The 57,671-nt window shown below is 65.8% G+C and carries 54 protein-coding genes, 1 tRNA gene and 1 pseudogene (2 of these 56 cut by a window edge); 30 read left to right on the plus strand and 26 right to left on the minus strand.

Translation table 11 applies throughout. The features are described from left to right. The 4 genes from WIMU1_RS22555 to WIMU1_RS22570 all read left to right on the plus strand — a co-directional run. Positions 1–288, plus strand: partial view of an MFS transporter gene (locus WIMU1_RS22555; RefSeq protein WP_030170675.1) — the end only. Its footprint begins 924 nt before the window's first position; 288 of the gene's 1,212 nt are visible here — the last part of the coding sequence; its start codon lies off the left edge, out of view; its stop codon occupies positions 286–288. A 10-nt stretch (positions 289–298) separates the two neighbouring features. Further along, a complete protein-coding gene (arcA, locus tag WIMU1_RS22560; RefSeq protein WP_062800528.1) occupies positions 299–1,549 on the plus strand; it encodes an arginine deiminase in 1,251 nt (416 codons plus the stop codon). A 22-nt stretch (positions 1,550–1,571) separates the two neighbouring features. Beyond that, positions 1,572–1,931: a GntR family transcriptional regulator gene (locus tag WIMU1_RS22565; RefSeq protein ID WP_062800530.1), complete on the plus strand. Its 360-nt coding sequence runs from the start codon at positions 1,572–1,574 to the stop codon at positions 1,929–1,931. Between the two features lie 106 nt (positions 1,932–2,037). Continuing rightward, on the plus strand, positions 2,038–3,738 hold the full coding sequence (locus WIMU1_RS22570) for a BCCT family transporter (protein WP_062800532.1): 1,701 nt from the start codon (positions 2,038–2,040) through the stop codon (positions 3,736–3,738). Between the two features lie 90 nt (positions 3,739–3,828). Here the strand turns inward: WIMU1_RS22570 and WIMU1_RS22575 are convergent, their stop codons facing one another. Further along, on the minus strand, positions 3,829–5,406 hold the full coding sequence (locus tag WIMU1_RS22575) for a dolichyl-phosphate-mannose--protein mannosyltransferase (protein WP_120803008.1): 1,578 nt from the start codon (positions 5,404–5,406) through the stop codon (positions 3,829–3,831). An 88-nt stretch (positions 5,407–5,494) separates the two neighbouring features. Here WIMU1_RS22575 and rsmI point away from each other — a divergent pair, with 88 nt between their 5' ends. Next, the gene (gene rsmI / locus WIMU1_RS22580) at positions 5,495–6,343 is read left to right on the plus strand and encodes a 16S rRNA (cytidine(1402)-2'-O)-methyltransferase (protein ID WP_062800534.1); all 849 of its coding nucleotides are present in this window, start codon (positions 5,495–5,497) and stop codon (positions 6,341–6,343) included. A 72-nt stretch (positions 6,344–6,415) separates the two neighbouring features. Here rsmI and WIMU1_RS22585 read toward each other — a convergent pair whose 3' ends face one another. The 3 genes from WIMU1_RS22585 to nhaA all read right to left on the minus strand — a co-directional run bounded on the left by WIMU1_RS22585 (position 6,416) and on the right by nhaA (position 10,531). Next, entirely contained in the window at positions 6,416–7,594 is a 1,179-nt protein-coding gene (locus WIMU1_RS22585) for an aminodeoxychorismate synthase component I (protein WP_245969075.1), read from the minus strand. Between the two features lie 20 nt (positions 7,595–7,614). Further along, positions 7,615–9,168, minus strand: a complete 1,554-nt coding sequence (gene metG / locus WIMU1_RS22590) for a methionine--tRNA ligase (RefSeq protein ID WP_062800536.1) — start codon at positions 9,166–9,168, stop codon at positions 7,615–7,617. A 70-nt stretch (positions 9,169–9,238) separates the two neighbouring features. After that, positions 9,239–10,531, minus strand: coding sequence for a Na+/H+ antiporter NhaA (gene nhaA / locus WIMU1_RS22595; protein ID WP_023962879.1), 1,293 nt, complete (start codon positions 10,529–10,531; stop codon positions 9,239–9,241). Positions 10,532–10,797: 266 nt separating this feature from the next. Here nhaA and WIMU1_RS22600 point away from each other — a divergent pair, with 266 nt between their 5' ends. Continuing rightward, positions 10,798–11,205 (plus strand): TIGR03668 family PPOX class F420-dependent oxidoreductase, encoded by a 408-nt coding sequence (locus WIMU1_RS22600; RefSeq protein ID WP_062800538.1) that lies wholly within the window; start codon positions 10,798–10,800, stop codon positions 11,203–11,205. Here the strand turns inward: WIMU1_RS22600 and WIMU1_RS22605 are convergent. Further along, complete coding sequence (locus WIMU1_RS22605) at positions 11,171–12,103, minus strand: alpha/beta fold hydrolase (RefSeq protein ID WP_120802776.1); 933 nt, start codon at positions 12,101–12,103, stop codon at positions 11,171–11,173. The two genes, WIMU1_RS22600 and WIMU1_RS22605, sit on opposite strands and share 35 nt — an antisense overlap. Positions 12,104–12,113: 10 nt before the next feature. After that, positions 12,114–12,629: a GNAT family N-acetyltransferase gene (locus WIMU1_RS22610; protein ID WP_084248487.1), complete on the minus strand. Its 516-nt coding sequence runs from the start codon at positions 12,627–12,629 to the stop codon at positions 12,114–12,116. A 36-nt stretch (positions 12,630–12,665) separates the two neighbouring features. Between WIMU1_RS22610 and WIMU1_RS22615 the strand changes: the two genes are divergently transcribed. From WIMU1_RS22615 to WIMU1_RS22670, 12 genes are all read left to right on the plus strand, one after another. Continuing rightward, positions 12,666–13,514: a PhzF family phenazine biosynthesis protein gene (locus tag WIMU1_RS22615; protein ID WP_062800542.1), complete on the plus strand. Its 849-nt coding sequence runs from the start codon at positions 12,666–12,668 to the stop codon at positions 13,512–13,514. 2 nt (positions 13,515–13,516) lie between these two features. Continuing rightward, the gene (locus WIMU1_RS22620) at positions 13,517–14,446 is read left to right on the plus strand and encodes a TatD family hydrolase (protein ID WP_084248488.1); all 930 of its coding nucleotides are present in this window, start codon (positions 13,517–13,519) and stop codon (positions 14,444–14,446) included. A gap of 71 nt (positions 14,447–14,517) precedes the next feature. Continuing rightward, complete coding sequence (locus WIMU1_RS22625; RefSeq protein ID WP_062800667.1) at positions 14,518–15,639, plus strand: resuscitation-promoting factor; 1,122 nt, start codon at positions 14,518–14,520, stop codon at positions 15,637–15,639. Between the two features lie 31 nt (positions 15,640–15,670). Further along, positions 15,671–16,534, plus strand: coding sequence for a 16S rRNA (adenine(1518)-N(6)/adenine(1519)-N(6))-dimethyltransferase RsmA (gene rsmA / locus WIMU1_RS22630; RefSeq protein WP_062800544.1), 864 nt, complete (start codon positions 15,671–15,673; stop codon positions 16,532–16,534). Between the two features lie 24 nt (positions 16,535–16,558). Then, complete coding sequence (locus tag WIMU1_RS22635; protein WP_062800546.1) at positions 16,559–17,497, plus strand: 4-(cytidine 5'-diphospho)-2-C-methyl-D-erythritol kinase; 939 nt, start codon at positions 16,559–16,561, stop codon at positions 17,495–17,497. Then, on the plus strand, positions 17,494–19,308 hold the full coding sequence (locus WIMU1_RS22640; RefSeq protein WP_062800548.1) for an ABC-F family ATP-binding cassette domain-containing protein: 1,815 nt from the start codon (positions 17,494–17,496) through the stop codon (positions 19,306–19,308). The genes WIMU1_RS22635 and WIMU1_RS22640 overlap by 4 nt, the downstream gene beginning before the upstream one ends. A gap of 13 nt (positions 19,309–19,321) precedes the next feature. Then, a complete protein-coding gene (locus WIMU1_RS22645) occupies positions 19,322–20,323 on the plus strand; it encodes an enoyl-CoA hydratase/isomerase family protein (RefSeq protein WP_062800549.1) in 1,002 nt (333 codons plus the stop codon). Positions 20,324–20,501: 178 nt separating this feature from the next. Next, positions 20,502–21,212 (plus strand): TetR/AcrR family transcriptional regulator, encoded by a 711-nt coding sequence (locus tag WIMU1_RS22650; protein WP_062800551.1) that lies wholly within the window; start codon positions 20,502–20,504, stop codon positions 21,210–21,212. After that, positions 21,209–22,462 (plus strand): MFS transporter, encoded by a 1,254-nt coding sequence (locus WIMU1_RS22655; protein WP_062800553.1) that lies wholly within the window; start codon positions 21,209–21,211, stop codon positions 22,460–22,462. Before WIMU1_RS22650 ends, WIMU1_RS22655 begins: the two co-directional genes overlap by 4 nt. Continuing rightward, entirely contained in the window at positions 22,459–23,718 is a 1,260-nt protein-coding gene (locus WIMU1_RS22660; protein WP_245969073.1) for an alanine racemase, read from the plus strand. Before WIMU1_RS22655 ends, WIMU1_RS22660 begins: the two co-directional genes overlap by 4 nt. Then, positions 23,706–25,016: a D-arabinono-1,4-lactone oxidase gene (locus WIMU1_RS22665; RefSeq protein WP_062800555.1), complete on the plus strand. Its 1,311-nt coding sequence runs from the start codon at positions 23,706–23,708 to the stop codon at positions 25,014–25,016. The genes WIMU1_RS22660 and WIMU1_RS22665 overlap by 13 nt, the downstream gene beginning before the upstream one ends. A gap of 18 nt (positions 25,017–25,034) precedes the next feature. Next, positions 25,035–27,080 carry a neutral/alkaline non-lysosomal ceramidase N-terminal domain-containing protein gene (locus WIMU1_RS22670; protein ID WP_062800671.1) on the plus strand — a complete coding sequence of 682 codons (2,046 nt, stop codon included), beginning with the start codon at positions 25,035–25,037 and terminating at the stop codon, positions 27,078–27,080. Here WIMU1_RS22670 and WIMU1_RS22675 read toward each other — a convergent pair. From WIMU1_RS22675 to WIMU1_RS22695, 5 genes are all read right to left on the minus strand, one after another. Then, positions 27,077–27,628, minus strand: coding sequence for a hypothetical protein (locus tag WIMU1_RS22675; protein WP_147431403.1), 552 nt, complete (start codon positions 27,626–27,628; stop codon positions 27,077–27,079). The genes WIMU1_RS22670 and WIMU1_RS22675 overlap by 4 nt on opposite strands. 95 nt (positions 27,629–27,723) lie before the next feature. Then, positions 27,724–29,325, minus strand: a complete 1,602-nt coding sequence (locus WIMU1_RS22680; protein ID WP_033335613.1) for a peptide chain release factor 3 — start codon at positions 29,323–29,325, stop codon at positions 27,724–27,726. Between the two features lie 128 nt (positions 29,326–29,453). Next, entirely contained in the window at positions 29,454–30,470 is a 1,017-nt protein-coding gene (locus WIMU1_RS22685; RefSeq protein ID WP_023962911.1) for a beta-ketoacyl-ACP synthase III, read from the minus strand. 119 nt (positions 30,471–30,589) lie between these two features. Further along, positions 30,590–31,180 (minus strand): aminoacyl-tRNA hydrolase, encoded by a 591-nt coding sequence (gene pth, locus WIMU1_RS22690; RefSeq protein WP_062800559.1) that lies wholly within the window; start codon positions 31,178–31,180, stop codon positions 30,590–30,592. A 25-nt stretch (positions 31,181–31,205) separates the two neighbouring features. After that, the gene (locus tag WIMU1_RS22695) at positions 31,206–31,811 is read right to left on the minus strand and encodes a TetR/AcrR family transcriptional regulator (protein ID WP_062800561.1); all 606 of its coding nucleotides are present in this window, start codon (positions 31,809–31,811) and stop codon (positions 31,206–31,208) included. 64 nt (positions 31,812–31,875) lie between these two features. Here WIMU1_RS22695 and WIMU1_RS22700 point away from each other — a divergent pair, with 64 nt between their 5' ends. Continuing rightward, positions 31,876–32,814 carry a DMT family transporter gene (locus WIMU1_RS22700; protein WP_158599280.1) on the plus strand — a complete coding sequence of 313 codons (939 nt, stop codon included), beginning with the start codon at positions 31,876–31,878 and terminating at the stop codon, positions 32,812–32,814. Here WIMU1_RS22700 and WIMU1_RS22705 read toward each other — a convergent pair whose 3' ends face one another. Continuing rightward, positions 32,815–33,453: a 50S ribosomal protein L25/general stress protein Ctc gene (locus WIMU1_RS22705; RefSeq protein ID WP_023962919.1), complete on the minus strand. Its 639-nt coding sequence runs from the start codon at positions 33,451–33,453 to the stop codon at positions 32,815–32,817. A gap of 255 nt (positions 33,454–33,708) precedes the next feature. On the opposite strand from WIMU1_RS22705, the gene WIMU1_RS22710 reads away from it, so the two are divergent. Continuing rightward, positions 33,709–34,188 (plus strand): limonene-1,2-epoxide hydrolase family protein, encoded by a 480-nt coding sequence (locus WIMU1_RS22710; protein ID WP_062800565.1) that lies wholly within the window; start codon positions 33,709–33,711, stop codon positions 34,186–34,188. A 16-nt stretch (positions 34,189–34,204) separates the two neighbouring features. Here the strand turns inward: WIMU1_RS22710 and arsC are convergent, their stop codons facing one another. The 3 genes from arsC to glmU are packed head-to-tail and all read right to left on the minus strand — an operon-like array spanning position 34,205 to position 37,031. Further along, complete coding sequence (gene arsC, locus WIMU1_RS22715) at positions 34,205–34,543, minus strand: arsenate reductase (glutaredoxin) (RefSeq protein ID WP_062800567.1); 339 nt, start codon at positions 34,541–34,543, stop codon at positions 34,205–34,207. A gap of 8 nt (positions 34,544–34,551) precedes the next feature. After that, positions 34,552–35,532, minus strand: coding sequence for a ribose-phosphate diphosphokinase (locus tag WIMU1_RS22720; RefSeq protein WP_023962927.1), 981 nt, complete (start codon positions 35,530–35,532; stop codon positions 34,552–34,554). After that, positions 35,529–37,031, minus strand: a complete 1,503-nt coding sequence (gene glmU / locus WIMU1_RS22725; RefSeq protein WP_062800569.1) for a bifunctional UDP-N-acetylglucosamine diphosphorylase/glucosamine-1-phosphate N-acetyltransferase GlmU — start codon at positions 37,029–37,031, stop codon at positions 35,529–35,531. The genes WIMU1_RS22720 and glmU overlap by 4 nt, the downstream gene beginning before the upstream one ends. Before the next feature lie 154 nt (positions 37,032–37,185). Here glmU and WIMU1_RS22730 point away from each other — a divergent pair, with 154 nt between their 5' ends. From WIMU1_RS22730 to WIMU1_RS22740, 3 genes are all read left to right on the plus strand, one after another. Then, on the plus strand, positions 37,186–37,941 hold the full coding sequence (locus tag WIMU1_RS22730; RefSeq protein WP_243404381.1) for an SDR family oxidoreductase: 756 nt from the start codon (positions 37,186–37,188) through the stop codon (positions 37,939–37,941). Positions 37,942–38,004: 63 nt separating this feature from the next. Continuing rightward, positions 38,005–38,076, plus strand: a tRNA-Gln gene (locus WIMU1_RS22735). Positions 38,077–38,100: 24 nt separating this feature from the next. Continuing rightward, positions 38,101–38,772, plus strand: coding sequence for a TetR/AcrR family transcriptional regulator (locus WIMU1_RS22740; protein ID WP_030170774.1), 672 nt, complete (start codon positions 38,101–38,103; stop codon positions 38,770–38,772). Between the two features lie 28 nt (positions 38,773–38,800). On the opposite strand, the pseudogene WIMU1_RS22745 reads toward WIMU1_RS22740, so the two are convergent. From WIMU1_RS22745 to WIMU1_RS22755, 3 genes and pseudogenes are all read right to left on the minus strand, one after another. Beyond that, positions 38,801–39,583 (minus strand): annotated as a pseudogene (locus tag WIMU1_RS22745) (dioxygenase family protein). A 48-nt stretch (positions 39,584–39,631) separates the two neighbouring features. Continuing rightward, entirely contained in the window at positions 39,632–40,156 is a 525-nt protein-coding gene (locus WIMU1_RS22750; RefSeq protein ID WP_062800572.1) for a GNAT family N-acetyltransferase, read from the minus strand. Next, positions 40,153–41,046 (minus strand): oxidoreductase, encoded by an 894-nt coding sequence (locus WIMU1_RS22755; RefSeq protein WP_062800574.1) that lies wholly within the window; start codon positions 41,044–41,046, stop codon positions 40,153–40,155. Before WIMU1_RS22755 ends, WIMU1_RS22750 begins: the two co-directional genes overlap by 4 nt. Positions 41,047–41,233: 187 nt before the next feature. On the opposite strand from WIMU1_RS22755, the gene mfd reads away from it, so the two are divergent. Both mfd and WIMU1_RS22765 read left to right on the plus strand, forming a co-directional pair. Then, positions 41,234–44,821, plus strand: a complete 3,588-nt coding sequence (gene mfd / locus WIMU1_RS22760) for a transcription-repair coupling factor (RefSeq protein WP_062800576.1) — start codon at positions 41,234–41,236, stop codon at positions 44,819–44,821. Continuing rightward, complete coding sequence (locus WIMU1_RS22765) at positions 44,818–45,468, plus strand: nucleoside triphosphate pyrophosphohydrolase (protein WP_062800578.1); 651 nt, start codon at positions 44,818–44,820, stop codon at positions 45,466–45,468. The genes mfd and WIMU1_RS22765 overlap by 4 nt, the downstream gene beginning before the upstream one ends. Positions 45,469–45,536: 68 nt before the next feature. On the opposite strand, the gene efeB is transcribed toward WIMU1_RS22765, so the two are convergent. The 3 genes from efeB to efeU form a co-directional block, all read right to left on the minus strand. After that, positions 45,537–46,883, minus strand: a complete 1,347-nt coding sequence (gene efeB / locus WIMU1_RS22770) for an iron uptake transporter deferrochelatase/peroxidase subunit (RefSeq protein ID WP_062800580.1) — start codon at positions 46,881–46,883, stop codon at positions 45,537–45,539. Continuing rightward, positions 46,883–48,064 carry an iron uptake system protein EfeO gene (efeO, locus tag WIMU1_RS22775; RefSeq protein WP_023962951.1) on the minus strand — a complete coding sequence of 394 codons (1,182 nt, stop codon included), beginning with the start codon at positions 48,062–48,064 and terminating at the stop codon, positions 46,883–46,885. Before efeO ends, efeB begins: the two co-directional genes overlap by 1 nt. 84 nt (positions 48,065–48,148) lie before the next feature. Next, a complete protein-coding gene (gene efeU / locus WIMU1_RS22780) occupies positions 48,149–49,042 on the minus strand; it encodes an iron uptake transporter permease EfeU (RefSeq protein WP_062800582.1) in 894 nt (297 codons plus the stop codon). A 324-nt stretch (positions 49,043–49,366) separates the two neighbouring features. On the opposite strand from efeU, the gene WIMU1_RS22785 reads away from it, so the two are divergent. The 5 genes from WIMU1_RS22785 to WIMU1_RS22805 all read left to right on the plus strand — a co-directional run bounded on the left by WIMU1_RS22785 (position 49,367) and on the right by WIMU1_RS22805 (position 53,638). After that, positions 49,367–50,083 carry a lytic transglycosylase domain-containing protein gene (locus WIMU1_RS22785; RefSeq protein WP_062800584.1) on the plus strand — a complete coding sequence of 239 codons (717 nt, stop codon included), beginning with the start codon at positions 49,367–49,369 and terminating at the stop codon, positions 50,081–50,083. Positions 50,084–50,236: 153 nt separating this feature from the next. After that, a complete protein-coding gene (gene eno / locus WIMU1_RS22790; protein ID WP_062800586.1) occupies positions 50,237–51,517 on the plus strand; it encodes a phosphopyruvate hydratase in 1,281 nt (426 codons plus the stop codon). Between the two features lie 113 nt (positions 51,518–51,630). Continuing rightward, positions 51,631–52,137, plus strand: coding sequence for an FtsB family cell division protein (locus WIMU1_RS25915; RefSeq protein WP_245969071.1), 507 nt, complete (start codon positions 51,631–51,633; stop codon positions 52,135–52,137). Continuing rightward, positions 52,137–52,688, plus strand: coding sequence for a DUF501 domain-containing protein (locus tag WIMU1_RS22800; RefSeq protein ID WP_062800588.1), 552 nt, complete (start codon positions 52,137–52,139; stop codon positions 52,686–52,688). Before WIMU1_RS25915 ends, WIMU1_RS22800 begins: the two co-directional genes overlap by 1 nt. After that, positions 52,685–53,638 carry a Ppx/GppA phosphatase family protein gene (locus tag WIMU1_RS22805; RefSeq protein ID WP_062800590.1) on the plus strand — a complete coding sequence of 318 codons (954 nt, stop codon included), beginning with the start codon at positions 52,685–52,687 and terminating at the stop codon, positions 53,636–53,638. Before WIMU1_RS22800 ends, WIMU1_RS22805 begins: the two co-directional genes overlap by 4 nt. Here the strand turns inward: WIMU1_RS22805 and WIMU1_RS22810 are convergent. The 5 genes from WIMU1_RS22810 to WIMU1_RS22830 all read right to left on the minus strand — a co-directional run. Then, a complete protein-coding gene (locus WIMU1_RS22810; protein ID WP_084248493.1) occupies positions 53,628–54,122 on the minus strand; it encodes a DUF4395 domain-containing protein in 495 nt (164 codons plus the stop codon). The two genes, WIMU1_RS22805 and WIMU1_RS22810, sit on opposite strands and share 11 nt — an antisense overlap. Positions 54,123–54,241: 119 nt before the next feature. Next, positions 54,242–55,711 carry an MFS transporter gene (locus tag WIMU1_RS22815; RefSeq protein WP_062800593.1) on the minus strand — a complete coding sequence of 490 codons (1,470 nt, stop codon included), beginning with the start codon at positions 55,709–55,711 and terminating at the stop codon, positions 54,242–54,244. Continuing rightward, positions 55,692–55,889, minus strand: coding sequence for a hypothetical protein (locus WIMU1_RS22820; protein ID WP_023962967.1), 198 nt, complete (start codon positions 55,887–55,889; stop codon positions 55,692–55,694). The genes WIMU1_RS22815 and WIMU1_RS22820 overlap by 20 nt, the downstream gene beginning before the upstream one ends. Positions 55,890–55,940: 51 nt before the next feature. Continuing rightward, complete coding sequence (locus WIMU1_RS22825) at positions 55,941–57,056, minus strand: fatty acid desaturase family protein (RefSeq protein WP_084248494.1); 1,116 nt, start codon at positions 57,054–57,056, stop codon at positions 55,941–55,943. Between the two features lie 41 nt (positions 57,057–57,097). Next, positions 57,098–57,671 carry the 3' portion of a ferredoxin reductase gene (locus WIMU1_RS22830; protein WP_062800597.1) on the minus strand. It continues 521 nt past the right edge of the window, so 574 of the gene's 1,095 nt are visible here — the last part of the coding sequence; its start codon lies beyond the right edge, outside the window — the gene reads right to left on this strand; it ends in the stop codon at positions 57,098–57,100.

Here is a 57,671-nt window from a genome sequence, read left to right on the forward strand (position 1 = left end):
GGCTCCGGACTCTTCGCGCCCACCCACCAGGCCGCGCTCGCGGATGTGCTGGCAGGCAGGGGCCAGGGCGGGCCTGCGTTGGCGACCTTCCAGATGACCACCGATCTGGGATCCATCAGTGGGCCGGTCATCGCCGGGGCCATCGCCCAAACCTGGGGTTTCGGGCCGGCGTTCGCCATGACCGGGGCGATCGCCTTCGCCGCGTTGATCGTCTGGGGCTTTGCCCGGGAGACCGCGCCCGCGCGCACCGGTGTACAGATACCGGCGAAAGAGCCGCGACCGAACTAACGTTGACGGCATGTCTGAGGAGTCCGGTCCCGAGCGGCCCGAGTCGGGTGAAGGACCAGCATTGGGTGCCAATTCCGAGGTTGGCCGACTCCGCGCCGTCATGCTGCATCGCCCTGGCGACGAATTGCGGCGACTGACCCCGCGCAACAGTGACCAACTCTTGTTCGACGGCTTGCCGTGGGTGGACCGCGCGCAGGAAGAACACGATGCCTTCGCCGAGGTGTTGCGTGGGCGTGGCGTCGAAGTGCTGCTGCTCGGTGACCTGCTCACCGAGACGATCGCGAACAGCGGCGCCGCCAGGATGCAGGGGATCGCCGCTGCGGTCAGCCCCCGCCGCCTCGGTCACCATCTGGCCCATGACCTCGCGACCGAGTTGCGCACATTGTCGCCGACGGACCTGGCGGGAGTCCTGATGGCGGGGATGACCTTCGACGAGATGCCCGAGTCGGCGGCCTCGGCCCGGTCATCGCTGGTCTGGCGGATGCACCACGGGACCGAGTTCGCCATCGACCCACTGCCCAATCTGCTGTTCACCCGCGACAGCTCGTTCTGGATCGGTGACCGTTTTGCCATCACCTCACTCGCCTTGCCGGCCCGTGTCCGCGAGACGTCGCTGACCGACCTGATCTACGCCCACCATCCCCGGTTCCTCGGCGTCCGGCGTGCCTATGAATCGCACACCGCGCCGGTCGAAGGTGGTGACGTACTGCTGCTCGCTCCCGGGGTGGTCGCCGTCGGTGTCGGTGAGCGCACCACTCCAGCAGGTGCGGAAGCGTTGGCGCGCAGCCTGTTCGAGGATGGTCTGGCGCACACGGTACTCGCCGTCCCGATCGAGCAGCGCCGCGCGTCGATGCATCTGGACACGGTCTGCACCATGGTCGACACCGACGCGGTGGTGATGTACCCGGTGATCCAGGACTCCCTGTCGGCGTTCACGATCGCGATGACAGACGGCTCGGTCTCGGTGACGGGTCCCGACCCGTTCGTCGAGGCGGCGGCCGACGCCATGGGAATCGAGAAGTTACGGGTGATCGACACCGGTCTGGATGCGGTGACCGCCGAGCGTGAACAGTGGGACGACGGTAACAACACCCTGGCCCTCGCCCCGGGTGTTGTCGTTGCGTACGACCGGAACGTGGAGACCAATCGCAGACTCGAGGATTCGGGCGTGGAGGTACTCACCATCGCGGGCAGTGAACTCGGCTCGGGACGCGGCGGTCCGCGTTGCATGTCGTGCCCGGTGTCGAGGGATCCGCTGTGACACACACAGGCGCGGTGCCGGGATGATCGAACTGTCCATCGATCCGGAATCCGACGTCGCACCCTACGAGCAGGTGCGCCGGGGCATCATCGAACTGGTCAGTTCGGGCAGGCTGCTCGCCGGCAGCCGGATCCCCACCGTCCGCGCATTGGCAGCAGAGCTCGATCTGGCCCCCAACACCGTTGCCCGGTCATACCGTGAACTCGAGGCCGAGGACGTCATCGAGACCAGAGGGCGACAGGGGTCGTTCGTGAAGGCGCACGCCGATTCCTCGGTTCAGCGGGCCGCGCAGTTGACCGTGGAGCATGTTGCCGCCCTGAGACAATTGCGTGTCGACGACACACAGATCGAGGCGCTGCTCAAGCAGGCATTGCGCAGCTAGGGGCCATTTAGGCCGGTTGCGCAGGGTGAATCCGGTGGTTACGACCAGGTAGCAAATCGGTTGTGAAAGTTGAACAATCGAGGTGAATCCTGTTCTAGTTAGGTTCATGGCATTGACCACTGAAACCACCGATGCGGTTCCGACTCCGGATGTTCGGGGTCCCAAACCGCGGATCGACCTAGTTGTCTTCGGGGTCACCGCTGCTGCAGTGATCGCGTTTGTCATCTGGGGTCTGGTCGACAAAGAGAGCCTGAACACCAGGACGCAGGACCTGCTGGCCTGGATCACCGACAACCTCGGTTGGGTGTTCATCCTGTCGGCCACCTTCTTCGTACTGTTCGCCATCTTCCTGGCGGTCAGCAAATACGGCAAGATCCCGCTGGGCCGTGACGGGGAGAAACCCGAGTACAACACCGTCAGCTGGGTCGCGATGATGTTCAGCGCCGGTATGGGTATCGGCCTGATGTTCTACGGGGCGAACGAGCCCCTCACCCACTTCGTGACCGCACCTCCCGGAACGTCGCAGAACGACGTGGGTATCGCCATGGCAACCACGATGTTCCACTGGGGTTTCCACCCATGGGCGATGTACGCCGTGGTCGGACTGGCCATCGCCTACAGCACCTACCGATGTGGCCGAGGACAATTGGTCAGTGCAGTCTTCGCTCCCATCCTCGGCCACCGTGCCAACGGCTGGGGTGGCAAGGTCATCGACATCCTCGCGATCTTCGCGACCCTGTTCGGTACGGTCGCTTCCCTGGGACTCGGTGCCGCGCAGATCGGTTCGGGCTTCGTGGAGGTCGGCTGGATCAACGACCCGTCGAAGTTGTTGCTGGTGGCCATCATCGCGGTGCTGACCGCGGCATTCGTCGCATCAGCGGTGTCGGGCGTCGCGAAGGGCATCCAGTGGCTGTCCAACACCAACATGGTCTTGGCGATCGTGTTGGCGCTGTTCATCTTCGTCGTCGGGCCCACGGTCTTCATCCTGAACGTGCTGCCCACCAGCATCGGCACCTACCTCAACGACATCACCTCGTTCTCGGCTCGATCAGGCGCCACCGTCGACAGCGAGGGTGAGACCTGGCTTGCCGGCTGGACCATCTTCTACTGGGCCTGGTGGGTGTCCTGGACACCTTTTGTCGGCATGTTCCTGGCCAAGATCAGCCGTGGCCGCACCATCCGCCAGTTCGTGATCGGCGTGCTGCTGGTGCCGACGATCGTGTCGCTGCTGTGGTTCTCCATCTTCGGTGGGACGGCGATACGACAACAACAGGACGGCAAGGGGCTGGCCGACGCGAGTTCGGCGGAGAGTCAGCTCTTCGACATGCTCGGCAACCTGCCAATGACCGGCATCGCATCGGTGCTCGTGATGGTGCTCGTCGCGATCTTCTTCGTGTCCGGTGCGGACGCGGCCTCGCTGGTGATGGGCACCTTGTCCGAACGGGGAGCGCACGAACCGAGCAAGGGCGTCACCATCTTCTGGGGCGTATTGACCGGAGCTGTTGCCGCACTGCTGTTGTGGGCCAGTGGCGACGACGCGCTCAACGGCATCAAGACGATGGCCATCATCGCCGCGCTGCCGTTTGTCATCGTGATGATCTTCATGTGCGTGTCTCTGTACATGGACCTGCGGCGCGATCCGCTCATCGTCGCCCAGCGCAACTACGACACCCAGGTCGACCACACGTTGCGTACGCACGCGAACATCTTGGCCGGCGACGACGAGGCCAATGACGTGCTGCCCTCGGATCAGTTCCCGGCGATCACACCTGAGCAGTTGCGGAAGTCGCCCGACGAACCGAAGTGACCAACAAGATTCAGATGTGAACGGGCCCCCTCTCGAGGGGGCCCGTTTGCGTCCGGGGGCAGTAGCAACGCGTTGCCATTGCAGGTTCGATCATGTCCAGCTGGGCAACCACATCTGCATGTTCCACATTTCGCGGGAGATGGGTTCGCCGGTGAGGATCGGCCACATCCACATGAAGTTGGCCACGGCAAGACCCAGATAGATGCTGACCGCGACCGCGCCGACCAGCCGCTTCTCGTACGCGTACTTCTTGGCGCGGCGGCTCGCGGCCAGCACGTCTCCGACGCAGAGGGCCAGACCCATGATGAGGAACGGCGCCATCGCGGTGGCGTAGAAGAAGTACATCTGGCGGTCGAGATTGGTGAACCAGGGCAGATAAGCGGCGCCGTAGCCCACCAGTACCACCGCGTAGCGCCAGTCACGCCGGATGAACATGCGCCACAGTGCCCATGCGAGCATCGGTAACGCCAGCCACCACATGATCGGGGTGCCGATGAACATCATGGCCTTGACGCACTCGGACTCGCCGCACTTCTCCGGGCCGTACTCGATGTAGTACAGCATCGGGCGCAGGCCCATGGGCCACGTCCACGGCTTCGATTCCCACGGGTGGTGGTTGCCTGCCGAGTTGGTGAGGTTGGCGTGAAACGAGAGCACGCCCGACTCGTAGTACCAGAGTGAACGCCAGGCGTCGGGAATCCACGCGAAGGGCCCACCGGTGCCGATCTGCCTGCCCACCTCGTACCGGTAAACCGCTGTCTCGGAACTGAACCACGGAGCGAACGTTGCCAGGTAGATCAGCACGGGGGTGACGCCGAGGGAGAAACCGGTGGGGATCACATCGCGGAGCAGCACACCCCGCCACGGACGCTGCACCAGATAGGCCTTGCGTGCCGCCACGTCGAAACCGAGTGAGAGCACGATGAAGAAGATGACGAAGTAGATGCCCGACCACTTGGTGCCGCAGGCGAGGCCCAACGCGATGGCAGCAGCAAAACGCCACCACCGAAAACCCAGCCGCGGTCCGTACGGCGAGTCGTGGATCCGGCCCTCGGAGTAGACCTTGTGCATCCGGGCCCGCATCTGGTCGCGGTCGCAGACGATCGCGGCGAGCGCAGCCAGGATGAAGAAGATCTGGAAGATGTCGAGCAAGCCCGTCCGCGAGGCCACGAAGGTGACCCCGTCGACGATCATGAGCACCCCGGCGATCGCGCCGACCAGCGTCGAGCGGGTCAGTCGACGGACCAGTCGCACGACGATGAGGATCATCAGCGTGCCGCACACCGCCGACATGAACCGCCAACCCCAGGCGTCGTAGCCGAACAGCCACTCGCCGATGGCGATCATCCACTTGCCGACGGGCGGGTGGACAACCAGACCGTAGGCCGGGTTGTCCTCGAGCCAGTTGTCGCCGGTGAGCACCTGCCAGGCCTGCGGCACGTAATGCTTCTCGTCGAAGACGGGTGTGCCCTTGTCGGTGGGGCTGCCCAGGTTCGCGAAACGGGTGATCGCGCCGATCGCGGTGATGATCAGAGCGACGATCCAGCCGCGTCGGCGATCGGTGGGGCCGAAGACAGGCGCGGGGACCTTACGCGCCGCGCCAGGGCTGGTGCCCAGGTCCTCGGCGTGGACGCCGGGTAATTCGTCCGAGGATTGCCACCCGGGCAGGGACCGTCGAGCGTTGTCCGAGGCCTCCGGAACGGAGTTCTCGAGCGGCGGGGCGAACGTCACCTTGCCAATCGTAGGCTGTGCGGTGATGAACTCTCCGCAGCCACAAGGCCAACTCGTACTCGCCGCGACCCCGATGGGACGCATCGACGACGCGTCCCCCCGACTCCGGGAGGCACTGGCCGCTGCTGACGTGGTGGCCGCGGAAGACACCCGCCGCGCGAAGGCGCTGGCTGCGGGACTGGGCGTGACCATCGGCGGCCGGGTGGTGAGCTATTACGACCAGGTCGAGGTGAAGCGAACCCCGGCCCTGGTGGACGAGGTGCGGTCGGGCGCCACCGTCCTGGTGATCACCGATGCCGGCATGCCGTCGGTCTCCGACCCGGGCTATCGGCTGGTGGTCGCGTGTATCGAGGCGGATCTACCCGTCACGTGCCTGCCTGGACCGTCCGCGGTGACCACCGCGCTGGCCGTGTCGGGTCTGCCGGTGGAGCGCTTCTGCTTCGACGGCTTCGCTCCCCGCAAGTCAGGGCAACGTCGATCGTGGTTCACCGAGTACATCGACGAGGCGCGCACGGTTGTCTTCTTCGAGGCACCACACCGGCTCGCGGACTGTCTGCTCGACGCGGTGGCAGTGCTGGGGCCCGACCGTCGCGCCGCGGTGTGCCGCGAGCTGACCAAGACGTACGAAGAGGTGCGTCGTGGGTCGCTCGGCGAGCTCGCGGAGTGGGCGGCCCAGGGTGTCCGCGGCGAGATCACCGTGGTTCTCGATGGCGCGGTCGCGGGCGAACCGGACATCGAAGCGCTTGTGGCGCGCGTCGAAAAAGTTGTCGCCGGGGGAGTGCGCCTCAAAGATGCCTGCGCCCAGTTCGCGGCGAAGACAGGTGCCTCGCGCCGCGAACTGTACGAGGCGGTGCTTGCGAGCCGCGAGAGCTGATGTCGGCCCTCGCGCGCGGATCGCGGTCTCGCGCACCGGAACGAACCGGTGCGCCGTGCACCGGAAAGTGCGTCAGGCGGGCTGGATACCGAGGATGGCCGCGGCTTTGTCCAGGCACTCCTGCCATTCGCCGTCGGGGTCGGAGTCGATGGTGATCCCCCCGCCGACGCCCAGGAACGCCGCGCCATCCGGGGCGATCTCCACGGTGCGGATCGCCACGTTCAGGTCGAGTCCGGAAATGGGGGAGACCACTCCGACTGCCCCGCAGTACAACCCGCGGGAGTTCTGCTCCCATTCCGAAAGCAACTCGCGAGCACGGGCTTTCGGCGTACCCGTCACCGAGGCGGGTGGAAACGTGGCGTCGATCAGCGCCGAGTTCGACACCGATGGCGGCACCGTTGCCTGCACCGTGGACACCAGATGCCACACGCCGGGCGCGGGATGCACGTCGAGCAACTCGGTCACTGCGACGGTGCCGGTGAGGGCCACTCTCCCCAAGTCGTTGCGGACGAGATCGACGATCATGATGTTCTCGGCGACATCCTTGGCGGAGTCGAGCAACAGCTGCGGGTCGAGGTCGATGGGCAGGGTGCCCTTGATGGGACTCGAGGTCACCACCGATCCTCGTCGATGAAGAAAGGTCTCGGGTGAGAACGAGACGACAGATCCCCAATCGCCATGCAGCAGAGCTGCTTTGCGAGGGCGGGTGAAGTGCACGCCGTCGGCGAAGTAGTTGGCCGCCGAACCTGCGAACCGGCCGGCGAAACGGGTGCAGATACAGGCTTGATAGACCTCACCGGCACGGATGGCCTCGAGGCACTGCGCAATGGCCTCCACGTGTGGTCGCTGCGCGGGCGGCTGCCAGGTGACCGACCATGTCCGGCTGTGATGCTCGCCGAGACTGGCGCGTACCCAGTCCGGACACTCCTGACCGTTCAGCGACGTCCACCACCAGCTGCCCGTCCGGTCGAGTTCGAGCACATTGTCGGTCTCACCGCCGGCAGCGGGAGGCAACGGATTCTCGCTGACGCGATCCGGGAAACCCTGGTAGCCGAACCAGAACCCTTGCGGGTCATCGGGTATCGGGACTCCGGCCCGAAGGTCGATCGACGGAGCGATGACGGCATCGGAGTCGAGCCAATCGCCGATCAGCGCCGCCGGACCGGGTATCCCGAGCCGCCGGGTGTGGAAGTCCAGGGCGCGCACCACATCAGACGCCGAACCCGGACCGAGTTCAACGCTTCGCAACACCAGTCCGCGCCCTGATCTCGTCAGCTCTTGGGGAGTTCGTACCGGGGGAAGACGGGCGTCGGTTTCGGAAGCGCCGTTCCGGCGGTCAACCGCTCTCCGATGGACTCGAAAGTGCGCGAATCCTGCTTCACGGCAAGGAGATCGAGAAGCGTGCCGGTTGATTCCGGCATGGCCGGCTGTGCCAGCAGCGTGGTGATCCGAACTACCTCCGCGCAGACGTACAGCACGGTGCCGGTGCGTTCGAGGTCTGTCTTCGCGAGCTTCCACGGCTGTTCGACGGAGATGTACTTGTTGGTGTCGCCCAGCACCTCCCAGATCACCTCGAGCGCGGTGTGGATGGCTTGCTGATCCATTTCCGTGCGCACGCGAGCGAGCAGGCCGTCGGCCTTGTCCAGCAACGTGGTGTCGGCGTCGGTGAGGGCGGCGGGTGCCGGCAGGACACCATCGAAGTACTTGCCGACCATGGACAGTGTCCGCTGGGCGAGGTTGCCGAGCTCGTTCGCCAGGTCGGCGTTGACCCGCGCGATGATGGCCTCGTGACTGTAGGACCCGTCCTGTCCGAACGGCACCTCGCGCAGGCAGAAGAAGCGGATGGGGTCGAGACCGAACTCGTTCACCAGCACGTACGGGTCGACGACATTGCCGATCGATTTGCTCATCTTCTCGCCGCTGTTGAGCAGGAATCCGTGCGCGTACACACGTTTGGGCAGTTCGATGCCGGCGCTCATCAGAAAAGCAGGCCAGTACACACAGTGGAACCGGATGATGTCCTTGCCGATGATGTGCAGATCGGCGGGCCAGAACTTCTTCCATCGCTCCGAGTCGGTGTCGGGGTAGCCCGCAGCGGTGATGTAGTTGGTCAGCGCGTCGACCCAGACGTACATGACGTGGTCGTCGTGACCGGGGACCTGCACGCCCCAGTCGAAGGTGGTGCGCGACACCGACAGATCGCGCAGACCGCCGCGGACAAAGCTCGACACCTCGTTACGGCGGGTTCCGGGACCGATGAATTCCGGGTGCTTCTCGTAGAGTTCGAGCAGTTTGTCCTGGTAGGCGGACAGCCGGAAGAAGTACGCCTCTTCTTCGGTCCACTCCACCGGCGTCTGGGTTTCGGTCGAGACCCTCGTACCGTCGTCGTTCACGGTGGTGTCCGACTCGGAGTAGAAGGCCTCATCCCGGATCGAGTACCAACCCGAGTACTTGTCGAGGTAGATGTCGCCATTGGCGACCATTCGTTCCCAGATGGCCTGCGACGCGACATGGTGGTCGGTGTCCGTGGTCCGGATGAACCGGTCGAAGCTGCTACCGAGGGTTTCCTGCAAGGTGCGGAACGCTGCGGAGTTCCGATCGGCGAGGGCCCGGGTCTCGATGCCTTCTTTCTCGGCGGTCTGCTGCATCTTCTGGCCGTGCTCGTCGGTGCCGGTGACGAACAGCACGTCGTAGCCGTCGAGTCGTTTGAATCGGGCGATGGCGTCCGCAGCGATGTACTCGTACGCGTGCCCGATGTGTGGTGCCCCGTTGGGGTAAGCGATGGCCGTGGTGATGTAAAACGGCGGTTTCGATGCAGAAGCCATGGTGGGTGACAGCTTATCGCCGATGTGTACAGGCCATCACCGGGCCTAACCGGCTCATCTCACTGCTCGGTCAGCGCGACTGTGGCGTCTGGTAGACGTCCGGGATGCCGTCGTGGTTGTCATCGACGCTTTCTTCAGCACAGATGGCTCGGTAGTGCCGATTGCGGATGCGCAGCAGGACGGCCGCGAGTACAGCGGCCAGCAGTGACCCGGTGAGCACGCCGATCTTCACGTGTTCGTCGCGTTCGGAGCCGATGCCGTAGGCCAGGTCGCCGATGAGCAGGGACACGGTGAATCCGATACCGGCCAGCATCGCGATGCCGAGGACATCGATCCAGCGAATCGCCGTGTCGAGGCTCGCGCGGGTGAAGGCCGACAGCAGTCGGGTGGTGCCGAAGATCCCCAGCGGCTTACCCAGGACAAGTCCGGCGATGATGCCCAGTGCGATCGGATCTCGCAGGGCGTCGGTGAACCCGGACAGACCGCCGATGGCGACGCCCGCGGCGAAGAACGCGAACACTGGGACCGCGAAGCCGGCGGAGATGGGCCTGATCCGGTGCTCGAAGTGTTCGGCGAGGCCGGGCCCTGCGTCGGGGCCTCCGGCTGCCTTGCTGCGGATCACCGGAACGGTGAACCCGAGGAGCACGCCGGCCACGGTTGCGTGGATGCCCGATTCGTGTACAAACGCCCACGTCAACGCGGCGAGTGGGAGGAGGACCCACCAGGACCGGATGCGTCGCTGAACACAGACCGCGAACAAGGCGAGCGGCAGCACCGCGAGCGCAAGCGCTCCCACGTTGACGTCCTCGGTGTAGAACACCGCGATGACGGTGATCGCGAGTAGGTCGTCGACAACGGCGAGGGTCAACAGGAACGTGCGTAGCGCGGAAGGCAGATGGGTGGAGATGACGGCCAGCACCGCGACAGCGAAGGCGATGTCGGTGGCCGTGGGGATGGCCCACCCTTCGACGGCGCCGTCGCCGGCCGGCAGGGTGATGGCCACGAAGATCGCTGCGGGCACCACCATCCCGCCGACGGCCGCGGCGATCGGGAGCGCGGCACGCGCAGGATTGCGGAGATCGCCGGCGACGAACTCCCGTTTGAGTTCGAGGCCCACGACGAAGAAGAAGATGGCGAGCAGCCCGTCGGCCGCCCAGGTCGCCAGACTGAGGTCGAGATGCAGCCCAAGCGCGTCCGACCCGACGGTCGTCTCACCCAGCGAGGTGTAGGCATCGGACCACGGGGAGTTCGCCCACACCAGCGCTATCACCGTGGCGACCAGTAGCAAGGCCCCGCCGACGGTCTCTTTTCGGAGAATCGACGAGACCCGTGATACCTCCGACCACGATCCCCGGGCGAACATGGGGAGGGCGGGTCCCCGCGAGGGTGGCCCGGCCGAACCTGGCGGTGTCGGGCCGGTGGGCTCGGGAGCTTGGTTGTCAGACAACGGGATACCTCTAATCTGTCGGTGATGACATGACACGGCACGCAGATGTCTTACGCGTTGCACGTGGCCGACCAGACTTCCCGGCACTCCTGGGGAATCACCTTACAAGGTCTGTACAGGCTCTGCTGACAGCTCAGTGCGCATCGCCGTCCCCGTCCCCGCTCCGCGATCTAGGGTGAGTCGTGGCCGTCTCCGACCCGAAACAGTTGTTCGCCAGTGCACCCGTCGCCCGACTGGGTACGGTGTCCGCCGACCACCGACCCCATGTGGTCCCGGTGGTGTTCGCCGTGGCCGGCGATGTGATCTATACCGCGGTCGACGGCAAGCCGAAGTCCGGTAGACCCTTGCGGCGCTTGTCGAACATCGCCGAATGCCCGGAGGTCAGTCTGGTGGTGGATCACTACGAGGACGACTGGAGCCGACTGTGGTGGGTGCGGGCCGACGGGTGTGCCCGCGTTCACGAAAGCGGCCCCGAAGTTCAGCACGCATTGCTGATGCTGCGTGCCAAATACCCGCAGTATCAGACTGTTTCGCTCGACGGTCCGGTGATCGCCGTCACCGTGCGGCGTTGGAGTTCGTGGACCGGCTGAAGTTGGCCACCAACTCGGAGATGAACTGAGGCCAGAGCGGTTCGGGCAGATCATGGCCCATGCCGTCGATCAACACGAGCTTGGAACCCTTGATCGCCCGCGCGATGGCCTTGCCGCCTGACGGGCGCATCAGCCCGTCTGCCTTACCGTGGATCACCACGGTTGGTGCCGTGATCGCGGTGGTGTACTTCTTCAGGCTTCCGGTTCCCATCACCGCGCAGGTCTGACGCACCACGCCGGCGGGGTCGTGCGCGCGGTCGTACGCTGCGGTCGACCGTCGCAGGGCCTCGTCCCAGCTGAGTTCGTACTTCGGGCTGCCGATGGCCCGGATCGCCTTGGCTGCGTTCTCGATGTAGGCCTCGCGGGTGGCGCCTTTTCCGGGTCCGGACAGCAGCGCCCACAATTTGCGAGGATCCGGAGGTGGCAGGAAGGCTTCGTTGGTGCTGGAGAAGAAGATCGCCAGCGAGAGCACCCGCTCGGGGTGTCGGCCCGCGAGGACCTGGGCGATCATGCCACCCATCGATCCGCCGACCACGTGCGCCTTATCGATCTCGAGGGTGTCGAGCAGTCCCACGGCGTCCTGCGCCATGTCCACGAGGGTGTAGGGGACATCGCTGGGAAGACCGAGTTGGTGGCGGGCCATCCTGGTGAGCATCGAACCGCCGACGCGTACGCCGTCGAGATGCGTCGAGAGGCCGATGTCCCGGTTGTCGAAGCGGATCACCCGGTAACCCCTGGCGGCGATGGACTCACAGAAAGCGGTCTGCCAGAACGTCAACTGCGCGCTGAGACCCATGATCAGCAGTACGGCCGGATCGTTCGGGTCACCCATGTCCTCGTAAGCGATCGTGATGTCGCCGACCTGCGCCGTGCCTACCCGGTTCTCGATCTCACTCATCGTCACGACCTTAGTACCCGGCCCCGCGGGCGGAGGGTGAAGTCTCGCTGTCGGACCGCAAGGATTTCGCGTAGCAGCGGCTCAACGGGCTGCCCGCGTAGTGGCCGTAGTTTTCGATGAGGGAGTACCCCAACGACTCGTACAGCGCCATCGCCTCCGGCTGGCGGGTGCCGGTCTCGAGCCGGACCACGTCTGTCCCACGTGTGTTCGCCCGATGCTCGAGTGCGTTCATCAGTGACCGCGCCACGCCTCGCCCGCGCTGCCCGGGCTCGACGTACAGCCGCTTGACCTCGTCGAGTCCAGGGCGCACACCGATCAAGACGACCACACCAACCGCTACTCCGTCGACAACGGCCACGAAGTGGTCGCCGGTCGTGGGAAGGGGTTCGAGCTCCACGTCACCGGGGTAGCGGACATTCAGCTCGGCGACGGCAACGGCGACCAAGCGCTGCACATCGAAGTCGTCGGCCGGCCGGGTCTCGATGTCCGTCCGGGTCCCGCCATTGCGGCCCATGTCCATATCCATTGGAAAACGGTAAATCGACCAGGGCACAATTCACACATGCCCCTGCGCCCCTTCCAGCAAGTCGACGTCTTCGTGTCCGGATCCCTCTCGGGGAACGCTGTCGCCGTCGTCTTCGACGCCGACGGCTTGACCGATGCGTCGATGGCGGCCTTCGCGAACTGGACGAATCTGGCGGAGACGACGTTCTTCCAGACCCCCGACGACCCGGCGGCGGACTACAAGCTGCGCATCTTCACCACCGCCGAAGAGCTACCGTTTGCCGGCCACCCCACCCTCGGGTCAGCCCACGCCTGGATGCGTGCGGGTGGAGTCCCCAAGGGCGACAACATCGTTCAGGAGTGCGGCGCCGGGCTGGTCACGATCAGGTCCGACGGTGACCGCCTGGCTTTCGCGAGTCCTCCGCTGGTCCGGTCGGGGGCTGTCGACAACTCGGATCTGGCCACGATCCACAAAGCCCTGGACCTCGCGCCGTCCGATGTGGTCGCCTCGAACTGGGTGGACAACGGGCCACGGTGGATCGGCCTGATGCTCACCTCCGCGCAGCGAGTACTCGATGTCCGACCGAATTTTGATGCACTCGGGTCGCTCAACGTCGGTGTGATCGGCCCGTATCGGGGAGATGTGCCCATGCCCGCCGATCGGCCGGATTTCGAGGTCCGGGCGTTCATCCCGGGGGTCGCCGCGCCTGAGGATCCGGTGACGGGGAGCCTCAATGCCGGCCTCGCGACGTGGCTGCGCGGTGAGCAACAGGTACCGGCGTCGTACGTGGCCTCGCAGGGGACCGTCCTCGGCCGGGCGGGCCGGGTCTACATCGACGATGACGGCACCGACATCTGGGTCGGTGGCCGCAGTGCCACCGTCATCAGCGGCGAGGTGGACCTGTAGCGATGGCCGACCACCAGAGCACCACCCCTGACGGCAATACCCCTGACGGAAACATCACCGAAGGCAACGACTCCGGGGTCAGCAACAAGGAGTTGAAGAAGCAGCGTCGCCGGACCCCGCCACCCGATCCTGAGCCCCTTGCACCGTTGATCGATTCCCACACCCACCTGGCTGCCTGTGGCGGCCGCGACGCCGATTCGGTGACCGCCATCCTCGACCACGCCGAATCCGTCGGCGTGCGGGCGGTGGTCACGGTTGCCGATGACATGGTCGACGCCCGCTGGGCAGTCGCCGCAGCACAGTGGGACCAGCGGGCGTACGCCGCGGTGGCCCTGCATCCCACCCACGCCCATGAGCTGGACGACGCCGCCAAGGCGGAGCTCGAGCAGATGCTCACCGATCCCAGGGTCGTCGCGGTCGGGGAGACCGGCCTCGACTACTACTGGCCGGGTCGATCGGACGACTGCGCCACGGTGCCGCAGCAACACGAGGCGTTCGCCTGGCACATCGACCTGGCGAAGAGGGTCGGCAAGCCGTTGATGATCCACAATCGTGAAGCCGATCGGGATCTGCTGGACGTGCTTGCTCGCGAGGGGTCGCCGGACACGGTGATCATGCACTGCTTCTCGGGAGACGAGCAGATCGCGGCTGAGTGCATCGAGCGGGGCTATCTGCTGAGTTTCGCCGGGACGGTCAGTTTCAAGAACTCCACCACGTTGCAGGCGGCCGCCAAGTTGGTCCCGGACCATCTGCTGCTGATCGAGACGGACGCGCCCTTCCTGACCCCGCACCCGTACCGCGGGCAGCCAAACCAGTCGTACGTGCTGCCGTACACCGCGCGAGCGCTGGCGGAGGTGCGGGGACAGGACGCCGCGGAGGTCGCTGAGGCAATCACTGCCAACGCCGCGAGGGCCTACGGTCTCGACACCTGAACAACGGCCTGAACAGGACCTTTACCTGTCGCTTTGCACAAAACACACCATCCCGTTATCTTAACGTGATCATGTCTGTGCTCTCTCGTATCAACTCGTCGACCTCCCGCACCCCGCGTATCGCTGTCGCCCTTCTGCTCATCGTGCTCATCGCCGGCGGCATCATGGGCACCGCGATGTACAAGAACGTCACCATCGACGTCGACGGGGAGCTCAAGACGGTGGCCACGATGCGCACCTCCGTCGAGGGCATCCTCCAGGAACAGGGCTACGACCCGTCTGGCGGAGATCTGGTCCAGCCGGCCCCGGGCGCAGGTGTCGGCGACGGTGAGACCATCACGTTCCACCGGCTCAAGACCCTGACCGTGAACGTCGACGGCAGCCCCCGGGAGATCAAGACCAACGCCACCACCGTCGAGCAGGCACTGGCGCAGGTGAACCTGGTCTCGGACTCGATCGAGATCGAAGGCCCCACCACCGACCAGCTCCCGGTCTCCGGTGGCCTGGTGAACGTGGTGCTGCCCAAGAAGGTGCACCTGACCGACGGATCCGAGAAGGTCACCAAGGACATCGCGGCCAAGACCGTCGCCGAACTCCTCGCGGACACGGGCAAGCCGCTCGCCCCCACCGATGAGGTGACCCCGGCGCCCGACACCCCGGTGACCAACAACATGGACATCACGGTGACGCGCATCCGCACCGAGACGATCACCGTCACCGAACCCGTCGCGCCGCCCGAGAACAAGGTCGACGACCCGAACCTCGTCAAGGACCGCAAGGTCGTCAAGAAGCCGGGCACCCCCGGTTCGCAAGAGGTCACCTACGAGGTGACGACGGTCAACGGCAAGGAGACCGCGAAGAAGCAGGTCGATGCCGAGGTCAAGGTAGAACCGGTTGCCGCAGAAGTTGCCGTGGGCACCAAACCGGGTGCGCCGTACGTGCCGCCGGGCTCTGTGTGGGATGCGTTGGCGCAGTGCGAGGCCACCGGTAACTGGGCGATCAACACCGGCAACGGCTTCTACGGCGGCGTGCAGTTCGACCAGAACACCTGGGACCGCTGGGGTGGGCAGGAATACGCCCCACGTGCCGACCTTGCGACCCGTGAAGAACAGATCGCAATTGCCACCAAGACCCAGGCCGCGCAAGGATGGGGCGCGTGGCCCTCTTGTTCCTCGAAACTCGGCTTGCGCTGACCGCGCAGGCACCCGTTGATCGGGCAGCGCTCTGACGAACTCGCCCGCGCTGCTCGGCCCCGTCGAAATCCGGGAACTCGCAGCCGCTCTCGACATCCGGCCCACCAAGACGCTGGGGCAGAACTTCGTTCACGACGCGAACACCGTGCGGCGGATCGTCGCGGCCTCAGGAGTCGGAGGCGATGACGTCGCCCTGGAGGTCGGCCCGGGGCTCGGCTCGCTGACCCTGGGGTTGCTCGGCGCGGCACGATCGGTGCTCGCCGTCGAGATCGACCCTCGCCTCGCCGGTCGTCTGCCCGACACTGTCGCCGACCGCGCGCCCGATCAGGCAGGTGAACTCACCGTTGTCACCGCCGACGCACTGCGGGTCACGGCAGCCGATCTCCCGCATTCGCCCACCGCGCTGGTCGCCAACCTCCCGTACAACGTCGCGGTGCCGGTTCTGCTGCACCTGATGTCGGAGTTCCCGAGCATCACCTCGGCCCTGGTGATGGTGCAACTCGAAGTGGCCCAACGGCTCGCCGCGGGACCAGGTGGCCGCGTCTACGGGGTCCCCAGCGTCAAGGCGCGCTTCTTCGGAGAGGTCGGGCAGGCGGGAACCGTGGGGCGCAGCGTGTTCTGGCCCGAACCCAAGGTGGAATCCGGACTCGTGCGGATCCGCCGGTACGCCCAGGCGCCGTGGCCGATCGACGAAGTACATCGACGTCGGGTGTTCTCGGTGATCGATGCGGCTTTCGCCCAGCGACGCAAGACATTACGTGCCGCCCTCTCGGGACTCGCCGGCTCTGCCGCACAGGCGGAGAGCATGCTGGTCGCCGCCGGGATCGACCCAGGTCTGCGTGGTGAGCGGCTGGCCATCGAGGACTACGTCGCGCTCGCCGCGCAACTCGATTAGGAGGGCCGCATAGACTTGAACACCGTGTTGTCTGTCGTCCCACGCCCCGTCACCGTTCGGGTGCCTGCCAAGGTGAATCTGCACCTGGGGGTGGGTTTGCCGCGTCGTGACGGCTATCACGAATTGACCACCGTCTTCCAGGCGCTGTCGCTGTCGGACACCATCTCGGTGGTCCCGGCCGACGCATTGTCGATCACCGTCACCGGCGACAGCGCCGGCGCGGTACCCCTCGATGCGACCAATCTCGCCTGGCGCGCGGCGGAGCTGATGGCCCGGGTGGCCGGTCGCGAGCCCGCTGTCGCCATCAGCATCACCAAGGGGATTCCCGTCGCCGGGGGGATGGCCGGGGGAAGCGCGGATGCCGCCGGGACGCTGGTGGCACTGGCACGGTTGTGGCGACTGGACATCGGTCGCGACAAGATGCGCGACCTCGCGGCCGAACTGGGCAGCGACGTCCCGTTTGCGGTGCGGGGCGGTACCGCACTCGGCACGGGTCGTGGCGAGAAATTGACCACCGTGCTCTCACGCGGCGAGTACCACTGGGTGCTGGCCGTGGCCAAGGAAGGACTCAGTACCGCCGCCGTGTACCGCGAACTCGATCAACTCCGAAAGTCGTACTCCTCGGAAGAGGACACCGGCACCTACACCGAATCGCCCGACGAACTCTTGCAGGCGCTGGCGTCGGGAGACCCCGTGCGCGTGGCAGCCTTGCTGCACAACGACATGCAACCGGCCGCGCTGTCGATGCGACCGGCGCTACGCAGGACACTGCGCGCTGGCGTCGACGCCGGGGCGCTGGCCGGAATCGTGTCCGGGTCCGGACCGACCTGCGCGTTCCTGTGTGCCGATGAGACGTCCGCCGTGACCACCGCCGCCGAGTTGTCGGGAGCCGGGGTGTGCCGCGCAGTCCGGACCGCATCCGGACCGGTTGCCGGCGCCCGCCTGATCGAAGGGGCCGCATGACCACCGCAGCACGAAAGACGAACGGCGCGAACCTCATCAGCGTCGAGAACATCAGCAAGTCGTTCGGGGTGAAGCCGCTGCTCGAGAAGGTGAGCCTCGGTGTGCAGGAAGGCGACCGGATCGGGGTCGTCGGCCTCAACGGTGGTGGCAAGACCACGATGTTGGAGATCCTGGCCGGTATCGAACCCCCCGACGAAGGCCGTGTCGCCAGGGGTACCGGTCTGCGGATGGCGGTGGTGACCCAGCGCGGACATCTGCCGCCGGAGGAAACCATCGGCCAGGTTGTGCTCGGACCCCTCGATGTGGCCGAACACGAATGGGCCGGCGACGCCCGGATCCGTTCGGTGCTGGCCGGAATCGGCATCGGCGCACTGGGTCTGGACACTCTGGTGACCGACCTCTCGGGTGGACAGCGGCGCCGGGTCGCGCTGGCGGCCGCACTGGTCCAGGACCTCGACCTGTTGATCCTCGACGAGCCCACCAACCACCTCGATCTCGAGGGCATTGCCTGGCTCGCAGACCATCTGGTCTCGCGGCGCAGTGCACTCGTGGTGGTCACGCACGATAGGTGGTTCCTCGACCGCGTCGCCACCCAGACATGGGAGGTGCAGAACGGCAACGTCGAGAGTTACGAAGGCGGTTACAACGACTGGGTGTATGCCCGCGCGGAACGGTCGCGGTTGTCCGACGCTGCCGAGGAACGCCGGCAGAACCTGGCCCGGAAAGAACTCGCCTGGCTGCGGCGCGGCCCCCCGGCTCGCACGTCGAAGCCGAAGTACCGGATCCAGGCCGCGGAAAAGCTGATCGCCGATGTGCCGCCACCGCGAGATTCGGTGGCACTGGCCAGTTTTGCCAAACGGCGACTCGGCAAGGTTGTCATCGAACTCGAAGATGCACGCCTGACGACCCCGGACGGACGCGTCCTGCTCGACGACCTCACCTGGCGCCTGGCGCCGGGGGAGCGGATCGGACTCGTCGGTATCAACGGCTCGGGTAAGACAACCCTGCTCCGCACACTGGCCGGTGAGACACCGCCTGCCGCGGGCAAGAGGATCGAAGGTCAGACCGTCTCGATCGGCTGGCTGCGCCAGGAACTCGACGACCTGCCCGTCGACATGCGCGTGATCGAGGCGGTCGAAGATGTGGCGGGCCGGATCACCCTGGGTGACAAGGAGATATCGGCCGGGCAGTTGGCCGAACGGTTGGGCTTCACCCCGGCCAAGCAGCGCACGCCGGTCGGTGATCTCTCCGGTGGGGAGCGTCGCCGACTGCAGTTGACCCGAGTCTTGATGGCGCAGCCCAATGTGTTGCTGCTCGACGAGCCCACCAACGACCTCGACATCGACACGTTGCAGCAACTGGAAGATCTGCTCGACAACTGGGCGGGCACGCTCGTGGTCATCAGTCACGACCGGTTCCTGATCGAGCGGATCTGCGAGAGCACCTGGGCACTGTTCGGTGACGGCCGACTGACCAACCTGCCGGGCGGCATCGAGCAATACCTCAAGAAGCTCGCGGCCGGACCGGCGCCGACCTCGGCGGCCCCGTCACGCCCCGGCACGACCCCGGCAACGGGCGCCGGCGCGGCAAAGGGTTCCGGCAGCGAGCGAGACATGCAGAAGTCGCTCAAACGCCTGGAGAAGCAGGTGGTGCGGTTGGTCGACCGCGAGAAGCAACTGCACGAACTGCTGGCCGCGGCCGCAACCGATGCAGACCAGTTGATGAAGCTCAATGCCGAGCTCAAAGACGTTGTCGCAGAGCGGGAAGCGGCCGAGGAGTCATGGATGGAACTCGCCGACCAGGTCGGCTGAGAAGGAGGAATCGATGTCGTTCATCCGTACACAGGTCTCAGGTGGGGTCGGCGAGATCATCCTCGACCGCCCCAAGGCGCTCAATGCCCTGGACCAGACGATGGTGGACGACATGTTTCCCGTCCTCACGGCATGGGCTGACGATCCGGCCATCGAACTCGTGCTGGTCACCTCGGCCAGCGACCGGGCATTTTGCGCGGGTGGCGACATCCGTGCGATCCGGGACGCCGCCGTTGCCGGCGACCACGCTTCTGTCACAAGGTATTTTAGCGCAGAATACGAGCTGGACCAGCTGATCGCCGAGTACCCCAAGCCTTATGTCGCGCTGATCGACGGTGCTGCGATGGGTGGCGGACTCGGCATCAGCGTGCACGGTGAGGTTCGCGTGGTCAGTGAAAAGGCCATGATCGCAATGCCCGAGACGGCAATCGGGTTCATCCCGGACATCGGATCCACCTACTTCTTGCCGCGACTGCCTGCCGGCGTCGGGCTCTGGCTGGGCCTCACCGGCGCGCGGGTGGTTGGCGCGGACGCGGTGGCGCTCGGCCTGGCCACCCACTTCGTGCCCAGCGATCTGTTCGAGGGCCTGGCGGACGACATCCGCTCGGGAGTGCCGCTGGGTCAGGCGTTGTCAGGACGTGCGGAACCCGTCACCGGGACCGACTTGCCGCTGGCGAAGATCGCCGAGTACTTCAGCGACGACCCGATCGAGGCGATCGTCGGTGGGTTGCGCGGCGCCGTGGTCGACGAATGGGCCACCGAGATGGTTGCCCTGCTCGACAAGGCATCACCCACCAGCCTGGCCGTGACGGCTGCCATGATCGACCTCGGTGGCCGCTCAACACTTGATCAGTGCCTCGAACGAGAGCTCAACGCCGCCGAACAGATCACCCGCACTCACGACTTCGCCGAAGGGGTTCGGGCCGTGCTGGTGGACAAGGATCGAAACCCGCGGTTCGACCCGGCCGACCTCGCCGATGTGGATCCAGCAGTGGTCGCCCGCATCGTCGGCTAGCGGTCACCTGACCGGAGGTCGAGTCCGACCCCGCGGCGGTGGGTTGTGCGTGACCATGCTGATTCTGGTCGACCTGGCCATTCGTACAGCGCGGTGACTTCCGGTGCCATACTCTCGACACCACGAGTGGGTCATCTGACCCACTCACTCGGTGGCGAAAGGGTGGTCCGTGGCGAGGATGTCCGTGGAGACCCGCAGAGATCTGCTGGTCCAGGCCGCTTTCCGGGTGATCGCCGAGCACGGGGTCGAAGCCGCTACCACCCGGCGGATCAGCGCTGCTGCCTCGATGTCACTCGCCAGTTTCCATTACGCGTTCGAATCGCGCGACGAACTACTTGCCGAGTTGGTGGCGCGTGGAACCTCCGACGAACTCGCCACCTTCATCGCGCCCCTGAGTCCTCCGTCGCCGAGCCCTGGGCCTGATTCTGGGCCTGTCGACCTCGGGCCGGACGATTCCGAGCGTCGCACCGAAGGTGCTGGGACCGAAGGTGCTGGGACTGGACAACCAGCCGAATGGGTTCTGCCGGCCGACATCGGCGACCTCCTCAAAGCCGGGCTGATGTCGTATCTCGAGAGCATCATCGCCGACCCCGGGCGTGAATCGGCGATGATCACACTTGCGCAATATGCCAGGCGGACAAAAGGTCTCGAACACTTCGCGCAACGCCTCTACGACCGGTACTACGAAATAGCGCAGACGACGCTGGAAGCGGCAGCCGAAGCGATGCATGTCCAATGGGCCACCCCGCCCAGCCATCTCGCACCGCTGGTGGTCGCGGCCACCGATGGTCTGACGTTGGCGTACCTCAGCACCGGCAACCGTGAGATCGCAGAGCGGATCATCGATGCCACCGTGACCATGTTGCGTTCACATCTGGTGTCGCCGTGACCATCACGACGCAGCCCAGGGTGTCGAGACGGTGGGTGGCGTTGTTCGCGCTGGCCTGGGTGGGTATCTGGATGGCGCAGCTGGCGCCGTTCCAGTTGGCGCTGCCCGAACAGATCAATGACTGGCTGGGCGTGGGAGACGTACTGCAGCAGAGCAACTGGGAACGCAGCGTCACCACATTCGGAACGATCTCGGGGATGTCGGCGGTGTGCGCTCTGGTGGCGTTCCCGCTCGCCGGCGCCCTGAGTGACCGGACCACCGGACGATTCGGCCGCAGGCGCCCCTGGATCCTCGCCGGCACGGCGGTCTTCGCGGCCGCGCTTGTCATGCTGGGCCCGCAGCACACCTACTGGGGGCTGGCCCTCTTCTGGTGTCTGGCGCTGACCGGCTTCAGCATGGCCGCAGCGGCACTGACCGCACTCATCAGCGACCAGGTGCCCGCCCCGCAGCGCGGGGTGGTCTCGAGCTGGGTGTCGGCGCCGCAGGCGATCGGCACCATCGCCGGTATCGCTGTGCTCACCGCGGTGGGCGCACATTACGTCGCCGGGTACGCATTGCTGGCGCTGTTGCTTGTCATATTCGTTGTGCCCTTTGCGCTTTGGGTTCCCGACCCTCCCGTGCAATCGGTCGCGACACGTCGCCTGAGTGTGGGCGCGCTGTTCGCCGAGCTGTGGATCTCGCCGCGCGAACAACCGGACTTCGGCTGGACACTGCTGGGACGGGTGCTCGTCAACATCGGCAATGCGCTCGGGACATCGCTGTTGTTCTTCTACCTCCAGTTCGGGCTCGAGGTGTCCGAGCCCGAAGAGTCGCTGCTGGCTCTCACCGCGGTCTACATGGTGTTCGTCATCGCCGTCGCGGTCGGATCCGGCGCCCTGAGTGACCGGATCGGGAGGCGCAAGCCGTTTGTCCTCGTTGCCGGTGTGCTCCAAGGCGCTGCTGCACTCGTGATCGCGCTGGTTCCCGGCCTCGCCACGACCATCGTCGCGGCCGCGTTACTGGGTGCGGGATTCGGGTGTTTCCTCGCCGTCGACCAAGCGCTGGCCACGCAAGTGCTGCCCGACGCCGACCACTACGGAAAGGATCTGGGGATCATGAACATCGCGATGGCCGTGCCGCAAGCGCTTGGCCCACTGCTGGGAGCCTTCATCGTCCACCTCACGTCCGGGTTCACCGGGCTGTTCGTCGCGTCGGCGTTCTTCGGGATACTCGGCGGTCTGTCGGTGCTCCGGGTCCGGAGTGTGCGATGACCGAGCTCGGACTGGACGGAGCCGTGATGCGACCGGAGTGGCCGTGGGCGGCAGAACCCGAAAGATACTGGCGTGCCATCGATCAGGCAGTGCGCGACCACGGCGCGCCCGACGGGCCGGTGGCAGTACTCGAACTGACGGCGCTACGGCACAACGTGGCGGACCTGCGTGCCCGAGCCGGCGGAGTGCCGATTCGGATCGCCTCCAAATCGTTGCGGGTGCGTTCGGTGATCAGTGAGATCCTGGCCACCGATGGCTTCGCCGGTGTACTGGCCTACGACGTCGCCGAAGCCCACTGGCTCGCCACCGAGGCGGCTGTGACCGACGTACTGGTGGGTTATCCGACAGCCAATGCGCACGCGATCGCAAAACTCTCGACGGACCCGGTGGCGGCCGAGAGGGTCACCCTCCTGGTCGATTCGGTGGACCACCTCGACCTCATCGCGCGTGCAGTGCCACCGGGCGCTGCTGACGTCAGGGTTGCCATCGACGTCGACGCGTCCTACTCCTCCCGACTGCTCGTCCACATCGGTGTTCGGCGATCGCCGATTCGCACGGCTGCGCAAGCCAAACGGCTCGCGCACGAGGTGGCTGTGCGGCCTGGTGTGCGGTTGGTCGGAGTGATGTCCTACGAGGCACAGGTGGCCGGTGTGGGCGATGCAATTCCGCGCAAGCGCTTGCGTAACAAGATGATCACCGAGATGCAGCGGCGTTCGATGGCCGAGTTGATCGATCGGCGGGGGCGGGTGGTCGATGCCCTGCGCACGATCGCGGACCTCGAGTTCGTCAACGCCGGGGGGACCGGTTCGATCGAGGTCACCGCCACCGACCCGTCGATCACGGACATCGCTGCAGGTAGTGGTTTCTTCGGCGGCCACCTGTTCGACAACTATGCCTATTTCAAGCCGGCCCCGGCCATGTCGTTCGGCTTGTCGGTTGTTCGCGTCCCGGCGCGCGGCATCGTCACGTGCCTGGGCGGTGGGTGGGTGGCGTCCGGCCCGCCGGCCCGGGACCGGTTGCCGCTGCCGGTGTGGCCTGCAGGACTCGACTACCTGCCGCGCGAGGCGGCCGGGGAGGTACAGACGCCACTGACCGGCAAGGCCGCACAACAGATGCGGGTCGGCGACCGGGTGTGGATGCGGCACACCAAGTCCGGCGAACTGAGTGAACACGTCAACTCGATCCTCGTGGTCGACGGCGGCAGGGTGGTCGGTGAACTGCCGACCTATCGCGGCGAAGGGAAGTGCTTTCTGTGACGGCGGTGTGGCGGAATTGGGGCCGGACGGAATCGGTGAACCCGGCCGAGGTGGTGACGCCACGAGACACCGAGGAAGTGGCCGATGTGGTGGCGAGAGCTCGTACCAACGGTGTGACCGTCAAGGCCGTGGGGTCGGGGCACAGCTTCAGTGCCATTGCGATTGCTCCAGAGATCCAGCTGGACATGTCAGGTCAACGCGGACTCGTCGCCGTCGACACGGCCACCGGCCGGGCGACACTGCGAGCTGGTACCACCTTGCGCGAGATCCCCGGTCTTCTCGCGCCGTACGGGTTGGCCATGGCGAACCTCGGCGACGTGGATGCCCAGACGATCTCAGGTGCAACATCGACGGGGACTCATGGCACCGGCCTGCGCCACGGTGGGATCAGCACACAGATCACCGCAGTGCAGTTGGTCACGGGCAAGGGCGACGTCCGCACAGTGGATACCTCCGAGCCCCAACTGCTTTCGGCCGCCGCGCTTGGGCTCGGTGCACTCGGTGTGATCACCGAGGTCACACTGCAGTGTGTACCCGCATTCACCCTGCGCGCCCAGGAAGGTCCGGAGCAGGTGGACGACGTCATCGACTCGTTCCTCGAGAAGGCCGCGCTCCACGACCACTACGAGTTCTACTGGTTCCCGCACACCGGCTTTGCGCTGACGAAGACCAACACCCGGCTTCCCCCTGACACACCCAGGTCCGGCCCGGGCGTGGTCCGGCGGTTGATCGACGACGAGGTCGTGAGCAACGGGCTGTTTCGCGCCACCTGTGAGGTCGGGGCCCGCTTTCCTGCGGCGGTTCCGAGGATCAATTCACTGGCCGGGAACGCTTTGTCGGCTCGGACGTACACGGATACATCGACCAAGGTCTTCGTCTCACCTCGTCGAGTTCGATTCCGGGAGATGGAATACGCGATCCCGCTGGACCGGGTACCGCAGGCGCTGAACGAGGTACGCGACATGATCAACCGGCGAGGGTTCAGGGTCAGTTTCCCGATCGAGGTTCGTGCGGCGGCCGCAGACGACCTCATGCTGTCGACGGCGAGTGGGCGGGACAGTGGGTACGTTGCCGTCCACCGGTATCACGCAGACCCGGTGGACGGTTACTTCGGCGAGGTCGAACGGATCATGGCCGACCACGGTGGGCGCCCCCATTGGGGGAAGATGCACACCCGCGACGCTCGGCACCTCCGGTCGGTGTATCCGCGGTTCGGTGAATTTCTCGGTGTGCGTGAGGATCTCGATCCCGATCGCGTTTTTGTCAACCCCTACCTCGCCTCGGTACTCGGCGACTGAACAAACGGATCGGTGACCATGAAGTTCGACGGACCAGAAGTTTCCCGACGCCGCGTTCTCGGCGGCGCCGCCGCGACCACCGTGGCGGTCGGTGCCTTCCGAGTGCTCGGTTCCGCACAAGCGGGGGCCGCGCCGGCGCAGACCGGCTATCTCGTGGGAGCCGGACGTGCCGACATGACGGGCGCGGTGGCAGGCCAGGGAATGATGGGCTACTCCCAGCCCCAGCAGGTCGCCGCGGGATTGCACATGCGTTATCACGCAAGGGCATACATCATCGCAGACAGCGCCTCGGGTCAGCGGGTGGTCTTCGTGACGGCTGACTCCTCGTGCGTGTTCGAATCGATCCACATCGGAGTGCTGGCCAAGCTGCGGGCACGGTACGGCGATCTGTACACCGAGAAGAACGTCAACCTCAACGCCACCCACAACCACAACTCGTGTGGTGGTACCGCCTGGGACTACGCGTATACGTTGGCCGCGTTCGGCTTCAAGAAGAACTCTTACGACGCCGAGGTCAACGGGGTATTCGCGGCGATCTGCCGCGCACACGACTCTCTTGCACCCGGCACGGTGAAGCTCGGGCGAACCGAGCTGCACAATGCGAGCGCGCAGCGCTCAAGAGTCGCCTTCGATCTGAACCCGGCCCACGACAAGAATGCGTTCCCCGACGCCATCGACCCAGCAGTGACCGTGCTCCGGCTGGCGCAGGCAGGCAAGGACATCGGCGTGATCACCTGGTTCTCCACGCACGGAACCTCGATCGCCGACCACAATCGACTGATCACGGTGGACAACAAGGGTTATGCCAGCCACCGATGGGAGAGTGATGAGCCGGGCGTGATCGCGGCGTTCCCGCAGACCAACGCCGGAGACATGACCCCGAACCTCGATCTGGTGCCGTTCAGTCCATCTGGACCCACGGCCGACAATCGGGCCAACTGCGCCATCATCGGTGAGCGTCAATATCAGGCGGGCCGTGAGGCATCCCGCTCTGCCTCGCCGATGACTCGCAGCGGGGTGGAATCTGTGGTGCACTACGTCGACTTCTCCGACGTCGCCATCGACGGTACGTACACCCCAGATGGGAAGCCCGCGCGCACCAGCCCGGCGATGATGGGCGCCGGCGCGGTGGCAACCAGCTCGGAGGACAACTTCGAACAGCCCTTGCCGTTCTTCTATGAGGGACAGGTCAATCCGTTGGTGGCCGCGGTGGGTGGGCTCGACGCCGAGGTGTCGCCATGGGTGCGAGACGTGCAGGCTCCCAAGCTCATCGCGTTTCCGCTGGGGCTGCTGCCACCGTGGCCATGGATACCTCAGATCATGCCGGTCCAGATCATCCGGATAGGCGATCTCGTGCTTGCGGCTGCCCCTGCCGAGTTCACCATCGTCTCAGGGCTCCGGGTACGGCAAGTCGTGGCACACGCCTTGCAGATCTCGGCGGACAACGTCCTGCTGCAGGGCTTCGCCAACGGATACAGCCAGTACGTCACCACCCCGGAAGAGTATGTGTCACAGCAGTACGAGGGTGGGGAGACGCAGTTCGGCCGGTGGACACTGTCGGCGTACATGCAGAGTTTCGATGCCCTCGCCGGGGCCATGGCGAGGGGTTCCGATCTCGGACGGGGACCGGCGCCCCTGAACAAATCCGGCATCCAACCGGATCTCGTGCCGCCTCCACCTCCGGACGTCCCGATCGCGGGGCACCGTTTCGGAGACGTACTGAGGGGTCCTGAGCCTCGTCATCGAGGCGGGAGCACGGTGGCCGTGGAGTTCGTCGGTGCCCATCCCAACAACAATCTACGTACGTCAGATACCTACGTCGAAGTGCAACAGTGGACGGCCGACACGTGGGACCGGGTCTACGACGACAACGCATGGTCGACCGAGATGCATTGGGCGCGACCGGCCAACAGTACCGACACCTCGGTGATCACCGTCCTGTGGAACATTCCTGCCGGGACGTCCGGCAGGTTCCGCATCCGCTACTTCGGCGACTCGAAGAATCCGGCGGGCACGATCACCGGCTTCACCGGTACATCGGCGGCTTTCGACGTCTCGCGTTAGCCCGCGTCCGGAGCGACGGTGAACCAACCCGACACCGCGACCGTCGGCAAGGGTGACGACTGGCTCGGTTCGGGCTCGGTGTCGTCGAGCGGAGCAAAAGGGTTGCCGAAGACGCGAGTTGCGGTCGGGCAGTTGAACTCACCGGCGACGGCGGTGCTGGACAGGGCGGTCACCGTCGTCGCACAGGTGTCGGCACCGTAGGCGGTCCCGTCGACGACAACCGTGATCCGCGCATTGAGTGCAGTGCGGGTGGTCAGGTCGCCGACGAGCATGTCGATGGTGACGCCGTCGGAGCCTTCGTCTTTGAACAGGAACAGCAGACTGTCGATCGGGACCGCCGGGTCGGCATTGCCCCACCGCGCGAAGCGATAGCAGCCTTGTTGTGGTTCGGCGCCCGTGATCGCGACCGTGGCCTGGCCGGTGGCGAAGGAGAGATTCTGCAGACTGTGATCGATCGGGCCGGCCGGCGGTGTCGATCGGCACTGGTCATCGGCGACTCTGGCGTTCTGCGGGGCCGTCGGCGTCGGCGCGACCGTCGATGAACTCACGGGGTCCTCGGACGAGTTCGACTGGCCACCGCATCCGGCCGTCAGCAGAGCGCATGCGGCGACCGACATCGCGACCCGGTGGAACCGTGACCGCCTCAATCTGCCGCCGCCACCAGGGGTTCGAGAGTCAGGTCGCCGTGTTCCTTCTCGATGTACTGCAGCCGCCACTTGTCGCTGACGAGAGCCAGGAGTGCCCCGTCGCTGCGGGTGAACACCTCCACCCCTCGCTGCCGGTTCAGTTCGTCCACACTCTCGGCGTCGGTCCGACGGGCCAACTGGTAAGGCAGGCCCTGGAAGCTCGTCTCGACCCCGAACTCGGTCTTCATCCGCGCCGTCACGACCTCGAACTGCATCGGACCGACAGCGGCGAGCACCGGGGAGGCATCGCCGCGAATATCGTTGCGCAGCACCTGCACAACACCTTCGGAGTCGAGCTGGTCGATGGCCTTGCGGAACTGTTTGTACTTGCCTGCCGATTCGGCACGGCACACCGAGAAGTGTTCGGGGGCAAAGGAGGGGATGGGCGGGAATTGAACCTTCGGACCCGAGTAGAGGGTGTCGCCGGGGGCCAGCGCCATGGCATTGACCAAACCCACCACGTCGCCGGGGTAAGCGGTGTCCACCGTCGAGCGGTCTCGGCCGAACACGGCTTGGGCGTACTTGGTGGCAAACGGTTTCCCGGTTTGAGCGTGGGTGACCACCATGCCCCGCTCGAACTCTCCCGAGACGATGCGCATGTAGGCCAGTCGATCTCGATGCGAGGAATCCATGCCCGCCTGCACCTTGAAGACCACGGCGCTGAACGCGTCGGTGACCTCGCGGACCGTGTGATCGATCGCCTCGCGGCCCGTGGGCGGCGGTGCCAACTCGATCAGGGCCTGAAGCAGTTGGCGTACACCGAAATTGAGCACAGCGGAGGCGAAGATCATCGGCGACGTCTGGCCGGCCAGGAACATCTCCTGGTCATGGTCCTGACCCATCTCCGAGAGCAGTTCGCTCTCCTCGACCGCGGTGGTCCAGTCGTCCTCCTCGCGAGCGAGTGCATCCTCGGGTTCGATGAGCTCTTCGGGTGCGATCGTCGCGCCACCGGCGGTGCGTGTGAAGTGGATGTACTTGCCGGTCCGCCGGTCGAGCAATCCGCGGAAGTCTCCGGCGATGCCGACAGGGAAGTACAGGGGGGTGGGGGTCAGGCCGATGCGGTCGCTGATCTCGTCGATCAGCTCCAGGGGAGTGCGTCCCGGCCGGTCCCACTTGTTGACGATGGTGATGATGGGAATGCCGCGGTGGCGACACACCTGGAACAGCTTGAGGGTCTGCGGCTCGAGTCCCTTGGCCGCATCGATGAGCATCACGGCGGCATCGACGGCCGTGAGCACCCGGTAGGTGTCCTCGGAGAAGTCGGCGTGACCGGGCGTGTCGACGAGGTTGATCACATTGACCTCGTCGACACCGCTACTGGTCTTGTCGAGGCGGTAGTTGAACTGCAGTGCGGTCGAGCTCACGGAGATACCGCGAGCCTTCTCCATCTCCATCCAGTCCGACACGGTCGAGCGCCTGCCGGCTTTGCCGTGGATGGCGCCCGCTTCGCTGATCATCCGCGCATGCAGGGCCAGCGCCTCGGTCATCGTCGACTTACCGGCATCCGGGTGCGAGATGATCGCGAATGTGCGACGGCGGGCCACCTCGCGGGCCACCACGGCCTTGTTGGCGGTAGGGGTTTCGGCAGGTGTAGCGGTCGGGTCGGAACTCACTCAGAAAAGGCTACAGACCAGCGCGTTCGGGTACCAATCGCCACCACCGCCGAGCGGCCCGCTCGGTGGAGGTGCTACTCGAACGGGACCGGCGGGAGGGTGACGACCTGCGCGGCGTAGCTGAGGCCGGCGCCGTAACCGAGCAGCAGTGCGGTATCGCCTGGCTTGGCCTTGCCGTTGGACAGCAGGTCCTCCATGGCCAGCGGGATCGAGGCGGCAGAGGTGTTGCCGGTGGTCTCGATGTCGCCGGCGACAACAGCGTCGTCGCGGAGTTTGAGGCCGCGGGCCAGCAGGTCGTTGATCCGTGCGTTCGCCTGGTGTGGGACGAAGACGTCGAGTTCCTGCGCATCGATCTTTGCGGCGTCCAGTGCCCGCTGAGCTGCCTTGCCCATCTCGAATGCCGCCCAGCGGAAGACGCTGGTGCCCTCCATCCGCAGGTAGGGGCGCTGTTTGCGGTCGCCTTCGATGAACTCGAGCCAGTCGATGTCCTGGCGGATCGCGTCGTACTGCGAACCGTCGCTGCCCCAGATGACCGGGCCGACGCCCTGGGTTTCGGTGGCTCCGAGGACCACGGCGCCGGCGCCGTCACCGAAGATGAAGCAGTTGCCGCGATCGGTCATGTCGAGCGCGATCGACAGCTGCTCGGATCCGATGACAAGAACGTTGGTGGCACTGCCTCCGCGGATCATGTCGGCGCCGATCCCCATCGCGTAGCCGAATCCGGCGCATCCGACGGTGACGTCGAAAGCGGGCACCCCGTTGGCGCCGAGCGCGGTGGCGACCGCGGTGCCGGCACCGGGGGTGAGCAGCAGGTGGGTGTTGGTGGCGACGATGACGGCGTCGATGTCCGAACCGCTCAGCAGCGCATTGGCAATGGCCTTGCGTCCGGAATCGATGGCCATCGTGGTGACGTTCTCGTCCGGCCCGCAGAACCGCCGGGTCTTGATTCCGGTGCGGGTGTAGATCCATTCATCGCTGGAGTCGATCTTCTCGCAGATCTCTGCGTTGGTGACCACGCGATCCGGCCGATAGGCGCCGATGCCGAGAATCCCGACGTTGTTGATCCCGGTTTTGTCAGCGATGACAGGCATGCGTTCCTCTTTTCATTGCGGCTTCTTCGATGTATCGGTCGGCCGGCGAAGCTTGTAACAGGCTAGCGAGTGCCACCTCACAAATCGAGCTTCTCCGACGCGACGGCGCGGTTGTCAGCTCACCACGCGTGTACGCGATTCTGAGCGTCTTCCAGGGTGTTCGAGATCAGCAATTCGATCGCGTCGGACGCGTTCTCCAGCAGCAGTGGCACCTCGGTGCGTTCGGACGTCGAGAACGGCTTGAGGACGAAGTCGGCGGGATCCTGACGACCGGGTGGTCGGCCCACTCCGAGCCGGACCCGGAGGTAGTCCTTGCTGCCCACGGCCTGCGAGATGGAGCGAAGGCCGTTGTGGCCACCTTCGCCGCCACCCTGCTTCAGGCGGACCGCTCCGAAGTCGATGTCCAATTCGTCGTGGACCACCACGAGTGTGTGTGGTCCCGCGAACTGCGGACCCGCGGAATAGAACGACGCCAACGGCCCGACCTGGCGGCCCGATTCGTTCATGAAACACGTCGGGACGGCCAGGACAACGGGAGTGCCTGCCAACCGTCCGACCGCGATCTGGGCCCCGGACTTCTTGTGTACCTTGAACTTTTCGCCGAGCTTGTGCGCCAGGTGTTGTACCGCCATCGCCCCGACGTTGTGGCGGGTCTTCTCGTAGCGGGTGCCCGGATTGCCCAGGCCGACAATCACGATGCTCTCGGTCACGCGCTCATTCTGTCATCCGTGCCCATCACGACGGTTCGCCCACCGGAGCGTCCAGCAGCACCTGCGCGGTCAGCTTCGCAACCCGTGATGCATCGTCCTGTGCCCCCGCGGTCCGGGCTACGATGCTGCCCTCGTGCAAGAGCGTCAACTGCCCGGCGAGGAAATCGGGCTGCGGATAGCCGGCCGCGGTACATGTGTGCGCGAACAGGTCACGCACCCACGCCTTCTCCTCGACGATGATCTCGACACCGGGATGGTCGGTTCCGCCGAGTTCGGCGTACGCATTGATGAAGCCGCAGCCGCGCACCCACGACGCCATCCATTCGTCGGTGGCGTCGAAGACGGCCAGGGCCTGGGCGCGCCCCACCGGAAGGGGACGGATGAAGTCGAGCACGAGGCTGCGCCACCGCAGACTTCGGCGATGTAGATAAGCGACGATCAGCCCGTCCTTGGATCCGAACCGGTCGTAGATCGTCTTCTTGGTGGTGCCGGCGGCCTCGGCGATCGAGTCGACACCGACCGCTCGGATGCCGTGGGTGTAGAACAAGGTCCCCGCGGCGTCGAGGATTCGCTCGGCTGCCGGGGTCATGGGCGCCTCGGTCGGTACGTCGAGGACAGCGGGAACGGTCATGGATCTCCTCGGTCGGTGGCTCGGTACACTGCAAGTATACCGACCGGTGTGTTTACCTGTCGGCATGATCAAAGCCTCGACGGTTCTGGTGCTCACATGGAGCTCGGGTTATCTCGGAGCAGAGCTCGCCGCCCGCTACTCCTCCTGGCACATGCTGCTCAGCTGCCGGTTCGCGGTGGCTGCCATCCTGCTGATCGGCTTCTGTGTGGTGAGGCGTCTGCGCATCACCCGCGCAGGCGTGATGCGACAGGTGGGCCTGGCGATCGTGATGCAGGGTCTGTACCTGGGGGCGATCAGCGCCTCGGTGGGTGCGGGGCTGAGTCCCGGCATCACCGCATTGATCTGTTCACTGCAGCCGTTGGTGGTGGCGGCGTGTGCGGTGCCCGTGCTCGGTCAGCGGATAGGAGCCCGTGAGTGGCTGGGCCTGGCCGTCGGCATAGCGGGTGTCGGACTTGTGGTCGGGGGCAAGGTGCACGCCGGCGGCGTTCCCTGGTGGGCTTACCTGCTGTGCACGTTCGGGATGCTCGCCCTGGTCGCGGCCACACTCACCGAGCGGCGACTGCGGCCGCCCGAGCCGATGGCGGCCGCCCTGGCCGTGCAGTGCGTCGTGGGTGCCGTCATCTTCTGGGCTGTGAATGTGGCTGTCGGGGACGTGATTCCGCCGATGACGTTCGACTTCGCGTGGTCGCTGGGATGGGCCGTTCTCTTTGCGACGTTCGGCGGCTGGGGTGCCTACCTGTGGGTCAATCGGGAGGCCGGACCGATGCACCTGAGCACCCTGCTGCTGCTCGTGCCGCCCACCACCATGGTGATCGCCTGGCCGATGTTCGGCGATCAGCTCGGGGTGTGGGAGGTGGCCGGCGTCGTGGTCAGCGCGGCGGGAGTGACCATCAAGCTGCTGGGAACGTCGGCAGGCGCGTCGTCGAGACCGGCGCCGCAGACGACTCCGGCCCGCGACACCGAAGTGCGCGGGCCGGAGACGGCGGAATCCTTGCGGCGCTGACTACTCGCCGGCGGAGTCGCCCTCGGCGGCGGCGGAATCGGTCTCGGCCGGCTCGGAAGCGTCGGTGTCCGATTCGGTCTCGGCCTTCTGAGCCTCGTTGACGGCGATGATCAGCGTCTCGGGATCGGAGATCAGCGTGACGCCCTCGGGCAGCTCGAGCTCGGCCGCGCTGATCGAGTATCCGGCTTCCTTGCCCTCGACCGACACGACGATCTGCTCGGGGATCGACAGCACGTCGGCCTCGATCTCGATGACGCTGGCGTCCTGGGTGACCAGGTTGCCGGGGGCGGCGTCGCCCTCGACAACGATCGCGACCTCGACGGTGACCTTCTCGCCGCGGTTGATCACCACGAGGTCGGCGTGCTCGATGTAGTTGCGGATCGGGTGCACGTCGACCTGCTTGGTCAGTGCCAGCTGGGTCTCGCCCTCGATGTCGAGGTCGATGACGGCGTTGAGGCCGTTGTTACGCAGGATCGCGGCGAACTCACGGGCCGGGATGGTGAGGTGCCTGGGCTCGGTGCCGTGGCCGTAGAGCACGGCGGGCACGTTGCCTGCGCGACGGGTGCGACGGGCTGCGCCCTTGCCGCTCTCGGTGCGGATCGAAACGCTCAGATTGCTGGCCTGATTGGCAGTGGCCATGATGGGTGTTCTCCTCGGTGTTACGGATGGTGGGTCTGTGGGTCACGACAACATCGACAGACAGCCACAGTGCACCCGAAGGGGAGAACCACGCCGCGCCGATCACGGTGACAATCGAGATCACCCTCGCCGAGACAACGGGTCAGACTATACCGCACCCGTGCCGTGGCTCCGATTCGCGCTGATGGGCGGCGCTGTGACCGGCTCGCCGACTTCGGCGACCACGCCGCGCCACCGGCGGGTAGCGTCGCCGGTATGACAGACGATTTCGACACAGAGACCGACAGATCTGAGGCGGAGATCGCCCGGTCGTTCCTCGAATTGCTCGCCCTCGGCGACCTCGGCGCCGCGATGGAGCTGGTTCACCCCGACATCGACTACACCAACGTGGGCGTCTCGACGATCCGCGGCAAGTCCCGCGTCGCCAAGCTCTTCAAGGTGATGGAGAACCCTCGCGCGGGCTTCGGCGTGCAGTTCATCAACGTCACCACCGACGGTCCCGTGGTGCTGACCGAACGCATCGACGAACTCACCTTCGGCAGGTTCTCGATGCAGTTCTGGGTCTGTGGCCGGTTCGAGATCGCGGATGGCCTGATCACCGTCTGGCGCGACTACTTCGACTTCTTCGACATGACAAAGGGCGTACTTCGCGGCCTGGCCGCCATCGCCGTGCCGCGTCTGCAGCGACCGCTGCCGAAGCCCACCCTGACCGCCATCGCGCCGTTCGGCGGTTAGGCGGCCGGCCCTCTTCTCAGAGGATGTCGTCGATCGATTCGACCGGACGCGCGAGTCGCGTGCCCTTGTCGGTCACCACGAACGGCCGCTCGATGAGGATCGGGTTGGTGGCCATCGCGTCGAGCAACTCGTCGTCGGTCGCGTCGGCGAGATCGAGTTCGGTGTACAGGGACTCGCGCTTGCGAACTGCCTGACGGACCTCGATGCCGGCGTCGGCGATCATCTTCTCCAGGGCGACACGGCTCGGCGGTGTCTCCAGATATTTGACGATCGTCGGCTCGACCCCGCCGTCGCGCATACGCTGCAATGCCTTGCGCGACGTCGAGCACTTGGGGTTGTGGTAGATGGTCGCCACCGGAGTGCCTATGCGCTTCCGTTGAACAGGCTTGTCACCGAACCGTTTTCGAACACCTCACGGATGGTGCGGCCCAGCAGCGGCGCGATCGACAGCACGGTGAGGCTGTCGAACTGCTTTTCCGGCCCGATCGGCAACGTGTCGGTGGCGATGACCTCACGGGCTCCGCAGTTGGCGAGTCGCTCGGCAGCGGGGTCGGAGAAGACGCCGTGTGTGGTCGCGATGATCACGTCGCCTGCGCCGGCGTCCTTGAGGACCTGGACCGCGCCGGCGATGGTGCCGCCGGTGTCGATCATGTCGTCGATCAGCACGCAGGTGCGTCCCGAGACGTCACCGACCACACGGTTGGACTTCACCTGGTTGGGCACCAGGGGGTCGCGTGTCTTGTGGATGAAGGCCAGCGGGGCACCGTCGAGCGAGTCGGCCCACTTCTCGGCGACGCGGACACGTCCGGAGTCGGGGGAGACCACGGTGATGTGTTTGGTGCCGTACTTGTTCTTGACGTACTCCGACAGCTGACCCTGCGCGTGCATGTGGTCGACCGGTCCGTCGAAGAACCCTTGGATCTGGTCGGTGTGCAGGTCGACCGTGATGATGCGGTCGGCGCCCGCGGTCTTCAGCAGATCGGCCACCAGACGAGCCGAAATGGGTTCGCGCCCACGATGTTTCTTGTCCTGGCGCGCATACGGGTAGAACGGCAGGATGGCGGTGATGCGCTTGGCCGACCCACGCTTGAGGGCGTCGATCATGATCAGCTGTTCCATCAGGTGCTTGTTCAGGGGATACGGGCAGCTCTGGAGCACAAAAGCATCCGAGCCACGGACCGACTCCTCGAAACGCACGAAGATCTCACCGTTGGCGAAGTCTCTGGCGGTTTGCGGGGTGACCTTGATGTCGAGTTCCCGGGCGACCGCGTCGGCCAGCTCGGGATGTGCACGACCAGAGAACAGCATGAGGCTCTTCTGGTTGTCGGTGGTGGTCCAGGTCACTGATCTTCACTTTCTTGTTGCACGTGATCGGCGACGGTGAGTGCGTCGGCAGCCGCCCGGGCTGCGGGCGTGCCGGGCCGTTTGGCTTGCACCCAACCGTCGATGTTTCGTTGTTTGCCACCGGAGATCGCCAAGGCGCCCGCGGGCACATCCTGCGTCAAGACGGTACCCGCTCCGGTGTAGGCGCCATCACCGACGTTGACCGGTGCGACGAACATCGTGTCGGACCCGGTGCGGCAGTGTGAGCCGACGACGGTCCGGTTCTTGTTCACACCGTCGTAGTTCACGAAGACGCTCGAGGCGCCGATGTTGGTGCCCTCGCCGATGGTGGCGTCGCCCACATAGGTCAGGTGGGGCACCTTGGCGCCGGGCCCGATGTCGGCGTTCTTGGTCTCGACGAAGGTCCCGATCTTGCCGCCGTCGCCCAGCACGCTGCCGGGTCGCAGGTAGGCGAAGGGGCCGACCTGGGTGTCGGCGCCCACCACCGCGTCGGTCGCGTGGGTTCGGATGATCGAGGCGCCGGTCCCCACGGTGACGTTCGCAAGGGTGCTGTCGGGCCCGATCTGCGCCCCGGTCGCGACGTCGGTGGTTCCGAGCAGCTGAGTACCGGGAGCGATGGTGACGTCGGGCTCGATCGTCACATCGACGTCGATCCAGGTGGTGCCCGGATCGATGATCGTGACGCCGGCCAGCATGTGGCGGGCGAGAACCCGGCGATTGAGTTCGGCGCCCAGGGTGGACAGTTGCAGCCGGTCGTTGCAGCCGGCGACCAGGGCGGCGTCGTCGATGTGCTTGGCGCGCACCACTTTCGAGTGCCGGTTGGCGATCTCGATGACATCGGTGAGGTACAGCTCGTGCTGTGCGTTGTCGGGCGACAACTCGGCCAGGGCCCCCATCAGGGTCTGCGCGTCGAAGGCGTAGACGCCCGAGTTGACCTCGGTGATCTCCCGTTGCTGCTCTGTGGCGTCCTTCTGTTCGACGATCGCCGTGACCGCACCGTCCTGGGTTCGCAGAACCCGGCCGTACCCGGTGGGGTCTTCGGCTGTGGACGTGAGCACTGTCACCGCGGCACGGGGCGACGCGGTGTGGTCGCTGATCAGCGCATGAAGTGTCGGTCCGTCGAGCAGTGGGACATCCGCCGCGGTCACCAGCACGGTGCCGTCGAAGCCGTCGGGCAACGCCGACAGTCCGGCGCGCACGGCGTCACCGGTGCCGTTCTGCTGCTCCTGCACCGCCGTCACCACCTGGCGGCCCAACGTGGTGGCGATCTGCGAGCACGCGGTCTCGACCCGGGTGCGGTCGTGGCCGACGACGACCACCAGGTGGTCGGGAGCGATGTCGTCTGCGGCGTGCAGCGCGTGGGACAGCAGCGTGCGGCCGGCGATGGTGTGCAGGACTTTCGGGGTCGCGGACTTCATCCGGGTGCCTGCGCCTGCGGCGAGAACCAGAACTGCGGTCGGTCCGGACGACGAAGGCGCGGATGCGGGGGCCGCGGACATAGAACTCCCATGCGGTTGGAAGCGGGGGAACGGCCCGATCCTACGCACCTTCGGAGGGGTCTTGATACAACTGGGTGAGTATCGACCGGGCAGCGCAGTGATGGTTCGGGCCGGCCGGGTGGACGAATCAGGTTTCTTCGACAAGGAGTTGTTTGTGAGCGAACAGAGAACGGCGATCGTGACCGGAGCGGCCCGCGGCATCGGTGCGGCGGTGGCCAAGCGTCTGGCCTCCGACGGCCTGGCGGTGGCAGTGCTGGACCTCGACGAGGGCAGTTGTGCCGACACCGTCAAGGCGATCACCGACGCCGGCGGCAAAGCCCTGGCCGTGGGCGCCGATGTCTCCGACGAGGACTCGGTGGCCGCAGCGGTCGAACGAGTCGCGAGCGAGCTCGGCGCCCCGACCGTCCTGATCAACAACGCCGGCATCACCCGCGACAACCTGCTCTTCAAGATGCCCGTCTCGGACTGGGACGCGGTCATGAACGTGCACTTGCGCGGTGCTTTCCTGATGTCGCGTGCGGTGCAGCAGCACATGGTCGGCGCCAAGTTCGGCCGGATCGTGAACCTCTCGAGCACCTCGGCCCAGGGCAACCGTGGCCAGGTCAACTACTCGGCCGCCAAGGCGGGCATGCAGGGCTTCACCAAGACCCTGGCCATCGAGCTGGGCAAGTTCGGCGTCACCGCCAATGCCATCGCCCCCGGATTCATCGAGACCGAGATGACCGCGGCCACGGCCGAACGCGTCGGGGTTTCCTTCGAGGACTTCAAGAAGGCCGCTGCTTCGCAGATCCCGGTCGCGCGGACAGGTGTGCCCGATGACATCGCCCACACGGCCTCGTTCTTCGTCAGCGAAGGCGCCGGTTTCGTGTCCGGACAGGTGATCTACGTCGCAGGCGGCCCCAAGGACTGAGCTGTGCGCAGTCCGGACCTGTTGCGCTCGGGGTCCGGACGCGTGGCACAATCGTGAGCGCAATCCGCCATGGTGTAATCGGCAACACTCCTGATTTTGGTTCAGGCATTCTAGGTTCGAGTCCTGGTGGCGGAGCAACGAGTGACAGGAGGGACCGAGGTGACCGTCGACCGTCCCACCGCACACGAAGAGAAGGTGCAACGCGCCCCGCGAGCCCGCATGACGGGAACGCAGCGGCGCCACCAGCTGATCGAGGTGGCCCGTGGGCTGTTCGCCGAGCGCGGTTTCGACTCGACCTCTGTCGAGGAGATCGCTCAGCGCGCAGGCGTCTCCAAACCTGTTGTGTATGAACATTTCGGCGGCAAAGAGGGTCTCTACGCCGTGGTGGTGGACCGCGAGATGGAAACCCTGTTGGGGATGATCACGTCCTCGCTCACCCAGAACCGGTCGAGGTTCCGGATCCAGCAGGTGGCCTTGGCCTTGCTGACCTATATGGAAGACCGCACCGAGGGATTCCGGATCCTGGTGCGCGGTACCCCCACAGCGGGCGAGACCGGTAAGTACTCGAGCTTGCTGACCGACGCCATCAGCCAGGTTGAGCACCTTCTGGCCAGTGACTTTCAGCGCCGCGACCGCGACCCGGCACTGGCGCCGCTGTACGCACAGGCCCTCGTGGGAATGGTGACCGTGACCGCTCAGTGGTGGCTCGACGTCCGTGAGCCGTCCAAGGAGGTGGTGGCCGCCCACCTGGTGAACCTCTGCTGGAACGGCTTGTCGCACTTGGAATCCGACCCACATCTCGTCGGTCCGGACTACACCGAGAAGGGGTAGCCCCAGGCTGCTGTCGAGGACCGACTCGTCAGCTCAGCTGCAGGCTCCGTTTGCTCAGGCCCATCCAGAATCCGTCGATGATCTGCTGACCCTGCTGCTCCGGGTCGTCGCTCGCGCCCAGTGCCACGAACAGCGGCGATCAGTGCTCGACCGTCGGATGGGCGTACGGCATGCCCGGCGCCTCGGTCCGAAAACGCACCAGTGACTCCACGTCTCCCGCGGCGAATCGTTCTGCGGCCCAACTGTCGTACTCCTTCGACCAGGTGGGTGCCGGGGCGTCGGGGCGTGGGTCACGCAGGAACGGCAGCCCGTGTGTGGTGAACCCGGACCCGATGATGAGGACGCCCTGGTCGCGCAACGGGCGCAGTCGCCGGCCGAGGTCGAGCAACTTCTCGGGGTCGAGTGTCGGCAGCGACACCTGCAAGACCGGGATCTGCGCCTCCGGGTACATCACGGTCAACGGCACATAGGCGCCGTGGTCGAGTCGGCGGTCAGTGTCGTGGTGGACTGCTTGTCCGTCGGGCATCAACGCGGCGACCTGGGCGGCGAGGTCGACGGCCCCGGGTGCGTCGTAGCGTGCGCGGTAGTAGCGCTCGGGGAAACCGCCGAAGTCGTAGGTCAGCGGCACGGTGGGATCGGTCGAACCGATGGTCAGCGGAGCGGACTCCCAGTGCGCCGAGACGATCAGGATCGCCGACGGCCGGGGCAGATCGCCGGACCACGCACGGAGTTCGGAGACCCACCGGGTGTCATCCACCAACGGCGGCGCACCGTGGCTGAGGAACAAGGCGGGCATGCGCGACACAGACATGACACTATCAACGCGGACCGCGGTCCGTTTAATCCCGGTGCTGGGTATTCAGGTAGGCGGATCGCCCGATTCGTTCACGTCCAGCTGCATCTGCACGCAATCGACCCACGCGCCGTGTTTGTAGCCGATCCGCCGCAACCTGCCGACGTCGTAGAAACCGGCCTTGGTGTGCAGTGCGATGGAGCCCGTACCGGGCACGTCGGCGATCACCGCGACGATCCGTCGGATCGACGTCGATCGCACCGCGTCGAGAAGCCCGTTCATCAACGCGGTTCCATGGCCCTTCCCGGTGTGGTCGGGGCTGAGATAGATGGTGTTCTCCACCGTCCAGGCGTATGCCTGTTTGACGCGATACTGCGCCACGTACGCGAACCCGACCACCGCGCCGGTCTCGTCCGAGGCGACGACAAACGGCATCCGCTGGGCGTTCAGATCCGCACGCTTGGCCTTCCAGTCGGCTGCGGACGGCGAGTCGTAGTCGAACGTGATCACCGTGTTCTCGACGTAGTGGCGGTAGATGTCGGCCACCGCAACACAATCCGGCGCGGTGGCCGGTCGGATCAACACACTCACAGACCGAACTCCGTGCCGGTCTCGCGCTCTGCGAACTCCCACAGCAGGCCTGCGGTCCGGAAGTCGCAGGCCTTCGGGGTGCGCCCGACCAGAACCGGATCGCCGCGCAGGCCGAATCGACCGTCGGGTCCGACATACGCCCCCGACGGCACATCGGGATTCATCGCGTACAGCGTGACGGCCGCGCCCTGTTCTGGCGTATTGGCGAGCACAGCGCCGGCGGCCTCGATCACCTTGTCCAGAGGTGCGATCCCGGTGACCCCGAGGATGCCGGTGGTGGCCCACCCCGGGTGAGCAATGGCAGTGGTGATCGTCGAACCAGCCTTACGCAAGCGACGATCGAGTTCGAGCGCCCACAACATGTCGGCCAACTTGGACTGGGAGTACGACGTGGGGCGTGTCCACGTGCGGCGCTCGAAATGTGGGTCGTCCAGGTTGATCTCACCGGTCTTGTGCGACGTGGATCCGACGATCACGACGCGCTCGGCGATCTGGGGCAGCAAGAGGTTGGTGAGCGCGAACGGTCCGAGGAAGTTGGTTCCGAGCGCCATCTCGAACCCGTCGACGGTGGTCCGCCGCTCCGACGCCATCACGCCCGCATTGTTGACGAGGATGTCGAGCGGTCCGAGACCGTCAGCGCAGCGACGAACGGAGGACAGATCGGCGACATCGAGTTCGACGACCTCGGTGCGGGCGCCGCTGGTCTCGTCGGCGATCTGCTCGGCACGCTCCTTGCCGCGATCGAGATCGCGTACCGCCAGCACCACATGGGCCCCGACACGCGCCAGTCCACGCGCGGTTTCCCATCCGATGCCGTTCGTGGCACCGGTGACGACAACACGCTTGCCGTCCATACGTGGCAGGTTGGCCACCGACCAGCGGGTTTTCATGCGGCCTAGCGTAACTGCCCGGTCTCCGGCGACGAGGCTGTTGCCCGGGTTTCGTTCCGGTCCACGACGGTCCCGGCCCGGCGGCCCTTGTTCGCACCCGTAAACTGTTCGTGTGACTGGGCCCTCTGCTGCATTTTTCACGGGACAGCTGTCGGGTTTGGCGCAGATCGCGGCGTCGGACGTGGCCATGACCGGAGTGGTGGCCCAGCTGGGAGCCCCGGAATTGGAGCTGGTGGGCCCGCCCGCCGCCCGGCCGTTCCTGATCTCGGCAATGGCCGCGGCCTCCCCGGATCCCGTGCTCGTCGTCGCGGCGACCGGACGCGAAGCCGATGAGCTCACGGCCCAGCTCCGCGACATGATCGGCAAGAGGGTCAGCAACTTCCCGTCGTGGGAGACGCTGCCGCACGAGCGGTTGTCGCCGTCTGCGGACACGGTCGGCCAGCGGCTGCGAGTGCTGCATCGCCTCCGGCATCCCGAGGACAGCAGCTACGGCCCACCGCTGAGCGTGGTGGTCACCACCGTGCGTTCGCTGGTGCAACCGATGGCCCCGGGACTCGGCGACCTCGACGCGATCACTCTGCGCGAGGGAGCGGAGGTCGACTTCGATGCATTGATCGAGAAACTGGTCGAACTCGCCTACGCCCGTGTCGACATGGTCGGCAAACGAGGCGAGTTCGCGGTGCGCGGCGGCATCCTGGACGTGTTCCCGACCACCACCGATTACCCGGTGCGCGTGGAGTTCTGGGGCGACGAGATCACCGAGCAGCGTGCCTTCTCGGTTGCCGACCAGCGCAGTCAGCCCGAGGTGGACATGAAGCTCGTCCACATCCATCCGTGCCGGGAACTGCTGCTGACCACCGGGGTCCGGAGTCGTGCGGCAGAGCTCGCAGGCGAGATAGCCGGGACCGGCAACGATGTCGAGCGTAGTTCGACCGGTCCGCTGGTGGAGATGCTCACCAAGCTCTCCGACGGGATCGCGACCGAGGGTATGGAAGCGCTGATCCCCGCACTTGTCCCAGGGCAGATGCAACTGCTCACCGAGGTGATGCCGGCGGGCACGCACGTGCTGGTCTTGGATCCCGAGAAGGTTCGTACCCGCGCCTCGGATCTCGCCCGCACCGGCGCCGAGTTCCTCGAGGCGTCGTGGACTGCTGCCGGTGGCGGGGCCGACGCCCCGATCGACCTGGGAGGCATCCTGCACCTGGAGGCCAGCGCATACCGGTCACTCGGTGAGGTCCACACGCAAACCGTCGAGGCCGAACGGCCGTGGTGGACGTTGAGTCCGATGGGAATGGGCACCGAACTCGCGGTCACGCCCGGGCCCGCACCGCGCGGAGACCGAGACGAACTCACCAAAACGTTTGCCTCCCTGCGTCTTCACATCGGCGCAGGTAACCGCGCCGCTGTGGTCGCCGCCGGCGCCGGAACAGCCGAGCGCCTGGTGGAACGACTGGGCGAGGCCGAGGTGGCGGCGCGGCTGGCCGAACCCGGCTCCGTTCCCGAGCCCGGCGTGGTGTCGGTGCTGCGAGGCGCGCTGACCTCGGGACTCGTGCTGCCCGATGCGGGCCTGGTGGTCGCCACCGAAGCCGACCTCACCGGTGCGCGGGTGACCGGCGCCCAGGACGGGCGACGACTTCCGGCCAAGCGCCGCAACCAGGTCGACCCACTGGCATTGAACGCCGGCGACATGGTGGTGCACGATCAGCACGGCATCGGCAAGTTCGTCGAGATGATCGAGCGAACGATCGGCGGCGCGCGCCGCGAATACCTGGTCATCGAATACGCACCGAGCAAGCGTGGTCATCCCGGCGACAGACTGTTCGTTCCGATGGACTCGCTCGATCAGCTGTCGCGGTACGTCGGCGGTGAGGCGCCCTCGCTCTCGAAGCTTGGTGGGTCGGACTGGCAGAACACCAAACGCAAGGCGCGCAAGGCTGTTCGCGAGATCGCCGGCGAACTGGTGCAGCTGTATGCGGCCCGGCACGCCGCGCCCGGATACGCGTTTGCACCCGACACCCCATGGCAGCGGGAGATGGAAGACGCCTTCGGGTTCACCGAGACCATCGATCAGCTCACCGTGATCGGCGAGGTCAAAGGCGACATGGAGCGGCCCGTCCCGATGGACCGTGTGGTGGTCGGTGACGTGGGCTACGGCAAGACCGAGATCGCGGTCCGCGCGGCCTTCAAGGCTGTGCAGAGTGGCAAGCAGGTTGCGGTGCTGGTGCCCACAACCATTCTCGCGCAACAACATCTGCAGACGTTCACCGAACGCATGTCCGGGTTCCCGGTCACGGTGGCCGGCTTGTCCCGTTTCACCGACACCCGCGAATCGCGCAAGGTGACCGACGGGCTGGCCGATGGCAGCATCGACATCGTGGTCGGCACCCACCGATTGCTGGCCTCCGGTGTGCGGTGGAAGGACCTCGGCCTGGTCGTGGTCGACGAGGAACAGCGCTTCGGCGTCGAGCACAAGGAACACATCAAGGCGCTGCGTACCCACGTGGACGTGCTGACCATGTCGGCCACGCCGATTCCGCGAACGCTGGAGATGTCGATGGCCGGCATTCGCGAGATGTCGACCATCCTGACCCCGCCCGAGGAACGGCACCCGGTTCTCACGTATGTCGGTGCCTATCAGGCGAAGCAGGTCGCGGCCGCGATCAGGCGTGAGTTGTTGCGTGATGGTCAGGTGTTCTACGTGCACAACCGGGTGAGCACCATCGACAAGACCGCGGCGTCCATCAAGGAGATGGTGCCTGAGGCCAGGGTCGTCGTGGCACACGGCCAGATGGGCGAGGACCTTCTCGAGCGCACGGTCACGGGTTTCTGGGACCGCGAATACGACGTCCTGGTGTGTACCACCATCATCGAGACCGGTCTCGACATCTCGAATGCGAACACCCTCATCGTCGACCGCGCGGAAGTGCTCGGACTGTCGCAGCTGCACCAGTTGCGTGGCCGCGTCGGTCGCAGCCGCGAACGCGGTTACGCGTATTTCCTGTACAACGGCGACAAGCCGCTCACCGAGACTGCCTACGAGCGGTTGTCGACCATCGCGCAGAACAACGAATTGGGCGCCGGCATGGCCGTCGCCCTCAAGGACCTCGAATTGCGTGGCGCCGGAAACGTTTTGGGTGCCGAACAGTCCGGCCACGTCGCGGGGGTCGGGTTCGACCTCTACGTGCGACTCGTCGGCGAGGCGGTGGAGGCCTACCGGGCGGCAGCGGACGGCCGGCCGATCGCGACCGAGGAAGACCGCGAGGTGCGGATCGATCTGCCGGTGGATGCGCACATCCCGGTCGATTACGTCGATTCGGACCGGTTGCGCCTGGAGGCATACCGCAAGTTCGCCGCCGCGGACTCGGCCGAGGAGATCGGCGGGGTGGTGGACGAGCTGGTCGACCGTTACGGTCCGCTGCCCGAAGAGGTCGCACGGCTGGTGTCGGTGGCCAAGTTGCGGATGCTGGCGCGCGAACTCGGGGTCAAAGAGGTGGGTGTGGCCGGCAGTCAGATCAAGATCTCGCCGCTCAAACTCATGGATTCCCAGCAGGTCCGACTCAAGCGGATCTACCCGAGCGTGGTCTATCGCGCGACCACCGGCGTGGTCGGCCTACCCATCCCGCGTACCGGCGGCATCGGCAGCGACCGGGTCCGCGACGTCGAGTTGGTGCAGGTGGTCGCCGACCTCCTGCTGGTCGTCGACGGTCGCACCCCGGGCTCGGTCAACATGCGTGCGGCCGTTCCTGCGGCGGCCGGCACGGCAGGTGGCGCGTGACCGAACGGCCCAGCGGCTGGGAGCTTCTCGCGGCCGTCGAGCTGATGGACCGACTGCGTCGCGACGGCCCGTGGGAGCGGGAGCAGACGCATGAGTCGCTGCGCCGGTACCTCGTCGAAGAGACCTACGAACTGCTCGACGCCATCGACTCCGGCGACCGCGACCACCTGCTCGAGGAATTGGGCGACATCCTGCTGCAGGTGCTGTTCCACGCCCGGATCGCGGCCGACCGGTCCGGTGACCCCTTCGACATCGATGATGTGGCAAGGGCTTTCACCACGAAGATCTCGGCTCGCACCCAGGGTGTGCTCAGCGGGAACGAGATCGACCTGCAGACCCAACTCGAGGAATGGGAGACCCGAAAGGCGGCGGAGAAGGCCAGGGGATCGGTGCTCGACGGCATCGCCACCGGTCAGCCGGCCCTGGCGCTGGCGCAGAAGCTACTCGAACGCCTCACCGCTGCCGGTTTTCCGGACGACCTCGTTCCCGACGCCGTACGTTCTGTCCGGGTGGTTGCCGACGGGCCGAGTGTCGAGGACACCCTGCGCGCAGCGGTTCTCCGGTTCATGGCCGACATCCGCGTTGCCGAGGCCGCAGGGCCCGGGCCGAGAACACCGGAGTTCTGGCGCACCAACCTCCCCCGATGATGTGCCCTTATGGCGAGCATTTCTGCAGGTGGCGTCCGCCAAAACCGCACAACATCGGAGGGGCGGGGCTACTCGAAGAGGCTCTGACCCCAGTACTCGCCCTCGTTGACCCCGGGTGGGCAGGCGAACAGTGCACTGCCGGTGTGCATCAGATACTCCATCATCGCGTCCTTGGTGGAGAGCGCACGCTGCATGGGGACGAACTGCTTGTGCGCGTCGCGGCAGTAGGCGATGAAGAACAGACCGGCGTCGAGGTGTCCGAAGCCGTCTGAACCGTCGGTGAAGTTGTAGCCGCGGCGCAGGATCCGCACGCCGTTCAGGTTGTTCGGATGTGCCAGGCGCACATGGGCATTGCGGGCGATGAGCGGTCCGGTGCCGTCGCCGATCGCGAAGTCGGGTTCGTCGAACTCGTCTATTTTGCCCAGAGGGGCGCCGTTGCCTTTGAAGCGGCCGACGATCTGTTCCTGTTCCAGGAGCATCGCCCGGTCCCACGGTTCGATGTCCATCCGGATGCGCCGGGCCACCAGGTACGACCCGCCGGTCATCCACTGTGCGCCGGCGGGGTTGTCGCTCTCGGCCACCCAGACGTGCTCGTCGAGCGCCTTGGTGTCGGTGGCCTTGATGTTGGCTGTTCCGTCCTTGAAACCGAACATGTTCCGCGGTGTCGCCTGCGATGTGGTGGTCGACGACGTGCGACCGAACCCGAGTTGCGACCACCGCACACTGACCACGCCGAACCCCATCCTCGCCAGATTTCGGATTGCGTGTACCGCCACCTGTGGATCGTTCGAGCAGGCCTGCACGGCGATGTCGCCGAAGCTGCGGGTGCGCTCGATGGCATCGGCGACGAAGGGTGGGAGGTCAACCAGCGCAGCGGGTTTGCGGTCGGCGATGCCGAAGCGGTCCACCCCGGCGGGATTGGACGCGCTCGGTCCGAACAGTCCGGGCCCGAAGCCGATGGTGAGCGTCAACGATGCAGCGGACAGGCCGATGGCCTCGCCGGTGTCGGCCGGGGGCGTGTAGTCGCCCATGTCGAGAGCACCGCCTTCGACGGTGTCGAGACCGCGGGTCATCCGCTCGGCCGCGGCGGTCCAGCGCCGCAGCATGTCCACCAACTCTTCTCGGGAGTCGGTGATCACGTCGAACGACGCGAAGTGCAGGCGGTCCTGGGCCTCGGTGATGATCCCCGCCTGCCGTTCGCCGTAGAACGGGACGATGTGGGCGTTGGCGTCGGCCTGCGATTCGGCTGCGGTGGACCGTCCCACCGCAGCGCCGCCGACGGCCGCAGCTGCGACCGCACCCACGCCGGCAGCACCCAGCACCACCCGGCGGGTCACGCCGGAATGGTGTCGGGGCTGCTCGGACGGGGTGTCGGCCGGCTTGTCGGCGGCCCGCTTGTCGTCGGGTCCGTCCACTACTGACCCATCACAAGCCCCGGAACCAGGCTCAGGCTCTGCGACAGCGCATCGATCTGGTCGGAGAACGCCTTGCGCGCTTCTTCGGGCACCTGGTCGTACGACTTGTATCCGTCACCTTCGCGGTACTGCTCCACGGACTGCCGGACGGTGGCGAACTGCGCCGTGATCTTGTCCATCAGTTCGGGATTCTTGGCGGCGATGATGGGCTGCATTGCAGCGATCAACGTCTCGGAACCATCGACGTTGGCTGCGAAATCCCACAGGTCGGTATGGCTGTAACGATCTTCCTCGCCCCCGACCTTCGTGGCCGCGACCTCATCGATGAGCGCCTGCGGACCCTTGACGAAAGAGCCAGTCTCGAAGGTGAAGTCGGGCTTGTCGACCTCGGTCTTGAGCTCGTTCACATTTGCCAGCAGTTCGTCCGCGGCCTTGTCTGCCTCGGTCTTGTTGTCTGTCTTCTGGGCGTTGTCGAAGTCGGCCTGGGTCACATCACCGGGGTTCTCGCCCACATCGGACTGCTGCGGCGGCCACAGGAAACGCTCGAGACGGTGGAAACCGGTGAACGGCTGGGCGCCGTCTTCGGTGTCATCCCACCGCATGTCGATTGCGGGGTCGAGGTCGGGGAACGACTCGGCAACCGGCTCGATCCGCTCGAAGAAGGTGCGGGTGAGGCCGAACTGCGCCTTCGCGGCCTCCAGGTCACCGGACTTCACGGCCTCGACGAAGGTGGCGGTCTGCGCGGCGAATCCGTTGACCTGCCCGCGCACGTAGTCGAGGTAGCTGGCCTTGGCCTGTTCGACGTCTGCCGGGGCCTTGGCCTTTTCCTTCGTCTCCCCGGTGACCTCGAGTTGCTTGCGGATACCGGTGCCCACCATGCCCGGTTTGCATGCCGTCTCGTACGTGCCGGGTTCGACGATCTCGACCGTCAGCTTTCCGGTCAGACCGGGACCGATGTTCTCGACCTCGCCGAGCACCCGATTGTTGTTGCCGTACACGTAGAACTCGGTGATCTTGTTGCCGTTGTTCGTCACGTTGAACGACACGTCGCCGGTCTGGGCGTCGGTGGCCGCGAGGTCGCAGCTCTCATCGGTGGAGGTCACCGCGATGTCACCTTCGGACGGCTCCGACTTGTCGGTGCATGCCGCGAGGAACACGGGGCCGGCGACAGCCGCGCACATGAGTGCAACGACTTTCGTGGCTCGGGTGGGATTCTTCAAGGGGGTGCTGCCTTTCTTGGGTGGCGCGAGGAGGCCGGGCGTCGATCAGACGGTGGCCGAGGTGGGGGTCGGTGCCGGGGGAGTGGCGGGATCCTTGCGCCTTGTCGGCCACAGGAATGCGGTCATGACGACGACGAGGTAGGCCGCCCAGCCGACCACCTGGAGCACGGTGGGATCGGGCCGGAAGTTGAAGATGCCGGCCAGAACCGTGCCGTACCAGGACGTCTGGTCGTAGTGGTCGGTGATGTCGAAGGCGATGTTCGACAATCCCGGGATCCAGTTGACGGTCTGCAGTGCACGGATCGCGTAGGCGAGCATCCCGGCGGCCACGAACACCAGGAACGCGCCGGTGTAGGTGAAGAACTTCTGGAAATTGATCCGGACGGTGCCCTGGTACAGGAGGACGGTCAGCGCCACCGCCCCGACCACGCCGATGATCAGGCCGATCAGGGGCCAGTTGCTTCCCGATGTGTTCTCCGCGTACCCGACCATCAGGAGGGCGGTCTCGACGCCCTCGCGACCGACGGCCAGGAACGACAGCAGGACAACCGCGCCGGCCCCCACTTCGAGGGCCCGGGTCATGGACTGCCTGAGTTCACCGGAGATCGACGCGGCGGCCTTCTTCATCCACAGCACCATGAACGTCACGATGACCACTGCGGCCAGTGACGTCACTCCCGCGATCGCTTCAGCGGTGAGTCCGGTGAGGGTGGAGGTGCCGTAGTGGATGGCCGCGAAGATGATCAGCACCATGGCGACCGCGGCGCCCACCCCGAGCCACACCCATTTCAGGGCGTCGCGGCGGTCGGACTTCACGAGGAACGCGACGAGGATCATCACGACGATCCCGGCTTCGAGGCCCTCACGCAGACCGATCAGCCCACTGCCGAACAGCTGTGTCCCCACCGATGGTGCCGAGCCGGTGTCAGCCAGGTTCACGGTGCGGACTCCTCGTGCGTCAGATTAGGGTCGCGTTGCCTAATTCGGCGATCGTACAGCCAGATTGCAGGAACTCCGAGCGGCTCCCGAGAGTTGGTTGGCTGGGTGTACATGCGCGTTACCTGCGAATACGGACATATCGGGCATAGTGGCCGGGGTGGGTGCCGGGGCACCGGCGATTCGTTGCCCTGTCGCCGGAGATGTGTCGGGCACAGTGGGTGAGTGACCGGTGAGCGGTCTACGAGAACGGAAGTGAGGATGACGGTGGTGCCTTCGCGACGGCGACGACCCCGAATCGGGGTGCGGTCGACTGCCGGACGGACAATGGCTGTCACGGCCATCGCCTCGGCGATGTTCCTGACCGCGGGCTGCCTCGATCTGCCGTCGAAATCGAAGGTCGCCATCCCGGAGGGCATCCCTCCCAATCCGGGTGCGCCCGTTCCCTACATCGACATCAACACCCCCGGACGCACGGCAGAACTGCTGCGCGACTGGGCGACTCCCATCTCTGAACAGACCCGGATCCCGTTGGTGGCACTGGAGGCGTACGGCAATGCCGCGGAGATCCAGCGCCAGCAACACCCCGAGTGCGGCATCACCTGGACCACTCTCGCCGGGATCGCCGGGGTCGAGAGCAAACACGGGCGCTACCGCGGAGCCGACATCGCCGCGAACGGGGACGTGTCCCCGGAGATCCGTGGTGTGCCGCTCGACGGGACGCAGGGCAACGCCACCATCAACGACACCGACGGCGGCGTGCTCGACGGCGACGACCAGCTGGACCGCGCGATGGGACCTTTCCAGTTCATCCCCACCACGTGGGAACGCTTCGGGGTCGACGCCAACGGTGACGGGCGTGCCGACATGGACAACATCGACGACGCAGCGCTGTCTGCGGCGCGCTACCTCTGCGTGTCCGGCGGCGACATGACCACGCCCGAGGGTTGGGAGAACGCGGTCAAGGTCTACAACAACTCGATGCAGTACGTACTGGATGTCCGCGACCACGCCAACGCCTATTCGGTCAACGTCGCCTACTGATTCCCCGCCGTCTCGATTTCCAACCCTCCCGGTCGGTGAGTCAAGTCGGTATGGCGAGGGGTTGGGCACTAGTCTTTGTAGCGATACTCGCCGCACCCGCGATGGTGCGTGCGCTGAACGTGGAGTGACATCCCAACTCGAAGGAGATATGCCGTGGCCAGCATCGATCAGGTCGGAGCGCGCGAGATTCTCGACTCGCGGGGCAATCCCACAGTCGAGGTGGAGGTGGTACTGGACGACGGCACCTTCACCCGCGCTGCGGTGCCTTCCGGCGCATCGACCGGTGAGCACGAGGCAGTCGAGCTGCGCGACGGCGGCGACCGCTACGGCGGCAAGGGTGTGACCAAGGCGGTCGAGGCCGTCCTCGGGGAGATCGCTCCCGCTGTGATCGGCATCGAGGCAGACGATCAGCGTCTCGTCGACCAGGCGCTGCTGGACCTGGACGGCACGCCGGACAAGTCGCGACTGGGCGCCAACGCGTTGCTCGGAGTGTCGCTTGCCGTGGCCAAGGGCGCCGCCGAGTCTGCCGGCCTGCCGCTGTTCCGCTACCTCGGCGGACCGAACGCCCACATCCTCCCCGTGCCGATGATGAACATCCTCAACGGCGGCGCACACGCCGACACCGGCGTCGATGTTCAGGAGTTCATGGTCGCGCCTATCGGTGCAGCGACGTTCAAGGAGTCACTGCGCTGGGGCGCCGAGGTGTACCACTCCCTCAAGTCCGTGCTCAAGGCCAAGGGCCTGGCCACCGGGCTGGGCGACGAGGGCGGCTTCGCCCCCGACGTGGCCGGAACACGCGCGGCTCTGGAGCTCATCAGCGAGGCCATCGGCAAGACGGGCCTCAAGCTCGGCACCGATGTGGCTCTGGCCCTGGACGTTGCGGCCACCGAGTTCCACACCGAGGGAACGGGTTACGCCTTCGAGGGCAAGACCCACACTGCTGCCGAGATGGCCGACTTCTACGCGGCACTGATCACCGAGTTCCCGATGGTCTCCATCGAGGACCCCCTGTCCGAGGATGACTGGGACGGCTGGGTCGCCCTCACCGAATCGATCGGCGACAAGATCCAGTTGGTCGGCGACGACCTCTTCGTCACCAACCCCGAGCGCCTCGAAGACGGCATCAACCGCGGTGCGGCCAACGCACTGCTGGTGAAGGTGAACCAGATCGGCACCCTGACCGAGACCCTCGACGCTGTCGCGCTGGCACACAACAACGGCTACAAGTCGATGATGAGCCACCGTTCCGGCGAGACCGAGGACACCACCATCGCCGATCTGGCAGTGGCATGCAGCTGTGGCCAGATCAAGACCGGCGCTCCCGCCCGCAGCGAGCGCGTCGCGAAATACAACCAGCTGCTCCGCATCGAAGAAGGCCTCGGCGACGCCGCTCGCTACGCCGGTGACCTCGCCTTCCCGCGGTTCTCCTTCTAAGGCTGATCGGTACCAAACGGGTTGATGGATCGATGATGATGGCCGAGAGACGAAACCGGAGGCGGGGCGGCTCCGATGCACCCCGCGGGAACCGGAGACGGACCTCGGCCGACGTGAACCACGGGCCGTCGCGCTCCGGGTCACGAGCTGCGCCCAGTCCTGGGCCCGCCCGTTCCCGGAGCGCAAATCGGCAATCCGCGGCATCGTCGACGACGTTCCCCCGTACCGCGTCGGCACTCTCGTCGCGGTGGGAGAACATCAACCCGAAGCGGGCAGTGGTACTGGCGGCGGTCCTGAGTCTTCTGGCGCTGACCTTGGCCGTGCCCATGCGGACGTATTTCTCGCAGCAGACCGAGTTCGACGAACTCCGCGCCAGCAACGCTCAGCTGCAGGTGCAGGTGCAGGAGTACGAAGAGAAGGTGGCCGAGCAGAACGACCCGGCCTACATCGAAGCGCAAGCCCGCGAGCGTTTGCAGTTCGTGATGCCGGGGGAGAAGCCGCTGCTGATGCAGTACCCGGTTCCTCCGGAGAAGACAGACGAAGAACGTGAAGCCGAGAGGGTGGCGGCCAACCCTTGGTACACGAGCCTGTACAACTCGATCTCGGGTGCCGAAAATTGATGGCCGAGTCCGAACAGGGGCCAGAAGCGGATTCGGCTGTCTCGCAAGAAGATCTGGACGCCGTTGCCGAGCAGCTCGGCCGGGTGCCGCGCGGGGTGCTGGAGATCAGCTACCGCACCCCCGACGGCCGGCCCGCCGTGGTCAAGACGGCGCCGCGACTGCCCGACGGCACGCCGTTCCCCACGCTGTACTACCTCACCGACCCGCGGCTCACAGCCGAGGCCAGCCGTCAGGAGTCGGCCGGGGTGATGCGTGACATGACCACGCGTCTCGCCGAGGATCCGGAGTTGGCCGAGCACTACCGGCGAGCGCACGAGTCCTATCTCGCCGAGCGTGATGCCATCGAACCGCTCGGCACAGACTTCACCGGCGGCGGGATGCCGCAGCGCGTCAAATGCCTGCACGTCCTCATCGCGCACTCGCTCGCGAAGGGTCCGGGGGTGAACCCTCTCGGCGACGAGGCGGTCTTCCTTGCCGCAGACGCCGGCCTGCGAGGCACCGCAGTACCGGCGGATTGGCCGCAGACGCCGGCAGGGGACACCTCGGAATGACCCAGGTTGTCGCCGCGGTCGACTGCGGCACCAATTCCATCCGCCTGCTGGTGGCGCGCGGCGGCGATGGCGGTCTCGTGGACCTCTACCGCGAGATGCGTGTTGTCCGTCTGGGCCAAGGGGTCGACGCGACGGGCGCATTCGCCGCCGAAGCCATCGAGCGCACGCGGCAGGCTCTGGCCGAGTACGTGGATGTGATGAAGGCGCATGGCGTGAGCGCTGTTCGGATGGTCGCCACCTCGGCCACGCGTGACGCGGCGAACCGGGATGACTTCTTCGCGATGACCCGGGAACTGCTCGGCGAGGTGGTTCCGGGCGGTGTGGCCGAGGTGATCACGGGCGACGAGGAAGCCCGATTGTCGTTCGCAGGGGCTGTGGGCGATCTCGATCCGTCGCAGGGTCCATTTGTTGTCGTCGACCTCGGTGGCGGTTCCACCGAGGTGGTCGTCGGCGACGAGCAGGGAGTGCATGCCGCGTACTCGGCGAACGTCGGTTGCGTGCGGTTGACCGAACGGTGCCTGCACAGCGACCCGCCCACGAAATCCGAGATCGACGAGGCCCAGAAGGTCATCAAAGAGCTTCTGGCAGAAGCGTTTACGCACGTATCGGTGGCCGGTGCGCGCACCTTCGTCGGTGTCGCGGGCACGATGACCACCCTTGCCGCCCTGGCTTCGGGTTTGCCCGAGTACAACCCGGAGATCATTCATCTCTCCCGAGTGGGCTTCGACGACCTCGCCCGTGTCTGCTGGGATCTGGTCGGGATGCCGCGCGCCGAGCGGGCCGCTCTGGGGCCGATGCACGAGGGCCGGGTCGACGTCATCGGTGGCGGGTCACTGGTGACGCTGGAACTGGCCCGGGTGATCGCCGAACAGAGCCCGATCCGGGAGATGGTCGTCTCCGAGCACGACATCCTCGACGGAATCGCGCTGTCGCTCCTCGCTAAGAGCTGACCTGTTCACCGGCGGGTCGCCGGAGCGAGATGTTGTTACACGCCTCGCAGACACTTTCGGGGATGACGCCGCGGCGTTGCAGGAAGCCGAAGATGGTGCAGCCGAGGCAGAATCCGAGCGCCGATTCGAGCAGGGCCGCGACGATGAGAATGCCGGTGACGATCTGCGCGGCAAGCCCGAGTCCGAGAAGCGACAGGATCAACGCCGCGCCGCTGACGACAAGCCCGATGGTCTGGGCGAATCGTTTGGGTGGCCCGGGGACCAGCTTTGTCCTCTTGATCAGATACGGCACGATCACTCGCACGGACAATTGACCGAACGGCGACAGAGTCGGGCCGGACGCGACACGTAGGGCGAACCCGATCGCCAACAGCGCGTAGACCACGGGGCTGTTCACCGCGACGGCGACGACGGCCAGGATCACGACCAGCCCGGCGGTGGATCGGGCAGCGTAGTCATTGACCGGATTGGGGAAAGTCAGCACAGAGAACAGGCTACGGACCCATCACCCGATCGCCCACCATTGGACTCACCCTGCCCGAAACCCGGAATTGGTGGGTTTCGGTGAGCGTGAACTGGTCAAACGCTCGCCCGAACCCACCATCATCGGGCTTCGGCGGCGAGCCGGGCTTCCTCGAGCTCAGCGATACGCTCCTGCTCTTCGGCATGCTTGCGCACCGCACCCAGCCCGGGCAGCAGAAAACTCGCCGCGGCACACAATGCATAGCCGCAGATGGGGACCCAGGCAGCAATCGACAACGCGTGCAACAACTCTGGCTGTGAGTAGCGTCCAGCCTCCCCGAAGAACAGCACACCGGTGACGGCGACGCCGACTGCGCCACCGATCTGCGCGAACGTGTTGAGAGTGCCGGACGCCGCTCCCGAGTCCTCCACGTCGACAGTCGACAGCGCGATGTCGAGCAGGGGAACCAGCATGATGGTCAGGCCCAGCCCGGCCAGACCCATCGGGATCACGGTGTCCCAGCTCGAGAAGCCCTCGTCCGCGGACCGGATCGTGGCGATGGTCCAGGCGGTTCCCGAGCTCATCATCAGCCCCCCGATCAGCGGAAGGTTCCGGCCGAGACGGGTGGTCAGTGCGGCTGCGACACCGGCGGCCAACACCGCCCCGATGCTGAAGGGCAGTGTCATCGCGCCTGCCGCGATGGCCTCGAATCCGAGACCCACCTGCACGTAGAGGGCGAGGATCAGGAAGAACGAGGTGATCGACCCCTGGAAGAGGAACTGGATGGCCGATCCGCCCACGAACCCGCGGTTACCGAACAGGCGCAGGGGGATCAGCGCGTCGGTGATCGTCCGCCGCTTCTGCTGGAAGACGAACGCGGTCAGCACCACAGGCGACAACGCCATCAGAACGAATGACCAGGCGGGCCAACCGAGCTGGCGGCCCTCGACGAGCGGGTAGACGAGCAGCAGCACGCCGCCCACCGCCAGCACCACACCGACGATGTCGAGGTCGCGGACTTCCTCGGATTTGGTGTTGGGGACCAGGAAGTACCCGGCGATCGCGATGACGATGCCGATCGGCAGGTTGATGAAGAAGATGGAGCGCCACTCGCCGCCGATGGGGTTGTTGGTGACCAGCCAGCCGCCGAGGACCGGCCCGATCACCGCTGCCATGGCCGTGATGGTTCCCAGGATGGCGAAGATCGGTGCCCGCTCTTTGGGGCGGTACAGCGCCTGCACGCTGGCAAGCACCTGAGGAACCATCAATCCGGCGAAGAATCCCTGCAGTACACGCGAGGCGACCAGGATGCTGCCGGTCTGGGCGGTGGAGGCCAGGACAGACGCGAGGGTGAATCCGATGATTCCGATGAGGAAGATCCGTTGGCGGCCGTAGCGGTCGCCGAGCCGGCCGGCGGTGATCAGAACGCCCGCGAACGCCAGGACGTACCCGCCGACGAGCCACTCGATCTGTGCCGGGCTGGCCCCGAGATCGTCCCGGATGGACGGAATGGCGACATTGACGATCGTGACGTCCATCAGATCCATGAACATCGCGAACGTCAATATCGCCATCGCGAGATTGCGGCGTTTATACGTCGGGTTTGTCATCCCGAGCTTTCTTCGCCGCTTCCCGCATCTCGATACCGTCGGAGATCAGGTCGCCGATCTCCCGTGTCACATCGATGACCGCCCCGGTGATGATCGAGGCGATCCGTCCCACCCGGTGGGCGGTCGACTCGATCATCTCCTGGGCTGTGTCTTTGTTTCGCTCGAATCGCGAGACCATGGGACCCTTCCGTGTCTGCGCTGACAGCGGCCCAGCCCCTGGTGACGGGTGCTAAGCGGCGACTTTGGACTCGACCTTAACACTGAACTGGGCGTCATCTGCCACCAGAAAATTCGGAAGGGACAGACGCGCGATCTTGCGCCAGGTCGAGCCGATCTGGTGGCTGAAACTGCCGGTGTTGTAAGGCAATCCGTATCGTTCGCACAGTTCCTTGACCTCGCCTGCGATCTGCGGGTACCGGTTGGCCGGGATGTCCGGGAACAGGTGGTGCTCGATCTGGTGCGACAGGTTGCCGCTCATGATGTGGAACAGGGGTGTGCCGGTGATGTTGGCCGACCCCAGCATCTGCCGCAGGTACCACTGGCCGCGGGTCTCGTTCTCGGTCTCTTCCTGGGTGAAAGTCTGTACGCCCGAAGGGAAGTGGCCGCAGAAGATGATCGAGAAGGTCCACAGGTTACGGATGAGGTTGGCGCTGACGTTGCCGACCAGTGTCGTGACGAAGAACGGTCCGGTGAGCGCCGGGTAGACCACGTAGTCCTTGAGGACCTGGCGGCGGGCTTTGCGCCACATCCCCTTGGCGAGACCCTTGATGTCGGTCCACATGCGCTTGCCCTGGACGATGTTCTCCACCTCGAGGTCGTGCAGCATCACGCCCCACTCGAACAGCGCCATCAGCGCGCCGGCCCAGATCAGGTTGCCGAGGTAGTAGGGGTTCCAGCTCTGGTCGCGGTCCATGCGCAGGATGCCGTAGCCGATGTCGCGGTCCTGGCCGACGATGTTGGTGAAGGTGTGGTGCATGTAGTTGTGGCTGTGGCGCCACTGGTCGGCGGGACAGACTGTGTCCCACTCGAACTCGCGCGAGTTCAGGCTCTGCTCGCGCATCCAGTCGTACTGACCGTGCATCACGTTGTGGCCGATCTCCATGTTGTCGAGGATCTTCGACACGCTCAGTGCCCCGACTCCGGCGAGCCAGGCCGGCGGGATGAACGGGAAGTACATGAGTGCGCGGCCGGCGACCTCGAGGGTGCGCTGAGCCTTGATGATCGAGTAGATGTATTCGCGGTCGGCTTCGCCGAGGTCGGCGACGACCCGTGCTTTGAGGGCGTCGAGCTCGCGACCGAGCTCGTCTACCTGATCGTCCGTGAGAACCAGTTGAGTGCTTGTCATGAGGACTCCTGAAGGTGGTGGGTGGGCGTTGGCGGCGGGCGTCAGATGTCGATGACGCAGTCGCCGACCGGCGCGCTGATGCAGAGCTGGATGTGCTTGTCGGTTTCGCTGTCGGTCTCACCGGTGAGGATGTTCTTTGTCAGCCCGGACTTCTTGACCGCACTGCAGGAGAAGCAGATCCCCATCCGGCAGCCGAACTCGGGTGACAGACCGGTGTTCTCTGCCTGCTCGAGAATCGACGAGCCGTCATTGTCGGTCTCCTTGCCGCTTCCGGCGAATTGCAGACGACCGTGCGCCGGAGCGCCGTCGTCGGCTGCCGGTGTCACCAATACGAACTGCTCGGTGTGCAGCCGTTCCTCGGCGCCATTGGCACCGAGGTGATCGGTGACGGACTCGTGCAGTGCCGGAGGCCCGCAGAGGAACACCTCGGTGGATGCGAGATCCACATCGGAGAGGTGTTCGGCGCAGAAGTACGTGCGCGTCGAGCCTCCTGCCGACTGCTCGTCATCGGGTCGGGTGAAGTAAGTGGTGATCGTCCAGTCGGGGCGGGCAGTGGCGATCGAAGCCAGCGCGTCGGCGTAGGGGTGGTCCTGCGGACTGCGTGCATAGTGGACG

This window comes from Williamsia muralis NBRC 105860 (assembly GCF_001598915.1).
Taxonomy (GTDB): Bacteria; Actinomycetota; Actinomycetes; order Mycobacteriales; family Mycobacteriaceae; genus Williamsia; species Williamsia muralis.

Bases quoted from the DNA above. Each gene is read 5' to 3' on its own strand.
- WIMU1_RS22710 (WP_062800565.1), top strand. From the start codon at position 33,709: ATGACAGACGATTTCGACACAGAGACCGACAGATCTGAGGCGGAGATC.
- WIMU1_RS22805 (WP_062800590.1), top strand. From the start codon at position 52,685: ATGACCCAGGTTGTCGCCGCGGTCGACTGCGGCACCAATTCCATCCGC.
- WIMU1_RS22660 (WP_245969073.1), top strand. From the start codon at position 22,459: ATGACCGAGCTCGGACTGGACGGAGCCGTGATGCGACCGGAGTGGCCG.
- WIMU1_RS22815 (WP_062800593.1), bottom strand. From the start codon at position 55,711: ATGACAAACCCGACGTATAAACGCCGCAATCTCGCGATGGCGATATTG.
- WIMU1_RS22670 (WP_062800671.1), top strand. From the start codon at position 25,035: ATGAAGTTCGACGGACCAGAAGTTTCCCGACGCCGCGTTCTCGGCGGC.
- WIMU1_RS22755 (WP_062800574.1), bottom strand. From the start codon at position 41,046: ATGAAAACCCGCTGGTCGGTGGCCAACCTGCCACGTATGGACGGCAAG.
- WIMU1_RS22700 (WP_158599280.1), top strand. From the start codon at position 31,876: ATGATCAAAGCCTCGACGGTTCTGGTGCTCACATGGAGCTCGGGTTAT.
- efeO (WP_023962951.1), bottom strand. From the start codon at position 48,064: ATGTGCGCGGCTGTCGCCGGCCCCGTGTTCCTCGCGGCATGCACCGAC.
- metG (WP_062800536.1), bottom strand. From the start codon at position 9,168: ATGGCTTCTGCATCGAAACCGCCGTTTTACATCACCACGGCCATCGCT.
- nhaA (WP_023962879.1), bottom strand. From the start codon at position 10,531: ATGTTCGCCCGGGGATCGTGGTCGGAGGTATCACGGGTCTCGTCGATT.
- glmU (WP_062800569.1), bottom strand. From the start codon at position 37,031: ATGTCCGCGGCCCCCGCATCCGCGCCTTCGTCGTCCGGACCGACCGCA.
- WIMU1_RS22640 (WP_062800548.1), top strand. From the start codon at position 17,494: ATGACCACCGCAGCACGAAAGACGAACGGCGCGAACCTCATCAGCGTC.
- WIMU1_RS22605 (WP_120802776.1), bottom strand. From the start codon at position 12,103: ATGAGTGAGATCGAGAACCGGGTAGGCACGGCGCAGGTCGGCGACATC.
- arcA (WP_062800528.1), top strand. From the start codon at position 299: ATGTCTGAGGAGTCCGGTCCCGAGCGGCCCGAGTCGGGTGAAGGACCA.
- mfd (WP_062800576.1), top strand. From the start codon at position 41,234: ATGACCGGAGTGGTGGCCCAGCTGGGAGCCCCGGAATTGGAGCTGGTG.
- WIMU1_RS22565 (WP_062800530.1), top strand. From the start codon at position 1,572: ATGATCGAACTGTCCATCGATCCGGAATCCGACGTCGCACCCTACGAG.
- WIMU1_RS22825 (WP_084248494.1), bottom strand. From the start codon at position 57,056: ATGACAAGCACTCAACTGGTTCTCACGGACGATCAGGTAGACGAGCTC.
- WIMU1_RS22695 (WP_062800561.1), bottom strand. From the start codon at position 31,811: ATGACCGTTCCCGCTGTCCTCGACGTACCGACCGAGGCGCCCATGACC.
- WIMU1_RS22610 (WP_084248487.1), bottom strand. From the start codon at position 12,629: ATGGATATGGACATGGGCCGCAATGGCGGGACCCGGACGGACATCGAG.
- WIMU1_RS22800 (WP_062800588.1), top strand. From the start codon at position 52,137: ATGGCCGAGTCCGAACAGGGGCCAGAAGCGGATTCGGCTGTCTCGCAA.
- WIMU1_RS22685 (WP_023962911.1), bottom strand. From the start codon at position 30,470: ATGCCTGTCATCGCTGACAAAACCGGGATCAACAACGTCGGGATTCTC.
- WIMU1_RS22650 (WP_062800551.1), top strand. From the start codon at position 20,502: ATGTCCGTGGAGACCCGCAGAGATCTGCTGGTCCAGGCCGCTTTCCGG.
- WIMU1_RS22645 (WP_062800549.1), top strand. From the start codon at position 19,322: ATGTCGTTCATCCGTACACAGGTCTCAGGTGGGGTCGGCGAGATCATC.
- WIMU1_RS22625 (WP_062800667.1), top strand. From the start codon at position 14,518: ATGTCTGTGCTCTCTCGTATCAACTCGTCGACCTCCCGCACCCCGCGT.
- WIMU1_RS22620 (WP_084248488.1), top strand. From the start codon at position 13,517: ATGGCCGACCACCAGAGCACCACCCCTGACGGCAATACCCCTGACGGA.
- rsmI (WP_062800534.1), top strand. From the start codon at position 5,495: ATGAACTCTCCGCAGCCACAAGGCCAACTCGTACTCGCCGCGACCCCG.
- WIMU1_RS22785 (WP_062800584.1), top strand. From the start codon at position 49,367: ATGGCTGTCACGGCCATCGCCTCGGCGATGTTCCTGACCGCGGGCTGC.
- WIMU1_RS22820 (WP_023962967.1), bottom strand. From the start codon at position 55,889: ATGGTCTCGCGATTCGAGCGAAACAAAGACACAGCCCAGGAGATGATC.
- WIMU1_RS22615 (WP_062800542.1), top strand. From the start codon at position 12,666: ATGCCCCTGCGCCCCTTCCAGCAAGTCGACGTCTTCGTGTCCGGATCC.
- WIMU1_RS22570 (WP_062800532.1), top strand. From the start codon at position 2,038: ATGGCATTGACCACTGAAACCACCGATGCGGTTCCGACTCCGGATGTT.
- WIMU1_RS22705 (WP_023962919.1), bottom strand. From the start codon at position 33,453: ATGGCCACTGCCAATCAGGCCAGCAATCTGAGCGTTTCGATCCGCACC.